The organism is Blastococcus sp. SYSU DS0753 (assembly GCF_054051175.1).
Map to the genome: position 1 here is coordinate 1 of NZ_JBJHAT010000027.1, position 55895 is coordinate 55895.

Here is a 55895-nt window from a genome sequence, read left to right on the forward strand (position 1 = left end):
CCCCCCCCCCCCCCCCCCCCCCCCCCCCCCCCCCCCCCCCCCCCCCCCCCCCCCCCCCCCCCCCCCCCCCCCCCCCCCCCCCCCCCCCCCCCCACCCCCGCCCCCCCCCCCCCCCCCCCCCCCCCACCCCCCAAAACCACGACACCGCGCCGGTTCCGGCGGTTCCGGGTCACCTCGACAGCGGGGCCGGGCTCTCCGGCAGGGGCGGCGCGGTCGGCGGGACCGCGGTGCGCGCCGTCTGCGCCAGCGCGATCCCCGTGAGGACGACGGCGCCACCCACGACCTGCCAGGCGGTGAGGACCTGCTCGACCCACAGCCAGGCGACGACGGAGGCGAACACCGGCTCCGCCGTGGCCACCAGCCCCGCCGCGGTCGGCGGCAGGTGGCGCAGGGCGGCGATCGACAGCCCGAACGGCACGACCGCGCCCATCACCGCGATCCAGGCCACCAGGACCCACAGCGGGAGCTCGAGGGAGCCGATCGAGACGGGCACGTCGCGGCCGAGCACCGCGGCATCGAACTGCCACCACGGCGCGGCCACCGCCCAGAAGACGGCGGCGGCGACGAAGGCCCAGCAGGTGAGGGTGACGGGGTCCCGCGACACGGTGCCCCGTTCGCCGATGAGGTAGTAGGTCGCCAGAGCCACGGCGGCGCCGAGGCCCGCTGCGACGCCGAGCACGTCGAGCGAACCGCCTCCGGTCCAGATCTCGGTCACCAGGGCCAGCCCGGACAACGACAGCACCAGGGCCGCCCACACCCGGCGGCGCACCTTCTCGCGGCGGACGAGCCACACGTAGACGGCGATGAGCACGGTCCCGGTGAACTCGAAGACGAGCGCGATGCCCACGGGCAGGCGACCGATGGCCACGTAGAAGAGGTACTGCGTCATGGCGATCCCGACGACGCCGAGGACCGCCAGCAGCCGAAGCTCCCGGCGGGCGACCCGCAGCCGGCCCGGGGCCACCACCAGCAGGACCGCGAGCAGGGCCACGGCTGCGCCGGTGCACCGCAACGCGGTCAACCGCGGCGCGGAGAGACCGGCCTGGAGGGCGAGCGTGGAGACGGTGCCGTTGACCGCGAAGAACGCCGCCGCCGCGAGGGTCAGCGCGTACCCGAGGCCGGGGCGGACGGTACGGGGCACGCGCGCACGGTAGCGGGCTACCGCGGCCGAGACACCTACCGGCTCAGAAGAGGGCGAGCTGGTGCGCCGGCGGGTGCGACTCGCGACCGGAGGCGGTGAAGACGGCGTCCAGCCCCGTCGCCTCGAACACCCGCCACACCGAGGGCTGGGCGTTGCGCAGCAGCAGGTCGATGCCGCGCTGGAGGCACCACCGGCGGACGCCGATGAGCACCGAGAGCCCCCCCGAGCCCATCGAGGGGACGCCACCGAGGTCGAGCTCGAGGACCGTGCAGCCGGCGAGCGGGCGCTCGGCGACGAACGCCTCCAGCTGGGGCGCGGTCACCAGGTCGATGTCCCCGTCCACCACGACGAGGGCGTGGCCGCCGGCCGCCTCCCACTGCAGGCGGAGCCTGGCCGGCTCCGGAGCGGGGTGCGACACCCACCACGGTCGGCGCCCCCCGGGTGGCCTGGACAGCCGCCGGCTGATGTCCCACTCGTGCGCCCGCACCATCCGTGTTCCCCCTCGTGCCGACGGTCGCTGCCCCCGTCGTGCGGACCGTACGGACGGCGGTCCGGCGGTACAACGGATTGCGATACCGGATCGGCCGAAGAGCCACGCCCGGCAGGCGTGCTGTAACAGCGCGGCACCGCGGCAGCACGCACCGGAGGCGTCGCGGGAGACCCGGCGCCCGGAGCGGCGACCGACGGCGACAGACTTCCGTCCATGGACGTGCCCGAGGCCCTCTACCTGCCCGACGGCGACGGATTCACCGCCACGGCCCTGACCATCGGCCCCTGGGACGCCGCCCACCAGCACGCGGGGCCGCCCGCCGCCCTGCTCCTGCGCGCCGTCGAGCGGGCCGGCGGGATCGTCGGCGGGCAGACCGTGCGGCTGGCCTACGACATCCTGGCGCCGGTCCCGGTCGGCCCGGTGCGGGTGCGCACCTCGGTGATCCGCCCCGGCCGGCGGATCGAGCTGGTGGAGGCGGTCCTCGACACCGGCGACGACCGCCCGCTCATGCGGCTGTCGGCCTGGCGGATGCGTTCCCGCGACGACGCCGCCCCGGCGACCGGGCAGCCGCACCCGGCGCCGTCCGGACCCGAGGAGAGCCGCCCCGAGCGGGCGGGGTTCTTCACCACCGAGATCGCCTACCACCGGGCGCTGGAGTGGCGGTTCGCCGCGGGGACCTTCAACGGCCCGGGGCCGGCCACGGCCTGGACCCGCCCCGAGTGCGAGCTGGTCGCCGGAGAGCCGATGACGCCGCTGCAGCACCTGCTGGTCATGACCGACGCCGCGAGCGGCATCTCCGCCAGCCTCGACTGGACGCGGGCCACGTTCGCCAACGTCGACCTCTCCGTGGCGCTGCACCGGCCCCCGCGCGGGGAGTGGCTGGGGATGGCCGCCGAGACCGTGCACGGCGGCACCGGGGCGGCGCAGTGCTTCGCGGTCCTCTTCGACGTCGACGGCCCGATCGGGCGGTCCACGCAGTCGCTGTTCGTCGAGCCGCGGGAGACGCCGTGAGCGATCTCTCCGTCACCACCGGCAGTGGGCGGCGGGTCGGGCTGGCATCGCCGGGCGGCGGTGCGCAAGGTGGAGAGGTCGCTTCCCCCGATGATCGGAGTGCCGCCCCGTGGACGCGCTGAGAGACGTGCTGGACTGGCTGTCCGGGCGGGGTCTCGAAGTGGTGCTGATCGTCCTCGGCTCGGTCCTGCTCGCCCGCTTCGTCGGCTGGGTGGGCGACAAGATCACCGACCGGATCGACCGGAACTCCACCGGCGGGGACGCGCTGGTCCGGTCGGAGGCGGCCAAGCACCGCCACTCGCTGACCCAGGTGCTCACCTGGGCGGCGGTCGTGCTCATCTACTCGATCTCGGTCTTCTTCATCCTCGACCGGCTCGGCATCCCGGTGACCGGCCTGGTCGCGCCTGCCACGGTGCTCGGCGTGGGCCTGGGCTTCGGCGCCCAGCGCATCGTCGGTGACGTGCTGGCCGGCTTCTTCATCATCACCGAGCGCCAGTACGGGTTCGGCGACGTCGTCTCCATCCAGGTCGTGGGCGGTGGCGACCCGGCGAACGGCACCGTCGAGGACGTCACCCTGCGCGTCACGCGGGTGCGCTCGCCCAACGGCGAGGTCGTGACCGTGCCCAACGGCCAGATCGTCAAGGTCGTGAACCTGTCCCGCGACTGGGCGCGCGCCGTCGTCGACGTGCCGGTGCCGACCACGGTGGACGTGAACCGGGCCAACGAGATCCTGCGGGAGGTGGGCCGGGAGGCGTTCCGGGACCCGGCGATGCGGCCGCTGCTGCTCGACCCGCCCACGGTCATGGGGGTGGAGACCCTCGGCCTGGACGAGGTGAACGTACGGGTGGTCGCCCGCACGCTCCCCGGCAAGCAGTTCGAGGTCGGCCGCGACCTGCGGGCGCGCATCGTCCAGGCCTTCCGCAGCCAGGGCATGCAGGTGCCGCAGCCCACCACCTCGGTCGCGGCGCGGGACGGCGCGACCGCCGTCCAGGAGGAGGTTTCGTGACCGCCCCCGACGAGCGCCGCGACCCGACCGACGCCACCGCCCGGGCCTCCGACGAACCCGTCGTCAGCACGGCGCCCGCCGCCGCGGCCGCCGATGCCGGGGCGCCCACCGGCACGACCGCGGCGCCGCGCCACCGCTGGTGGTCGGCCGTGCCCAAGCACCTGGGCCGGGCGCGCACCTCCACGGTCGTGCTCGCCGTGCTGTTCGTCTCCGTCTTCGCGCTGTACCTCAACGTCAAGCCGCCGGCCCCCGGCGAGCCGGACACCCGGGGCCAGGTCACCGAGCAGGCCGAGGAGACCGAGCCGGTCACCACCGAGGAGACGGAGCCGACGACCACCGAGGAGACGGAGCCGGCCCCGACGACGACGTCCCGGCCCAGCACCCCGACGACCGACTCGCCGTCCCCGACCACCGAGCCGACCACGACGGCTCCGGAGACCACCGGACCGGAGCCGACCGGCGACACGGGGGGCACCGGCGACGAGACCGACCCCGCCTCCCCGACCGGGTGACCGACGGGGCCGGTGTTTCACGTGGGACATCCGTCCCGCCACGGGGGCGGCGCGCACTCCCCTGCGGCGCGTCCTAGGATCACCTCGGCTCCTGAGAGGCAGCGCGAAGCACCTGGCTGGCTGCCCGGCAACCTCTACTCCGTCTGAGGTGCTCCAGGGGAAGAGCCGGCCGGGAGGCGCCCGCCCCCCGGCAAGGACGGAGCTCCCGTGCGCCGCGGGTCTCCGCGAGCGAGAGGAGACGGCGCATGACCGACCCGCAGAGCTGGAGCTTCGAGACCCGGCAGATCCACGCCGGCACGAGCCCGGACCCGGCCACCGGTGCCCGGGCACTGCCCATCTACGCGACGACGGCCTACCAGTTCCGCGACACCCAGCACGCCGCGGACCTGTTCGCGCTGGCCGAGATGGGCAACATCTACACGCGGATCATGAACCCGACGCAGGACGCGCTGGAGCAGCGCGTCGCGTCGCTGGAGGGCGGCGTCGCCGCGCTCGCCGTCGCCTCCGGGCAGGCCGCGGAGACCCTGGCGATCCTCAACCTCGCCGAGGCCGGCGACCACATCGTGGCGTCCGCCTCGCTCTACGGCGGCACCTACAACCTGCTGCACCACTCGCTGCCGAAGATGGGCATCACCGTCTCCTTCGTCGAGGACCCCGACGACCCGGAGAACTGGCAGTCCCTCGTCCAGGAGAACACCCGGGCGTTCTTCGCCGAGTCGATCGGCAACCCGAAGGGCGACATCCTCGACATCGAGATCGTCGCCGGTGTCGCCCACCGCAACGGCGTCCCGCTGATCGTCGACAACACCATCGCGACGCCGTACCTGATCCGCCCGCTGGAGTTCGGCGCCGACGTCGTCGTCCACTCGGCCACCAAGTACCTCGGCGGCCACGGGACGGTCATCGCCGGGCTCATCGTCGACGGCGGCACGTTCGACTGGACCGGCGGCCGGCACCCGATGTTCACCACCGCCGACCCGACGTACCACGGGGTCGTCTACGCCGACCTCGGCGCGCCGGCGTTCGCGCTCAAGGCCCGGGTGCAGCTGCTGCGCGACCTGGGGCCCGCGGTCTCCCCGTTCAACGCCTTCCTCGTGGTGCAGGGCATCGAGACGCTGTCGCTGCGCATGGAGCGGCACGTCGCCAACGCGCAGCGGGTGGCCGAGTTCCTCGAGGCCCACGACGCCGTCGAGCGGGTGAACTACCCGGGGCTGCCCTCCTCGCCGTGGCACGCCGCGCAGCAGAAGTACGCGCCGAAGGGCGCCGGCGCCGTCCTCACCTTCGAGCTGCACGGCGGCGTCGAGGCCGGCAAGCGGTTCGTGGAGGCGCTGGAGCTGCACAGCCACGTCGCCAACATCGGCGACGTGCGCAGCCTGGTCATCCACCCCGCCTCCACGACGCACTCCCAGCTCACCCCCGAGGAGCAGCTGACCACCGGGGTCACGCCGGGTCTGGTGCGCCTCGCCGTCGGCCTGGAGGGCATCGAGGACATCCTCGCCGACCTGGAGGCCGGGTTCCGCGCCGCCAAGTCGGCCTGACGGTGGGCGGGTGGGTCGAGGGCGACCCGGCGGGCGACCGCCGGTTCCTCGACCTGCCCGGCCCGTTCGAGCTGGAGCGCGGCGGGAGCCTGCCCGGCGTGCGCATCGCCTACGAGTGCTGGGGCACGCTCGCGCCCGACGGCGGGAACGCGGTGCTGATCGAGCACGCGCTCACCGGTGACAGCCACGTCGTCGGGCCGGCCGGGCCCGGCCACCCGACGCCCGGCTGGTGGGGCGGCGTCGTCGGCCCGGGTGCCGCCCTGGACACCGACCGGTTCTTCGTCGTCTGCGCCAACGTGCTCGGAGGCTGCCAGGGGACGACGGGGCCGTCGTCGGCCGCCCCCGACGGCGCCCCGTGGGGGGCACGCTTCCCCGGGGTGACCGTCGGCGACCAGGTGCGCGCCGAGGCGGCGCTGGCCGACGCGCTCGGCGTGCGGCGCTGGGCGTGCGTCGCCGGCGGCTCGATGGGCGGCATGCGGGCGCTGGAGTGGGCGGTCGCGTTCCCCGGCCGGGTGGCCGCGCTCTTCTTCCTCGCCTCGACCGCCGTCGCCTCGGCCGACCAGATCGGCACCCAGACCACACAGCAGGCGGCCGTGCGGGCCGACCCCCGCTGGCGGGGCGGGGACTACCCGCTCGCCGACCCGCCGGCGGACGGCCTGGACGTCGCCCGGCGGATCGCCCACCTCACCTACCGCAGCGCGGCGGAGCTGGATGCGCGCTTCGGCACCCGGGTGCAGGAGGACGGCCGCTACGCGGTCGCCTCCTACCTGCAGCACCACGGGGCGAAGCTGACCGGCCGGTTCGACGCCGGCAGCTACGTGCTCCTCACCGAGGCGATGAACAGCTGGGACGTCGGCCGGGGCCGCGGTGGCGTCGAGGCGGCGCTGGCCCGGGTGACCGCCCGCGCGCTCGTCGCCGGCGTGGACAGCGACCGGCTGTACCCCCCGGAGCAGCAGCAGCGGGTGGCCGACGCGCTCGGCGTCCCGCTGCGGCTGATCTCCTCCCCGTACGGCCACGACGGCTTCCTCGTCGAGGCCCCCGCGGTGGACGCGCTCCTGCGCGAGCTGCTGACGGGCTGACACCTCCGGAACCCGTCGTACCGCGGGTCCAGGATGGGGCCGTGCCCGCGCCGACGGATCTGCCGATGCTGCCGTTCGCCGACCAGCCCGCCCTGGAGGCCTGGCTGGAGGCCCACCACGCCACCGCGCCGGGCCTCTACGTGCAGATCGCGCGCAAGGGCTCGGGCATCCCCTCGGTCACCGCGGCGCAGGTCGTCGAGTCGGCCCTGTGCTTCGGCTGGATCGACGGGCGCGGCCTGCGGCTGGACGACTCCTACCACCTGCTGCGGCTGACCCCGCGCCGCGCGCGCAGCGTGTGGTCGCAGAAGAACGTCGCCACCGTGGAGCGGCTGACCGCCGAGGGCCGGATGCGCCCGGCGGGCCTGGCCGCCGTGGCGGCCGCGCAGGCCGACGGCCGGTGGGCACGCGCCTATCCGGGCGCGGCCACCATCACCGTGCCCGACGACCTCGCCGCGGCCCTGGACGCGCAACCCGGCGCGCGGGCCGCCTTCGACGCCCTCGACGGCCAGAACCGCTACGCCGTCCTTTGGCGGGTGCACACCGCCGTCACGCCGGCGGGCCGGGCCAAGCGGATCGCCGCCGCCGTGCAGATGCTGGCCGAGGGGCGCCGCTTCCACTGACCACCCGGCGGGCGAGACTTCCCGGGTGGACGACGACCTCCTCGCGCTGCGCGAGGCCTGCACCCGCGCGCTGACCGGGCACGGCGAGTGGCGGCCGGCCGACCTGCTGGCCACGGTCCCGCCCGGCACCGCCCCGGACCGGTACGGCGAGGGCGGGGTGGTGGCCGGGCTGGAGGCCGAGGTCGCCGGGCTGCTCGGCCTGCCGGCGGCGGCGTACCTGCCCAGCGGGGTCATGGCGCAGCAGGCGGCGCTGCGCGTGCACGCGGACCGTCGCGGCCGGCGCACCGTCGTCTGCCACCCCGAGAGCCACCTGATCCGGCACGAGGAGCAGGCGTTCGAGCGGCTGCACGGCATGGTGCTGCGCCCGGCGGGGAACCGGTACGGGCCGCTGTTGCGCACCGATCTGGACGCGGTCGCCGAGTTGCCTGCCGCGCTGCTGGTGGAGCTGCCCCAGCGCGATCTGGGCGGGCGGCTGCCGCCGTGGGACGACCTGGCCGCGCAGGTGGCCTGGGCCCGGGAGCGCGGCGCCGCGGCGCACCTGGACGGCGCCCGGCTGTGGGAGGCCTCGGCCGGCTACGACCGCACGCCGGCCGAGATCGCCGGGTTGTTCGACACCGTCTACGTCAGCTTCTACAAGGGCATCGGCGCGCTGGCCGGCTGCTGCCTGGCCGGCCCGGCCGACGTCGTCGCGGAGGTCCGGGAGTGGCGCCGGCGGCTGGGCGGCACCCTGTTCGGGATGTGGCCGGGCGCGGCGTCGGCGCTGGCCTGCCTGCGCCGGCGGCTGCCGCTGATGCCCGCCTACCTGGCGCGCGCCCGCGAGGTGGCCGACGCCGTCCGCGACCTGCCGGGTGTCACCGTCGTCCCCGATCCGCCGGAGACGCCGATGCTGCACCTGCTGCTGCGCACGACGCCGGAGGCCTTCACCGCCGCGGCCCGAGCGCTGGCCGTCGACGGGCTGTGGACCTGGCCGCAGGCGATGCCCACCGGCGACCCCGCCGTCGTGCGGGTGGAGCTGCCGGTGGGCGACGCGACGCTGGCCCTGGACGTCCCGGAGATCCGGGCCGCCATCGCCGCACTGGCCGGCCGCGGCTAGCGTCGGGCCGTGAGCCTCGACGTCGCCGCGCTCCGCGCCTCCTTCCCGTCGCTGGCGAGCGGCACCGCGCACTTCGACGGCCCCGGCGGCACCCAGGTGCCCGAGCAGGTGGGCCGCGCGGTCGCGGCGACGCTGACCGCGCCGATCAGCAACCGCGGCGCCGTCACCGCCGCGGAGCGGTTCGCCGACGAGACGGTGCTGGCCGCACGGTTGGCGATGGCGGACCTGCTGGGCGCCGACCCCACCGGCGTCGTGTTCGGGCGCAGCGCCACCGCGCTCACCTTCGACCTCGCCCGCACCCTCGCCGCGGGCTGGGGCCCCGGCGACGAGGTGGTGGTGACCCGGCTCGACCACGACGCGAACATCCGGCCCTGGGTGCGGGCCGCCGAGGGCGCGGGCGCGACGGTGCGGTGGGCCGCCTTCGACCCGGCCACCGGGGAGCTGACCGCCGACGACGTCGCGGCGGTGCTGACCGACCGCACCCGCGTGGTGGCGGTGACCGGGGCGTCGAACCTGATCGGCACCCGACCGCCCCTGGCCGCGATCGCCGGGCGGGTGCACGCGGCCGGCGCGCTGCTCGTCGTCGACGGCGTGCACCTGACCGCGCACGCGCCGGTCGACGTCCGGGCGCTGGGCGCCGACGTCTTCCTCTGCTCGCCGTACAAGTTCCTCGGCCCGCACTGCGGCGTGCTCGCCGCCGATCCCGCGTTCCTGGCCACCCTGCGCCCGGCCAAGCTGCTGCCGTCGACGGACGCGGTGCCCGAGCGCTTCGAGCTCGGCACGCTGCCCTACGAGCTGCTGGCCGGGACGACGGCGGCGGTGGACTTCCTGGCCGGCCTCGGGGGCTCCGGGCGGCGCCGGGAGCGGCTGGCCGCGGCGATGCTCGCGATCGAGGAGCACGAGGACCGGCTGCGGGAGCGCCTGGAGGCCGGGCTGGCGGAGCTGCCGGGCGTCCGGCTGTGGTCGCGGGCGGCGCACCGCACCCCGACGCTGCTGCTGACCTTCGCCGACCGCGATCCCGCCGACGCCTACCGGTTCCTCGCCGGCCGGGGCGTCAACGCGCCGGCCGGACACTTCTACGCGATCGAGGCGAGCCGCTGGCTCGGGCTCGGCGACACCGGCGGCCTGCGGGCCGGGCTGGCCCCCTACAGCGACGCCGACGACGTCGACCGTCTGCTCGCCGGCCTGCGCGCGTGGCTGGCCGAGGGCTGACGGCCGTGCCCCGACACCACGCCTCGTCCCGCGGCCGCCGCACGGCCGCCTTCTTGACGCTGTGCGCCGCCGCGCTCGCCGGGTGCGGCGAGAACGACGAAGCGGTGGCCGACGCGCTCACCCGCGCGCTGGCGGAGGGGGCGGAGTCGGGCACGACGGTCGATCTCCGCGAGGTGGTGAGCGGCGACTGGGAACGCCTCACCTTCGTCTGCCCGTACGAGGACGAGAGCGATGTGACCGAGCGGCTCGGCTTCTCCTGGTCCGGCTTCCCGGGCACTGATCTGTCGGAGACCCAGGTGCTGTTCGTGTTCAGCCGGGACGACGGCGTGGCGACGTGGGCGAGGCTGCCCCGGGCTGCCGGCGACCCCTGCGGTGCCCGGAGTCCGGTGCCGCTGACCATGCCGCGCGAGGAGGCCGTCTTCACGGTGGCGGAGCAGGACCGGACCGCCGACGGCGGAGCGTTCTACTCGCTGGTCCCCGCACCGGCGTAGCCGGCCGGCTCAGCGCTCCAGTCGGCGCACCCTGCGCGCCGCGTCCAGCCGGTCGGTGTAGCTGATCGCGTTGCCCTGGATGTGCAGCTGGTCGTCGTCGGTGGCCTCGCGCAGCACCTTCGCGGGGACGCCGGCGATGAGCGAACGCGGCGGGAAGACCTTGCCCTGGGTGACGACGGCGCCGGCGGCGACGATCGACCCGGAGCCGATGTGCGCGCCGTTCATGATCACGCTGCCCATGCCCACGAGCACCTCGTCGTCGATGCGGCAGCCGTGCAGCACCACCCGGTGCCCCACCGAGACGCGCTCCCCCACGACCAGGGGGAAGCCGGGGTCGGAGTGCAGTGCGCAGCCGTCCTGGATGTTCGAGTCGGCGCCGATCTCGATGACCTCGGCGTCGGCCCGGGCGACGGCGCCGTACCAGATGCTCGACCGCGGGCCCATCGTCACCGCGCCCACCACCACCGCCGTCGGCGCCACGAACGCGGCCTCGTCGATCCGCGGCTCGCCGAACTCCAGGGCTCCGATGAATGCGTCGTCCACCCGCCCACCTCAGCACAGCCCCGGGCTGCGCGCACCGGTCGCACTCCCGGCAGACTTCCCGGCATGCCCGCGCACCTCCCCCCGTTGCCCACGTCGATCGTGGGGAGCCTGCCCCAGCCCGGCTGGCTCATCGACCGCGACCGGCTGGCCCACCAGTTCCCGCCCCGGGTGCGCGCACGGGAGCTGTGGCGGGTGGCGCCGGACCTGCTGGCCGAGGCGCAGGACGACGCGACCCGGCTGGCGATCCGCTCGCAGGAGGAGGCCGGGCTGGACATCGTCACCGACGGCGAGATCCGGCGGGAGTCGTACTCCAACCACTTCGCGACCGCGCTGACCGGCGTCGACGTCGACGACCCCGGCACCGTGCTCAACCGGTCCGGGAAGCCGATCCCGGTGCCGCGGGTGCGGGCCGCGATCACCCGGCCCGCCCCGATCCAGGCCGACGACGTGCGCTTCCTGCGGGCGCACACCGAGCGGACCGTCAAGATCACCGTCCCCGGCCCCTTCACCATGGCGCAGCAGGCGCAGGACGACCACTACGGCGACGGCCGCGCGCTGGCCCTGGCCTACGCCGACGTCGTCCGCGCGGAGATCGCCGATCTCTTCGCCGCCGGGGCCGACATCGTGCAGATCGACGAGCCGTGGCTGCAGGCCCGCCCCGAGGTCGCGCGCGAGTACGGGGCCGAGGCGGTGACCCGCGCGGTGGAGGGCGCGCCGGGTCCGGTGCACCTGCACCTGTGCTTCGGCTACGCGGCGATGGTCTCCGAGCGCCCCACCGGCTACTCGTTCCTCCCCGAGCTCGCCGACACCCCCGTCGACACCGTCGCCGTCGAGACGGCGCAGTCGCACCTCGACCCGGCCACGCTGCGGCCGCTGCGCGGCAAGGGCATCGCCCTGGGGGTCCTCGACCTGTCCACGCCGGAGGTCGAGACCCCCGAGGTCGTGGCCGACCGGGTGCGCCGCGCGCTGGACGACGTGGACGTCGCCCGCCTGGTGCTCACCAGCGACTGCGGGCTGAAGTACCTGCCCCGGGAGTCCGCGGCCGGCAAGATGCGCTCGCTCGCCCTCGCCGCGGAGCTGCTGCGCGCCGAGCTCTAGATCAAGCCGTGCGCGTGCACCGCCTCGGCCACCTGGAGGAACCCGGCCACGTTGGCACCGAGCACCAGGTCACCCGGTGAGCCGTACTCCTCGGCGGTCTCGTGGCAGCGGGCGTGGATGTCCCGCATGATCTCCTCGAGCCGCGCCTCGCTGTGCTCGAAGGTCCAGCGGTCGCGCGAGGCGTTCTGCTGCATCTCCAGCGCGGAGGTCGCGACGCCGCCGGCGTTGGCCGCCTTCCCGGGGGCGAAGCCGACGCCCGCCTCCCGGAACACCTTCACCGCCGACGGGGTGGCGGGCATGTTTGCGCCCTCCACCACGTACCGGCAGCCGTTGCGCGCGAGGACGGCGGCGGCGTCGCCGTCCAGCTCGTTCTGCGTGGCGCTGGGGACGGCGACGTCGCACGGCACGTCCCAGATGCTGCCGCCGGGCACGAAGCTCGCCGAGGCCCGGCGCTCCGCGTAGTCGGCCACCCGCCCACGCTCGACCTCCTTGACCTGCTTGAGCAGGTCGAGGTCGATGCCGGCGTCGTCCACGACGTAGCCGCCGGAGTCGGAGCAGGCGACGACGGTGCCGCCCAGCTGGTGCACCTTCTCGATGCCGTAGACGGCCACGTTGCCCGACCCGCTGACGACGACCCGCCGGCCGTCGAAGGACTCCCCGCGGGCCCGCATCATGGCGTCGGCGAAGAAGGCGGCGCCGTACCCGGTGGCCTCGGTGCGGACCAGCGCGCCACCCCAGCCGAGCCCCTTGCCGGTGAGCACACCGGACTCGTAGCGGTTGGTGATCCGCTTGTACTGGCCGAAGAGGTAGCCGATCTCCCGCGCGCCCACGCCGATGTCACCGGCGGGGACGTCGGTGTACTCGCCGAGGTGCCGGTACAGCTCGGTCATGAACGACTGGCAGAACCGCATGATCTCGGCGTCCGACCGGCCCTTGGGGTCGAAGTCGGAGCCGCCCTTGCCGCCGCCGATGGGCATGCCGGTCAAGGCGTTCTTGAAGATCTGCTCGAAGCCCAGGAACTTGACGATGCCCAGGTTCACCGAGGGGTGGAACCGCAGCCCACCCTTGTAGGGGCCGAGCGCGGAGTTGAACTCCACGCGGAAGCCGCGGTTGATCCACACCTCGCCGCGGTCGTCCTGCCACGGGACGCGGAAGATGATCTGCCGCTCCGGCTCGCAGATCCGCTCCACGGTCTTCATCTCGGTGTACTCGCTGTGCCGGTCGAGCACCACGGCGAGCGACTCCAGGACCTCGCGGACGGCCTGGTGGAACTCCGTCTCGCCAGGGTTGCGCCGCAGCACCTCGTCGTAGATGCCCAGCACCGTGGCCGGTACCTCGCCGCTCATCTCCGGCCTCCTCGCCGTCCGTCGCCGTGCAGGGGCAACGTACGTCGCGGCGGCGCCGCGCGCCGGGCCGGGGGCCGTCAGCCGACGAGGCGGCGGGCGCCCCGGTACCCGTTCTGGTCGACGCTGGTGACGGCGACCGGCCGGCCGAAGGTGCGGGCGTGCACCATCATGCCGTTGCCGATGTAGAGGCCCACGTGGCTGACCGGCGAGTAGAAGTAGACGAGGTCGCCGGGCTGGAGCTCCGACCGCGGCACCTCGCGGCCGAGCTGGGACTGCGCGCGGCTGCTGTGCGGGAGGGAGATGCCGGCGGCGGCGTAGGCGTAGGACGTCAGGCCGGAGCAGTCGAAGCCGTCGGGGCCCGAGGCGCCCCAGACGTAGGGGTCGCCCACCTGGCCGAGTGCGGCCTGCACGGCCGCCGCCGCGGCACCGCTGGGAGCGTCGGGAAGGCTGCCGGCCGACGGCGTGGCGAGGGCCGGCCCGGCCAGCGCGGTCGCGACCCGGGCCTGCTCGGCGGCCGAGAGCCGGGCGTAGTCGGCGCGGTGGTCGGCGATCTGCTTCTCGAGCTCGGCCTGCTGGGCGGTGACCTGCTCGAGCCCGGCCTTCGCCGCCGCCGCGGCCTGGTCGGCGGTGGCCTGGGCCTGCTCCGCTGCGGCCTGGGCGGCGGCCACCTGGGCGATGACGCCGTTGGTGTGGTCGGCGATCAGGTCCAGCGTCGTCATCTGCTGGACGAGCTCGTCAGCCGAGCCGCTGGTGAGGAACGCGGCCACCCGCGACCGCGTCTTGCCGGTGTAGCCGGTGTGCGCGATGGCCCGCATCTGCGGCTCGAACGCGGCGACGGCGGCCTGGGCCGTGGCCGCGTGGGCGGCGGCCTCCTCGGCGATCCGCTGCTGCTCGGCGACGGTCAGCCGGGCCTCGTGCACCTGCTCGTCGATGACGGTGAGCTCCTGGGCGGTCTTGCGCACCAGCTCGGCGGCCTCGGCCGCGGAGCCCGGCGCGGCCGAGGCCGCCGTGGGGGTGAGAACGCCCGTCGCTGCCGCCACCAGCACGGCGCCGACCGCGAGGACGGCACGCGAGCGGCGACGGGTGGTCGTGTGCTGCGTGTGCACCCTGGCCTCCGATCACCTGCGCCGGGCCCGGGGAAGGGGCCGCAACCATGCGCGTCAGAACGGACCGTAGGGAGCTGTTGTCGACGAGTAGCGGGGGGCGCGCGGGTGACCGGCCCCGGGTTCACCTCCTGAGTCACACGCGCCCCAGGAGGGGCCCACCGCCACGAGGGTGGGGTCTCAGCGACGGCGCGGGCCCGCCGCGGTGCCGTCCGGCAGCCGGTCGGGCGCGAGCGGGACGAGACGGTCGGCGACGGCGCCGGTCACGAAGGAGTAGACGGCCTTGTGGGCGACGTCGACGACCTGGTCGCGACGGGACCAGGTCCAGGGCGGGGAACCGACACCGCTGGCGTTCTCCAGCGTCTGGTCGGTGGCCAGCCGGACGGAGGTGTGCCAGGCCGACGCGCGCGGACCGCGCAGCCCGCTGGCGGCCCAGATGCCGCGCAGCGCCCCGACGGCCGCGCCGGTGCCCCAGTGCATGAGGTGGTTGCGGACCGGCGGCCGGGCCGAGCCGGGCAGGCGCCGGCCGGTGCTCACCGCCGTGAGCGTGCGCGCCGGCACGTAGCTGTCCGGGCGGCCGGTGAGGGCCTGCTCGGCCTTCTCGCCCAGGGTCATCACGGCGACGCCGGCCAGGCCGGCGAGTGCGCCCCGCAGGGCAGCGCGTCCCATCACGGGACCGCACCTACCCGCGGGGCCGCCTCCGAACCCGGGGTCTTCGCTCAGCCGGCGAGGGGCTCCTGCACCTGGAGGCCGGCCAGGGCCTGGAAGTCGCGCAGGATCGCCGAGAGCTCCTCGGAGGTCCACGGCTCGCAGCAGTCGCAGCCGCCCTCGCGGAAGCTGACCAGACCGATGGAGCCACCGGCCTGGTCCTCGGCGATGGCGAGGTGGCCGGCCGACGGGTGACGGTGGCAGGCGCAGGCGGCGGCGCAGAGGCCCAGCCCCCAGCCGGAGATGACGACGGTGTACCCGTCGTCGCGGACCTTGCCCACCTGGAAGACGGACGGCTTGCGACTCCTGGTCACGGAGTCCTCCCCTCGACAGCCCCGTGGGAGCGGGGCTCGCGTGCGGTACTCGGTCATCGAGCTACGAGAGGTTTCGGCAGAACCCGGGTCTGGGTAAAGCGATCCGCTCGCTCAGGTATCGCAACTGAGCGTAGTTCGATGAACACACGACGTCCCCGTCAGTTTCCGCCAGCGTGCGCGAGATCGACTTGGCGGAACTGTGACGGAACGGCCCCGACCCGCCGGGGAGGGCTCAGCTGGCGGGGCTGACGCTGCTCATGTTGAAGTCCGGCACCCGCAGGGGCGGCATCGCGGTGCGGGTGAACCAGTCGTTCCACTCCCGCGGCAGGGTGCGCTCGGTGCGGCCGGCCTGCACCGCCCGTGCGAGCAGGTCGACCGGGGACTCGTTGAACCGGTAGTTGTTCACCGCACCGGTCACCTCGCCGTTCTCGACCAGGAAGACGCCGTCGCGGGTGAGTCCGGTGAGCAGCAGGGTCTGCGGGTCGACCTCGCGGATGTACCAGAGGGTGGTGAGCAGCAGCCCGCTGTCGGTCGCGGCCACCATCTCCTCGAGGGAGGCCGTGGCGGTCGGGTCCTCGAGGATCAGGTTGTCCACGGCGACGGTGACCGGGGCGGTGGTCTTCAGCGCCCAGGCCCGCGGGCGGATCAGGTTGGTGAGCACCCCGCCGGAGATCCAGTCCACCGCCGGCGCCGCCATGCCGTTGTCGAACACCGAGGCCGAGCCCGACGACGCGCCCACCACCTGGAAGGGTGCCGCCTCCAGACCGGGTGCGTGCGGGTCGCTGCGCAGCGTCAGCGGCAGGGCGGCCAGCCGCTCGCCGGTGCGGTTGCCCCCGCCGGTCCGGGCGAAGACGTTGCGGCCCTCGTCGGCGTCCCGCGCCTCCATCGTCCAGTAGAGGTAGATCATCAGGTCGGCCACCGCCGACGGCGGCAGCAGCGTCTCGTACCGGCCGGCCGGCAGGTCGATCCGTCGCCGGGACCACGCCAGCTTCTGCTGCACGTCGGCCGCGAGGGCCGCCACCGAGACGTCGGTGAAGTCCCGGGTGCCGGTGCCGGCCCACACCGAGCGGCCGAAGTCCGGCGTCTTGCCGTTGAGCTCCACCCGCCCCGTCGGCTGGTCGTGGCGCAGCCGCAACCCGGTGGAACTGCCCAGGTAGGTGGTGCGCATCGAGTGCTCGGCGAAGCCGAAGAGCAGCTCGCCGCGGTCGCCCGCCTCGCCGAAGGCCTGGCCGAGCGCCGGGGCGAACTCGGTGAACACCTCGATCGAGGTCTGCGCGGGCTCGGCGTCCCAGTCGCCGGCTCCGGGCGGGGTGTCGGCGATCAGCGGCATCGCGTCCTCGGCCGGCCCGGCGTCCCGGGCGGCCTGCTCGCTCATCCGCACCAGCTCGGCGACATCCGGGGCGCCCGAACGGCTCACGGTGCCGGCCGCCATCCCGGCGCCGCCATCGACGAAGGAGATCACCACGACCGAGCGCGACCGCATCGCCCCGTTGGTGGTCAGGCTGTTGCCGGCCCAGCGCAGGTTCGCCTCGGACCCCTCGACGACGACGGTGACCTGCCCGTCGGCGGTCGAGGCGGCCAGCGCCTGCTCGACGACGTCCTGGGGCCGCTGGTAGCTCATCGCCCGGCCTCCTCGACCGTGTTGAGGATCGCCACGCCCTCGAACAGGGCGGTCGGGCAGCCGTGGCTGACCGCCGCCGTCTGGCCGGGCTGCGCCTTGCCGCAGTTGAACGCGCCGCCCAGGACGTAGGTCTGCGGGCCGCCGACCGCCGTCATCGAGCCCCAGAAGTCCGTCGTCGTCGCCTGGTAGGCGACATCGCGCACCTGGCCGGCGAGCCGGCCGTTCTCGATCCGGTAGAAGCGCTGGCCGGTGAACTGGAAGTTGTAGCGCTGCATGTCGATCGACCAGCTCTTGTCGCCGACGACGTAGATGCCGTGCTCGACCCCGGCGATGATCTCCCCGGTGGAGGGGCCGTCGGGCACCGGCTGCAGCGACACGTTCGCCATCCGCTGCACGGGGACGTGCCCCGGCGAGTCGGCGTAGGCGCAGCCGTTGGAGCGCGCCATGCCCTGCAGCCGGGCCATGTTCCGGTCCACCTGGTAGCCGACGAGCACGCCGTCGCGGACGATGTCCCACTGCTGGCCGGCCACGCCCTCGTCGTCCCAGCCGACGGTGGCCAGCCCGTGCAGTGCGGTGCGATCCCCGGTGACGTCCATGAGCGGGGAGCCGTACCGAAGCGTGCCCAGCCGGTCGGGCGTGGCGAAGGACGTGCCGGCGTAGGCCGCCTCGTAGCCGAGCGCCCGGTCCAGCTCGGTGGCGTGGCCGACGGACTCGTGGATGGTCAGCCACAGGTTCGAGGGGTCGACGACGAGGTCGTAGCGGCCCGCCGTGACCGTGGGCGCCTTGGTCTTCTCGCGCAGCAGCTCGGGGATCTCCGCCAGCTCCCCGCGCCAGTCCCAGCCGGTGCCGGTGAGGTACTCCCACCCGCGGCCGGCCGGCGGGGCGAGGGTGCGCATGCTCTCGAAGGACCCGGTGGACCGGTCCACGGTGAGCGCGGTCAGGTCGGGGTTGATGCGCACCCGCTGCTGGCGGGTGCGGGTGCCGGCGGTGTCGGCGTAGTACTTCTGCTCCTTGACCAGCATGCAGGTGGCCTGCACGTGCTCGACGCCGTCGCCGGCCAGCAGCTGCTCCGACAGGTCGGTGAGCAGCGCCGTCTTCTCGGCGTCCGGCACGGTGAACGGGTCGACGTCGTAGGCGGAGACGTACTCGGCGTCCGGGTACACCGGCTCCGGGGCCAGTTCCACGCGGTCGGAGTTCAGCGCGGCGGCCACCCGCGCCACCGCGATGGCCTGCTCGGCGAGGCGGACGGCCTCGGCGGCGGTGAGGACGACGCCGGCGGCGAACCCCCAGGTGCCCTCGTGCACCACGCGGACGGCCAGGCCGAGGTCCTCCCCGTCGGTGAAGGCCTCGGGGCGGGCGTCGCGCAGGCTGATCGTCTGGGTGCGGATGCGCTCGACCCGCAGGTCGGCGTGCGAGCACCCGAGGTCGATGGCGCGGGTAAGCGCGGCGTCGGTGAGCGCGGACAGCGGGAGGGCGAGGAACGACTCGTCGATCGTGCGGCGAACGGGCACCGCCCCTGTCTACCAGCGCCCGGGCACGGGTGAGGTGGGGCGCCCGGGGTAAGCGCCTGCGCATGGACCGGGCTGCGGACGACGTGACCATGACCTTCGGCGGCACCGCGACGATGCTGCTGCGGATCGGGGGGTTCACGCTGCTCACCGACCCGAACTTCCTGCACCGCGGGCAGCGGGCGCACCTGGGGTACGGGCTGCGCAGCAAGCGGCTCACCGACCCGGCCCTGCTGCCGGCCCAGCTGCCGGAGCTGGACGGCATCCTGCTCTCGCACATGCACGGCGACCACTGGGACCGGATCGCCACCAAGGCGCTGCCCAAGGAGACGCCGGTCGTCACCACGCCGGAGGCGTCGAAGTGCCTGGCCGACCGGGGCTTCACCGGCACCGCCGACCTGCGGCCCTGGCAGACGCACACGTTCGCCCGCGACGACGAGGAGCTTCGGGTGACCTCCGTGCCGGGCGTGCACGGCCCCGGCCCCCTGGCCCGGGTGCTGCCGCAGGTGATGGGCAGCGTGCTGGAGCTGGTGCGCGACGGGGAGGTCAGCTGGCGGGGCTACATCAGCGGCGACACCCTGTACCGGCCGTTCCTCGGCGAGGTGCTCGCGCGCTGCGGCCCGCTGGACGTCGTCATCCCGCACCTGGGCGGCACCAAGGTGCTCGGGCTGACCGTCACGATGGACGGCCGCCAGGGCGCGGACCTGGTGGAGCTGCTGAAGCCGCCGGTCACCGTGCCGGTGCACTACGACGACTACTCGCTGTTCAAGAGCCCGCTCGGGGACTTCGTCGCCGAGGTGGCCCGCCGCGAGCTGCCCGGCACGGTCCGCCCCGCCCACCGCGGCGAGACGATCAGCCTGCGCGCCTGACCGTCCCGCCGCGTGCGGGTCACCTGCGGGCGAGCAGCTCGTCGAGCTTCTCGTAGCCCTCGTTCACGCCGACCTCCATGCCGCTCGCGAGCATCGCGTCGCGGCCGGCGAAGGAGTCGCACAGCGAGGTCGTGGTCAGCCGGGTGCGGCCGTCGCCGAGGTCCTCCAGGCGCAGCCTCTCCAGGACGACCTCGTCGGGCATGCCCTCGTACGTGAACGTCTGCACGATCAGCTCGTCGGGGCGCACCTCGTGGAAGCTGCCGTAGAAGGCGTACTCCTCGCCGTCCTGGCTGTGGACGTAGCGGTAGGAACCACCCGTCCGGCAGTCGTAGCGGTCGATCGTCATCTCGAGGCCCCGCGGGCCGAGCCACTGGACGACCAGGTCGGGCTCGGTGTGGGCGCGGAAGACCTTCTCCCGCGGCGCGTCGAACTCCCGCGTGATGCGGATGAGCGGGACGTCCGGATCGGCGGCGATCCGGGTCTCGCGGTGGGTGCTCGTGGTCATGAGGGGCTTCCTTCCTGGGACGGGGCTGGGGCGTCCGGCATGGTTCGCAGGACGTCGTCCAGCCGGCGGTAGCGCTCCTCGGCCTGGCGCCGGTAGCGCTCGATCCACTTCGTCATGAGGTCGAAGACCTCGGCCTCGAGGTGCACCGGGCGGCGCTGGGCCTCCCGGCTCCGGCTGACCAGGCCGGCGTCCTCCAGCACCTTCAGGTGCTTGGAGACGGCCTGGACGGTCACGTCGTAGGGCGCGGCGAGCTCGCCCACCGTGGCGTCGCCGACCGCGAGCCGCGCCACGATGTCCCGCCGGGTGGGGTCGGCCAGGGCCGAGAACACCCGGGAGAGCGGATCCGCCACCACGTCACATCCTTTCTCAACCTCTCGGTTGACGAAGACGCTAGGCCGCACCTCCGAGCTTTGTCAACCGGTCGGTTGAGGAATGTGTCGTCCGCCCGAGGGCGGAGGGTGCGGATCAGCCCGGCGACCGACGCGCGCTGACGGCGGGAGGACCGACGCTCCCCCCATGGACACGAAGAAGGCAGTGCTCGGGACGGTGGCCGGAGTGGTGGCGGTCGGCGCGGTGGCCGTGGCAGGGATCGTGGTGACCATGCCGGCGGGCGTGGACGGGCCCGGGGCGATGCTGGCGGAGCTGCAGGGTCACACCGAGACGTCGGACCACGCCGACGCCGACGACGCCCCGCGCGGGGACGTGCCGGGCTGGACCCGCCCGGTGGGGCACGACGTCACCGTCGTCCGACCCGGCGAGGCCGCCGGCGACGACTCCGGCAGCGTGCGGGCGGAGATGACGCTGGACGAGGGAGCTCGACCGCCGGCGGACTGCACCGCGCTCCCCCAGGTGGGCATGCCTTTCGACGGCGGCGGGAACTGGCCCGATCTGGGCGACGAGGCGCAGCTCTGCGAGGGCTGGGTGACCGTCGTCCTCGGCGACCGGCTCTACACCTGGACCGGCGACGACCTGCAGGCCGCGGCGGGCTGAGCTCAGCCCGCCGCGAGCCGGGCGGCGCGGGCAGCGACGTCGTCACGCAGCGCCGTCACGTCGACCGTGGTCGAGGCACCGTCGCGCACGACGGGGCGGCCGCCCACCCACACGTCACGGACGTGCCGCCCCGCGCCGGACCACACCAGGTGCGCCAGCACGTCGGCCGGGTCGCCGACCGGCTCGAACACCAGGTCCCGGGTGTCGACGTGCACCAGGTCGGCCCGCCGGCCGGGGGCCAGCTGACCCAGGTCCGGGCGGCCGAGGGCGTCGGCCGCTCCCCCGGTGGCCAGCCAGAACGCCTCGGCCGCCGTCAGCGCCGTCGCCGATCGCTCACGCAGCCGCGCCATCCCCGCGGCCAGCCGCAGGTCGGCGAAGAGGTCCAGGGAGTCGTTGGACGCGGGGCCGTCGGTGCCCAGCCCCACCCGGATGCCGCGGTCGAGCATCGGGCGCACCGGCGCGACGCCGCTGGCGAGCTTGGCGTTGCTGGCCGGGCAGTGGGCGACGGCGACGTCGTACTCCTGCCACAGCTCGAGGTCGCCGTCGTCCATGTGCACGCAGTGCGCGGCGAGCACCCGGCCACCGAGGACGTCGTAGGAGGCGAGCAGCGCGGGCACCGACAGCCCGTGCGCGGCCAGCAGGTCGGCGCCCTCGGTGGCGGTCTCGGCGACGTGCAGGTGCAGCAGCAGCTCGTGCTCGCGGGCGGCCCGTGCGGCGTCGGCGAGCACGGGGAGCGGAACGGTGTAGGCCGCGTGCGGGCCGATGCCGTACTCGATCGTCCCGTCGCCGGGCGCGCCGGCGGCGAGGGCCACGGCGGCGCCGAGCTGCTCGGCCATCGGCGGCATGCCCGGGAGCGCCAGCAGCGGCGTGGCGACGACCGCCCGGGCACCGGTGGTGGTGACGGCGGCGGCGATCCGCTCGGGGTGGAAGTACATCTCCACGCTGGTGGTGACGCCGTTGCCGAGCAGCTCCGCCGACGCCGCGGTCATCGCGACCTCGACGTCCTCCGGGGTGAGCCGGCTCTCGCGCGGCCACATGACCTCGCGCAGCCAGCGGTCCAGCGGCAGCCCCTCGCCCTGCCCGCGGAACAGCACCATCGGCGCGTGCGAGTGGGCGTTGACCAGGCCGGGGGTGAGCACCCCGGGCAGCGCGACGACGTCGGCGTCCTCGACCGGGGGCGCCTCGGTGGCCGGCCCGACCCACGCGATCGCACCGTCCGCGACGTCCAGGACGCCGTCGGGGACGACCGTCCCGGCGCGGTCGCCGACGACGAGTGCCCGGGCGGTGAAGCGCTGCCGCATGGTCCCGAACCTAGCTCCGCGCCGGCCCAGGGGCGCGGCGGCGGGCGGAGGGCGCCGATACCGTGGAGCCCATGTCGTTCCTCGCCGCTGCGGCCTCCGACGAGGGTGGCATCACCGGCTTCTTGCTGGACCTGGTCGAGACCCTCGGGCCGGTCGGGGTCGGGCTGTCGATCCTCCTCGAGACGGTCGTCCCGCCCATCCCGAGCGAGGCGGTCCTCGGCCTGGCGGGCGTGCTCATCAACGACGGCCGGATGTCGATCGTCCCGGTGATCATCTTCGCCACCCTGGGCTCGCTGCTGGGCGCGATCTTCTTCTACTACGTCGGGCGGGCGCTCGGGCCACGCCGGTCGCACGCCTTCCTCGACCGGCTGCCCCTGGTGGAGACCGAGGACGTCGACCGGACCTTCGCCTGGTTCGAGCGGCACGGCCGCGCCGCGGTCTTCCTCGGCCGCATGGTGCCGATCGTGCGCAGCTTCATCTCGGTGCCCGCCGGGGTGGTGCGGATGCCGCTGGGGCAGTTCCTGCTGTTCACCGCGGCAGGGAGCCTGATCTGGAACACCGTCCTGGTCACCCTGGGCGTGGCGGCCGGCGACTTCATCCACGAGAACCTGCGGTACCTGGACTACGTGGTCGTGGCCGCCGTGGTGCTGGGCGTCTCCTGGTTCGTCTACAAGAAGGCCACCGGGAGGATGCGCCGGCCCCCGCAGGCCGGGAAGCACCTGGACGAGGACTGGGACCCGACATCGTGATCCGGCATCGCCCCGAGGTCGTCGCCTTCGACGTCAACGAGACCCTGCTGGACCTCGCGCCCGTCCGTGCCACCCTGGTCGAGTCAGGGGAGCCCGAGGCGCTGCTGGGCACCGTGTTCGCCCGCACGCTGCTCACCGGCTTCGCGGCGGCCGCCGTCGGTTCGTGGTGCCGGTTCCGGGACGCCTTCGACGCCGCGCTGGCCCAGGAGAGCGGTCTGTCGGCCGACCAGCGCGCGACCGTGGCCGACGCCTTCGGGGAGCTCGCGCCGCACCCCGACGTCGAGCCCGCGCTGCGCCGGCTGGCCGAGGCCGGGGTCCGGGTCGTCACGCTGTCCCACGGCTCGCCCGGCGTGGCCGAGGCGGGGCTGGAGCGGGGCGGGATCACGCCGCTGGTGGAGCGCAGCATGACGAGCGAGACCATCCGCGCCTGGAAGCCGTCACGGGAGGTGTACCTGTGGGCGGCCGGCGTCTGCGACGTGGCGCCGGAGCGGATGGCGCTCGTCGCCGCGCACGGCTGGGACGTGCTGGGCGCGCAGCGGGCGGGGCTCACCGGCGCGTGGTTCCCCCGGAGCGAGCGGGTGTTCCCCGCGGTGTACGGCGAGCCCGACGTCGCCGCCCCTGACCTCCCCGGCGCGGTGGACGCGCTGCTGGCCCTCCCGCCGCGGTGACCGCCTTCGACATCGGGACGCCGCACGGCCCGGCCCGCGCCCACCTGACCGACGGCGGAGCCCGCGGGACGCTGCTGCTCGGGCACGGGGCCGGGGGTGGGGCCGACTCGGCCGACCTGCAGGCGGTCGCCCGCGACGCCGCCGAGGGCGGGTGGCGGGTGCTGCGCATCGAGCAACCGTGGCGCGTGGCGGGGAAGAAGATCGCCCCGGCGCCGGCCCGCCTGGACGAGGGCTGGCGGGCGGTGCTGGCGCACCTTTCGGGGTCGGGGCACCTGACCGGTGCGCTCGTGGTCGGGGGGCGCAGCGCCGGGGCGCGGGTGGCCTGCCGCACCGCGGGACAGGTCGGCGCCGACGGCGTGCTCGCGCTGGCGTTCCCGCTCCATCCGCCGGGCCGGCCGGAGAAGAGCCGGGCGGACGAGCTCGCGGGCGTGACCGTCCCGGTCGTCGTGGTGCAGGGCGAGCGGGACGCGTTCGGTTCGCCGGCCGAGGTGGCCGCGGTGCTGACCGGCCGGGGCAGCGCATCGGTGTACGCCGTCCCCGGTGACCACTCGCTGAAGAAGAACCCGGACCTCGTCGGCGCGGCCGCCGCCTCCTGGCTCGCCGAGGTGCTCCCGGGCTGACCGCTCGGGGTCAGAACGGTGGTGGGTCCTCCGCCGGTGGTGGCGGTGGTGGTTGCGGTGGTGCGGTGAGGACGCGATAGCCGGGTGGTCGGCTGGTGCGGCTGACCCCGGTGGGGGTGATGACGGTGAGGACGCCGTCGTCGCTGAGCGTGTGGGTCCAGCCGGGGGCGAAGGTCTTGAGCCGGTGGTGGTGGCGGCACAGGCAGCACAGGTTCTCGCAGGCGGTGGCGCCGCCGTCGGCGTGCGGGATGACGTGGTCGAGGTCGGCCCAGCCGGCGGGCACGGTGCAGCCGGGGTGCCGGCAGGTGCGATCCCGCGTTGCGAGGAAGCGTTGCTGGGCGGCCGAGGGCCGGTAGCGGTCCACCGGCCCGGGCGGGCCGAGCAGCGGGCAGCCGCAGGACCGGTCGGGGTGGTCGGGGTGGTCGGGGCAGCCGCGGGTGGCCAGCTTCTCCAGCTCGGCGCGGCCGGTGACCGCCCGCAGTCTTCCGGTGGCGTCGGTGAGCGCGATCTGCAGGCTGCCGGCGGGTGGGGCCTGCACGCCTGCGGCATCCAGGGCGGCGAGTAGTTCGCGCAGGTGGGCGGCGGTGATCGGCTCCCCGTCCACCTCCCCCACCGGCGCGGGCGTGCCGGGCGGGGTGAACGCGGCCGGTGCCGGGGCGCCGGCGGCCAGGAACCCCGCCGGGGTCAGCGCGGACAGCGGCGCCACCACGGTCAGGTGCGCGGTCACCGATGGCTGCTGCTGCCAGGGGCGCAGCAGCAGATCGATGAGGGCTCCGGTGCGCAGCATGCCGATCGGCCGAGCATCACCGGCCTCCTTCACGGCGCGGGCATGCTGATCGACCGCCTGGCGGCAGGCGCGAGCCTCGGGATGAGGCAGCAAGGCGCGCAGCTCGCTCATCCCGTCCCCGACCGGGCGCACCGTCACATCCGCTGCCCGCCGACGGGCCTGCCGGCGCCGGTCGGCCGCGGCGGCGTCGCGGGCGATCAGCTCGGCGCGCACCGCCTCCCGCAGCTTCCCCACCCCCAACTCGGTGGCGGTGGGCAGGACGGCTGCCTCCATGGCGGCGATCACGCCCGGGTCGGTCTCCCGCCCGGTGACGGCGACCTCCGCGGCCATCGCCCGGGCACGGGGCCAGTCCAACCGCCCCAGCCGCAGCCGTGTGTACGTCGCGGGCAGCAGCGTGGTCAGCACCTCGGCGTGCTCCAGCTGCGTCACCGCCGCCGTGCGGCTGCAGTTCTGCACCGCGGCCAGCTCATCGGGCACGAACTCACTCACCTCGGCCGGGCCGACCTGTCCGGCGCGCTCACCGCCGGGCAACGGATCGGCCGGAGCCGGGCGCGCCGCGGCCAGATCCATCACCAGCTCCGCCCGCAGCGCCGCCAACTGCGCCTCCGCGGCCACGATCTGACCCAGCAGCTCCGCCGCCTCCGCCGCGCCCCGCCGGGCCGGCAACCACGCGCTCAACGGTTCACCCAGCCGCGGCAACGGATCAGGGTCGGCCAGCTCCCACTCCGACGGCGGGCTCACCGGCATCACGGTCACCCCGACCGCGAACCCGACACCCGACGACATACCCGCAGGTTAAGCGGGGGGTACGACAGTTTCCGCAGGCGAGAGCCCGGCGACCAAATCACGGCTGCCCGTCCAGGCGCCGAGGCAGGGCTGAGCGGAACCGGGGCAGCGGCTCGGGTCGTGCCGCACCGAGTGATCGACCGACGCGGCGCCGCCGCCCGGAGGTCATGCCCCGGACCCGGAACCCGGAACGTGACGGACCGGTCCGACGGCCTCAGCGACGACGGCGGCGCCGTACGACGAGGGCGACGACCAGCACCAGCGCGGCGACCCCGGCAGCCGGGGCGGCGTAGCGGGACAACGCGGCCCCTCCGGCCACCTCCAGCAGGTCGATCGGCTCCGGCTCGGTCGACGCCGGACGCGGTCGCTCCGCCGGGGCGGCGTCAGGCACGCTCCGTAGCGGCGCACCCGTGGCCGGGCGCCCGGGCGGAGCGGTGTTGCCGGTGGGCGGCCCGCTGGGCGCCTTGCCCGCCGGCGCGGTGTCGGCGGCCTTCTCGGCGGTCACCTTGGCCGCGGTCTCCTTCGCCGGGGTCTCCGTGGTCGCCGTCTCCTTGCCCGCGGCCGCCTTCTTCGCCGGCGCGGCCTTGGCGGGCGCCGCCTTCGCGGCGGCCTTCTTGGCCGGGGCCGCCTTCTTCGCCGGGGACTCCTCGGCCGCGGCGCTGACCTTGTCGGTCGCCGACGCGGCCGCCTTCTTGGTGGCGGCGGCGGCCTTCTTGGCCGCCGTCCCCTCGCCGGCGGCCTGTTCCGCCGAAGCGGCCACCTCCTCGACCACGCCGGTGGCCGTCGCCGCCGCCTTCGCCGCCGGGCCGGCATTCGCCGCCTGGCCGGCCTCCGCCGCGGCCGCGCGGTCGGCGTCGCCCTGCGCGTCGCCCTCACCGAGCTGGGCGGCGAGCTTGTCGGCGAACTGCCCCAGCAGCTTGTTGCCGACGTCGGTCATCACGCCGCGCCCGAACTGGGCCGGACGGCCGGTGATGTTCAGGTCGGTGAGCACGTCGACCCGCGTGACCGAGCCCTCCGCGCGGAGGTTGGCGGTGACCACCGCCGCCGCCGTCCCGTTGCCCCGCTGGTCCTTGCCCCGGGCGTCGATGACCGCCCGGTGCGCGGCCTCGTCCTTCTCGATGAACGACGCCTTCCCCTGGTAGGTCAGGTTGATCGGCCCGAGCTTGACCTTCACCCGCCCGGTGAAGTCGTCACCGTCGACGGAGTCCAGCGCCGCGCCGGGCATGCACGGGGCGATCCGCTCGATGTCGAGCAGCACCCGCCAGGCCTCGTCGACGGGCACCGGGACGGTGAACGAGTTCTCCAGCTGCACTGCGGACCTCCTGGGAGGGTGACCGGGTCTGCGAGGGCCTGACGGCCCCGCTGCAGGGTCCCGTCACGAGCTTTGCGAGTGGCGGGGGGGCAGCGGGGTCCTTCAAGCTACAGCCCCGCGGCGGCCGTCACCGCCCGGCGCGTGAGGACGGTCGCCAGGTGCTGCCGGTAGTCCGCCTGCGCGTTGAGGTCGCTGCTCGGCTCGGTCCCCTCGGCGGCGCGGGCGGACGCCGCGGCGATCGCCTCGGGCGTCGCCTCGGCCCCGGACAGCGCGGCCTCCACCGCGCCGGCCCGCAGCGGCGTCGGGCCCATGTTGGTCAGCCCGATCCGCGCCTCGGCGATGTGCCCGTCCTCGCGGCGCACCGCGGCGGCCACCGCGACGATCGACCAGGCCTGCGCCACGCGGTTGAACTTCTCGTACCGCATGCCCCACTGGCCGGCGAGCTTCGGCACCCGCACCTCCACCAGGAGCTCGCCCTCCTCGACGGCGGTGGTGAGGTAGTCGACGAAGAAGTCGGCGGCACCGACGGTCCGGCGCCCCCCGGGCCCGGCGATCACGAACTCGGCGTCGAGCGCCAGCGCCACGGACGGCAGGTCCCCGGCCGGGTCGGCGTGCACGAGGGCCCCGCCGAAGGTGCCCCGGTGGCGCACCTGCCGGTCGGCCACCGTGCCGGTGGCCTCGGCGATCAGCGGGACGTGCTGCGCGATCAGCGGGTCGGCAAGGACGTCGGAGTGGGTGGTCATCGCGCCGATGACGATCGCGTCGCCGTCGTCCCGCACCCCCCGCAGCTCGGCGACCCGCCCCAGGTCGACGACGGTCTCCGGCGCGGCCAGCCGCAGCCGCATGACCGGGATCAGCGACTGCCCGCCGGCGAGGATCTTCACGTCCTCCCCGCCGGAGGCGATGGCCTCCAGCGCCTCGTCGACGCTGCTCGGACGCGCGTACTCGAACGGCGCGGGGATCACTGGGCACCTCCGGAGGTGGACGGGGCGTCGGTGGAGTCGACGGCCTGCGCGTTCGTCCGGGCCGATGCCCGGTCGCCGCCGTCGCCTCCGGCGTGGATGGCCCGCCAGACCCGTTCGGGGGTCAGCGGCATCCGGATGTCCTGCACGCCCAGGTGCCGGACGGCGTCCAACGCGGCGTTGACCACCGCGGGCGTCGAGGCGATGCAGCCGGCCTCCCCCACGCCCTTGGCGCCGATCGGGTTGCCCGGCGCTGTGTGCACCGTGTTGCCGGTGTCGAAGTGCGGCAGGTCCGATGCCGCGGGCACCAGGTAGTCGACGAAGGTGCCGGTGGTGAGGTTGCCGTCGGCGTCGTAGACGGCCTCCTCGTACAGCGCCTGGGCGATCCCCTGCGCCAGCCCGCCGTGCACCTGCCCCTCGACGATCAGCGGGTTCACGATCGTGCCGACGTCGTCGACGCAGGCGTACTTGCGGATCCTCACGAACCCGGTCTCGGTGTCGACCTCCATGGCGCACAGGTGCGTGCCGTGGGGGAAGGAGAAGTTCTCCGGGTCGAACGTCGCCTCGGCGTCGATCGAGGGCTCGATCCCCTCCGGGTAGTCGTGCGCCGCGAAGATCGCCAGCGCGATCTCCTGGATGCCGAGCCCGGTGCCCGGGGTCCCCCGCACGGAGAACTTCCCGCCCTCGAAGTCGAGGTCGTCCTCGCTGGCCTCCAGGAGGTGCGCGGCGATCTTGCGGGCCTTGGCGATCACCTTGTCCGCCGCCTTGACCACCGCCGAGCCGCCGACCACCAGCGACCGGGAGCCGTAGGTGTCCAGCCCGCGGGAGGCGATCGCGGTGTCCCCGTGCAGCACCTCGACGTCCTCGAACGGCACGCCGAGGGAGTCGGCGACCAGCTGGCTCCACGCCGTCTCGTGGCCCTGGCCGTGCGGCGTCGAGCCGGTGACGACCTCGACCTTGCCGGTGGGCAGCATGCGGATCGCCGCGTGCTCCCAGCCGCCGGCGCCGAAGGAGAGCGAGCCGAGCACCCGGGAGGGGGCCAGTCCGCACATCTCGGTGAAGGTGGAGATGCCGATGCCCAGCTGCACCGGGTCGTTCGACTCCCGCCGCCGCTGCTGCTCGGCGCGCAGCTCGTCGTACCCGAGCAGCTCCAGCGCCTGCTGCGTCGCGGTGTCGTAGTCACCGCTGTCGTACGCCAGCCCGGCCACCGTGGTGAACGGGAACTCCTCGGCCTTGATCCAGTTCTTGCGCCGCAGCTCGAGGGGGTCCATGCCGAGCTCGACGGCGAGCTCGTCCATGATCCGCTCGATCGCGAACGTGGCCTCCGGGCGGCCGGCGCCGCGGTAGGCGTCGGTGGGCACCTTGTTGGTGAACACCCCGTCGCACTCGAACCGGTAGGCCGGGAACTTGTAGATGCCCGGGAACATGAAGGCGCCCAGGGCCGGAACACCGGGAGTGATCAGCCGCAGGTAGGCGCCCATGTCGGCGAGCAGCCGCACGCGCAGGCCCTTGAGGTTGCCCTCGTGGTCGGCGGCGACGTCGACGTACTGGATCTGGTCGCGCCCGTGGTGCGCCGTCATCAGCGACTCGCTGCGGGTCTCGGTCCACTTGACCGGCTTGCCCAGGCGCCGGGCGATCAGCAGGCAGAGGATCTCCTCCGGGTTGACCTGCAGCTTCCCGCCGAACCCGCCGCCGACGTCGGGGGCGACCACCCGCAGCTTGTGCTCGGGGATGCCGGTGACCATCGCCGCCATGACCCGCAGGATGTGCGGGATCTGGGTGGCCGACCACATCGTGTAGTTGTCGCCCTGCGGCTGGACGACGACCGAGCGCGGCTCCATGAACGCCGGGATCAGCCGCTGCTGGATCAGCCGCCGGCTGACGACGACGTCGGCGTCGGCGAACGCCTGCTCGGTGTCCGCGCCGGTGCCCATCTCGCCGGCGTCGAAGACGAAGTGGTAGCTGGTGTTGGACTCCAGGTGGTCGTGGACCAGGTCCGCGCCGTCCTTCACCGCCTCCTCCATGTCCAGTACCACCGGCAGCGGCTCGTAGTCGATGTCGGCGAGCTCGACGGCGTCCTGCGCCGCGGTCTTGCTGCGCGCCACGATCACCGCGACCGCCTCGCCGACGTGGTTGACCTGGTCGACGGCGATCGACGGGTGCCCGGGGTTGACCATGTCCGGGGTGACCGGCCAGGCGCAGGGCAGCGAGCCCTGCTCCTCGGCGAGGTCCTGACCCGTGTAGACGGCGATGACGCCGGGCGCCTCCCGGACGGCGCTGACGTCGACGTTCGTGATCCGCGCGTGCGCTACGGGTGAGCGCACGACCGCGAGGTGCAGCATCCCCGGCAGCACCATGTTGTCGGTCCAGGTGGTCTTGCCGGTGATCAGCCGGGCGTCCTCCTTGCGGCGGCGCGCCTTGCCGATCTCGGGGGCCGGGGCGCCGGTGCGCTCCTCCACGGCGGTCATGCCTGCCCCACCACGTGCGGCGCGGCGGCGGTGTCGACCGCCGCGGGCGAGACGGAGCCGCTGCCGGTGCCACGCAGCTCACCGGCGGCCTGCTGCACGGCGCGGACGATGTTCTGGTAGCCGGTGCAGCGGCAGAGGTTGCCCTCGATGCCCTCCCGCACCTCGTCCTCGCTCGGGTCGGGGTTGTCCTGGAGCAGGTCGATCGAGGCCATGATCATCCCGGGGGTGCAGTAGCCGCACTGGAGCCCGTGCAGCTCGTGGAAGGCCTTCTGCACCGGGTGCAGCTCGCCGTCGCGGGCGACGCCCTCGATGGTGGTCACCTCGGCACCGTCGGCCTGGACCGCCAGCACGGTGCAGCTCTTCACGGCCTCGCCGTCCAGGTGGACGGTGCAGGCACCGCAGTTGCTGGTGTCGCAACCGACCACGGTCCCGACCTTGCCGAGCTGCTCCCGCAGGTAGTGCACGAGCAGTGTCCGGGGTTCGACGTCGTCCTGGTAGGACGTCCCGTCCACCCGCACGCTGATCCGGGTCATCAGTCCTCCGCCTCGTTGCAGGGGTCCCTCGTTGCAGACCGCGCCCACGGTCGACCGTGGACCTGCCGCGGAGTCTGACCCGAAAGGAGTGACTTTGGCCACGCTTAACTGCACGCGGGCCTGCCCGGATCCGCCGGTGGGAGACGGAGTCCCCCGGAAAGACCAGGATTTCCGGGCGCCTCCGGTGGTGGACGGCCGCGGCACCGCCGGCGGGACAACGTTGCGTCCCCGTTGCAGCTCACCGCGCGCGGCACGGCCGTCCGGAGCAGAAAGGGGGCGGCAGGCGTGGTGCCGGGACCCGGGTCTACCTAGTCTCGGCCGATGATGCCGGTGACCGCGCGCTCCCGGGAGCGGTGACCCGTGGGATCCGTGGTGCCGCTCCGGCCGCAGCCCTGGTTCGCCCGTCGCCGACGGCGGTCGTTCCTGCGGACGGCGCGGCTCGACGCGGTGGGCTGGGGCGCCCTCCTCGGGGCCTGCTCCGCCGCTGCGGCGGCGTCCGTGCCGGTGCTGCGGCCGACGGGGTGGCCGCTACCGGCCCGGGCCGGTGCGGGGGCCGCGGCGGTGGTGACCGCGCTCGTGGTGCTCGACCGCCGCAAGTGGCGGGCCATGGAGACCGGGTTCTCGTTCACCGACGACCCGGCGCTGACCGCCGCGGTGGTCGACCGGCTGGTCGCCGACGGGCTCCCCGCCCGCCTGGACGAGGGCCCGGGGAGGCCGGGGATCCGGTACGCGAACCGCTACGGCCGGCGGATCGAGACCGCGCTCGGGGCACTGCTGTCCCCGCGGACCGACGAGTCCCAGGGCGCGGAGGCGTAGGCCTCCGCGGAACGGGCCCCCGCGCCCGGCGCGTCCCGGCCCGCCCGCTCACGGCGGCGGAGGACGGCGGAGATCGCGAGCGGGATCAGCCCGGCGGCCGCCAGCCCGGCGCCGACGGCGCTGGGCGCCCGGTAGCCGAGGCCCGCGGCGATGACGAGCCCGCCGGCCCAGGCGCCGAGGGCGTTGGCCATGTTCAGGGCCGAGTGGTTGAGGGCGGCCCCGAGCATCTGCGCCTCCCCCGCGGTCTCCATCAACCGCAACTGCAGCAGGATCGCCAGGGTCGAGCCGCTGACCGAGACCAGGAAGACACCGGCCACCAGGCCGGGCACCCAGGACGCGACCGCGGCGACCACGGCGAGCAGCACCATCAGGGCCACCAGGGCGCCGACGAGCGAGCGGAAGAGCGACCAGTCGCCCAGCCGCCCGGCCAGCGCCGTCCCGATGATCCCGCCGATCCCGTACACCAGCAGGACCACGGGCAGGGTGCCCCGGGAGAGGCCCGCGACGTCGGTGACGACCGGGGCGATGTAGCTGTAGAGCGCGAACATGCCGCCGAAGCCGACGACGCCGACCCCCAGGGTCAGCAGCACCTGCGGCCGGCGCAGCGCGCCCAGCTCGCCCCGCACCGTCGCGTCGGGCCGCCCCGGTGACGGCGGGACGACGACGAGCACGGCCGCCACCGTGGCCGCGGCCAGGACGACCACCAGCCAGTACGACGCCCGCCAGCCGGCCGCCTGCCCCAACCAGGTCGCGGCCGGGACGCCGGCGACCAGCGCGACGGCCAGGCCGAGCATCACCGAGCTGACCGCGCGGCCGCGGAGCCGCGGCGCGACCAGCGACGCGGCGACCAGCGAGGCCACGCCGAAGTAGGCGCCGTGCGGCAGGCCGGCGAGGAACCGGGCGCCCAGCAGCGTCGGGTAGCCCGGCGCCAGGGCGGTGAGCACGTTGCCGACCAGCAGGGCAACCATCAGGCCGACCAGCAGCGCGCGCCGGGGCAGGCGGGCGCTCATCGCCGCGATCACCGGGGCGCCGACCACGACGCCGAGGGCGTAGGCGGAGATGACGTGGCCGGCCGAGGGGATGTCGACGCCCACGCCCTCGGCGATGTCGGGCAGCAGGCCCATGGTCACGAACTCGGTGGTGCCGATCGCGAACCCGCCGAGCGCCAGCGCCACGATGGCCACCACGACCCGGACGGGGCTCAGGGGTGGTCGGTCGACGAAGGGTGCTGCGGTCACGCCAGCTGCGAAGTCGTGAGCAGCCCTCAGCATTCCCGCGCCGGGCGGGTCAGCGCGTGCGACCGGCCAGCCGCAGGCGGTGCAGGTGCGCCGTCACCGCCGCCCGGCGGGGCGAGCCCGCCGGGAGGACCTCGCACAGCGCCTGCCAGACCCCGGCGTCCTCCCGCACCTCGGGCAGCTGGGCGAGGCGCAGCAGCTGGTCGGGGCGGCGCCCGGTGAGCACCGCCCGGCGGAGCACCGCCAGCAGTCGGTCGCGGGCCTGCCGCACCCCCGGCGCCTGGGAGCCGGGCAGCACCGGCCCCGCGTAGTGCTCCAGCGCGGCACCGACCTCCCCGCGCGCGACGAGCCGGCGCACCTGCTCCACGTCGGTGTGCAGCCGGCCGACCAGGCGGTAGGGGCGGGACGCGAGCAGCTCGCTGCCCACCAGGCGGCGCAGCCGCGACAGCTCCGCCCGCACCGTGACGGTCGCCGCGGATCCGGCGTGCACCTCGTCGGCGAGCTGGGCGGCGTCCCGGCCCTGCCCCGAGGCGGCCGCCTCGGCCAGCAGGAACAGCAGCTCCGAGTGGCGGACAGACAGCTCCAGCGGTCCGCCGGGCAGCAGCAGCCGGGCCCGCTCCCGGCCGAGCACCTCCAGGCGCGCCGCCGCCGGTGCGGGCGCCCCGGTGGCCGGGCCGGCGGCGAGCCGCTCCCGGTTCAGCCAGCGCAGCTCCGACTCGACGGCGGCCACCGTCGCGCGGACGAGGGTGAGCACGTGCGGGCTGGCCACGTGGTCGCCGCCGGTGACGTCGATGACGCCGAGCAGCGCACCGGTTGCCGGGTCGTGCACCGGCGCGGCCGAGCAGCTCCAGGGCTGCACCGAGCGCCGGAAGTGCTCGCTGCCGTAGATCTGCACGGCGGAGTCGACAGCCAGCGCCGTCCCGGGTGCGTTCGTGCCGGCCACCTCCTCCGACCAGCGGGCGCCCGCCACGAAGTTCACGCCCTCGGCCTGCGCCCGCAGCCGGTGGTCGCCCTCCACCCAGAGCATCCGCCCCGCGGCGTCGGTGACCGCCACGATCATCCGGTCGGCCTCGGCGTCCTGCACCAGCAGCCGGCGGATCACCGGCAGCACCGGCGCCAGCGGGTGGGCCGCCCGGTAGGCGAGCAGGTCGGCGTCCAGCAGCTCCACGGGGGGCAGCCCGCCGTCGGGGTCCACGCCGCTGCCGAGGGAGCGCCGCCACGAGTCGCGGACGACCGGGCGGACGGCGTCGTCGACGGGCAGCGCACCGGCGGTGACCAGGCGTTCGTGCGCCGCACGCAACCGGCGCGTGCGGGCGGCCGACGGCGACCCGTCGGGCAGCGCCAGCCACGGGTTGACGGCGGTGGTCACCGGCCGCGCCACGGGGAGTCGCTCATCTCCCGGTCATCGTGGCCGCTGCCGGCGGTTTCCACCAGAGCGGCCGGCGCGGGTCAGTGCGCCGGGGCCGCCGCCGCATCCCCGGCCGGCAGCTGCCACGGCCGGACGACGGCGGCCAGCACGACGATCGCCAGGACCAGCGCCGTGACGACGACGAGGCCGATCGCCACCGCGTCGTTGCCCAGGAGGCCGACGACCGGGGAGACCGCCGCGCCGACGCCGAACTGGATGGCGCCCAGCAGGGCCGCCGCGCTCCCGGCCGCCTCGCCGTGCCGGGACAGCGCCAGCGCCGGGGCGTTGGGCAGCGCGAGCCCGCACGCGAACAGCACCGCCCACAGCGCCCCGGTGACGGCGACCAGGCCACCGGTCCCCGTGCCGGCCAGCCCGACCAGCGCGGCGCCGGCGAGCGCGCCGGCCACGGTGCCGGCCACGAGGAGCGTCTGCGGCGACCAGCGGCGCAGCAGCAGCGGGTTGAGCTGGGTGGCGGCGATCAGCCAGAACGCGCCGGCGCCGAACAGCAGCCCGAACTGCTGCTCGTCGAGCCCGAACTGGTCCTGGTAGACGAACGCGGAGCCGGAGACGTAGCTGAACAGCCCGGCCATCGTGAGGCCGGCGACCAGCACCAGCCCGACGTAGACGCGGTCGCGCAGCAGGCCGCGGTAGACCCGCAGCGTCCCGAGCACCCCGGCGCTGCTCCGCCGCGCGGGCGGCAGGGTCTCCCGCAGCGTCGCCCACCCGACGACCAGCAGCAGCAGGCCGTAAGCCGCCAGCACGCCGAACACCCCGCGCCAGGTGGTGAAGCGCAGGATCTCCCCGCCGATGGTGGGCGCCAGCACCGGCGCGGCGCCGAGCACCAGGAACAGCCGGGAGAGCATCGTCGCCGCGGCGCGGCCGTCGTAGAGGTCGCGCACCACGGCGAGGGCGATGACCGCGCCGGAGGCGGCGCCCACGCCCTGCAGCACCCGCAGCGCGCCGAGGACGGCGATGGTCGGCGCGACGAGCACGAGCAGCGAGGCGACGACGTGCAGCGCGGTGCCGGCCAGCAGCGGCCCGCGGCGGCCGTACGCGTCCGACAGCGGGCCGAGCACCAGCTGACCGAGCGCCAGGCCGATCAGCGTGCCGGTGAGGGTCAGCTGCACGGTCGCCGAGGTGGTGAGCAGGTCACTGGTGATGCTGGGCAGCGCCGGCAGGTACATGTCGATGGTCAGCGGGCCGAGGGCGACGAAGGCGCCGAGCGTCAGCGCGGTGCGGGCGGCGCCCGGTCGCGCGGGCGCATCGGGGGTCGCCTGCGGCTGGGGGCGGTCCTGGGTAGTGGTCACGGGTTTCCCGTCGATCGGTGCTGAGCGGGACCCACGCTGGTCGAACCGCAGTACGACGCCGTGCAAGGCGCGAGGCCCGCCGCGCATTCCGCGGCCGGGCGGGTCGTCAGCGGGGTGGGCGCGTCGGCAGCAGGGGCCGGACGTCGCGGGCCCGCACGGCCCCGGCCCACAGGCCCGCCCCGTAGGCGAGGTCGTCGAGCCGCCGGGCCAGGAGGTGACGAACCGGTCCGACCCGGCCCCGGTGCGGCGCCCAGGCCAGCAGCCCGTCGGCGAGCGCCGCCGCCAGCACGGCCCTGCGCACGCGCCGGGAGGCGATCGCCCCGGCGGCGGCCACCGGCCAGTGGTGCCGGGTGGCCGCGCGGGTCAGCGCCCGGCCCGACGCGGCGAGGCCGCGCACCACGAGGCCGGTGGCGAGCACGGCCGGGGCGGCCTCCCCCGGCCGGGCCAGCCGGCGCGCGAGCCGGGCCGCGGTGACCCCCAGCACGGCGACCCCGGCCGCCCGCCCCCACCGACCACCGGCGAGCAGCAGCGCCCAGGTGAGCGCCGTCTCCGGCGCGATCACCAGGGGCGACACCGCCGACCCGTGCCGCGCGGCCAGCAGGGCGGCGCCGGTGCCGTAGAAGGCGCGCCGCCGCAGCCAGTCTGCGGTGCGCGCCGGGTGCTCGTGCGCGACCTCGGCCGCCGGTACGTACCGCACCCGCCAGCCCGCCGCGGTCAGCCGCCAGACCAGGTCGACGTCCTCGGCGACCCGCATCGCCTCGTCGAAGCCCGGGCCCAGGGCCGACCGGCGCACCAGCAGCGCCGCGCTCGGCAGGTAGGACACCGCCGACAGCGGCCGCACCGCCGCCGGCTCCGGGCCCATGTCCAGCGCGCCGGCGACGTCCTCGTAGGGGCTCGTCCACCCGCGTGCCGCGCCCGCCAGCGGCACGATCCGGGGGCCCACCACGGCCAGCCGGGGATCGGCCAGGTGCGGCCGCAGCCGGCCCAGCCAGCCCGGGAGGGGGACGCAGTCGGAGTCGAGGAACGCGACCAGCTCGGTGCCTGCCGCGGCCAGGCCGGCGTTGCGGGCAGCCGCCGGGCCCCGGGACACCTCGTACCGGAGGACGCGGACGCCGTCGGGAGCGGTGACCGGCACCGCCGAGCCGTCGTCGACGACGACCACGGGCACAGCCGCCGTCCGCGGATCGGCGCGCAGCGCGGCGAGCAGCCGGCCAAGCCCGGCCGGTCGGTCCTTCACCGGGACGACGACGGTCACGTCCGCCCCGCCGGCGTCCGGCGGCGGCTCCGGGTGGGCGAGGCCGGCGTCGAGGAGCCGCGCGGCCAGGGCGGCACCGGTCGCGTCGCCGACCACCAGGCGGTCGGCGGCCAGCAGCCCCGCCGCGCGCGGGGACAGCCGGATCAGCCGCAGCGGGGAACCCCCGAGCAGGGTCGCGCCGCCGTCGCGCCGGCGGGTGCGCGGGTCGAGCCGCACGGCGAACCCGTCGGGCAGCCGGCGCTCCGGCGGGGCGGGGATCATCCCTGCGCCAGGACCTCGTCCGTCGTGGCGAAGGAGACCAGGGGGGCGTAGCCGGCCATCACCTGCAGGGCCCGCTCGTGCTCCTGGTCGCCCGCCCCGGCGCACGCGTCGGTGACCACGCGGACGTGCACCCCCGCGTCGGCCGCCGGGAGCACGGTGGAGATGACGCAGCAGTCGGTGGCCACCCCGGCGACGGTGAGCGGCCCCTCGCCGACCACCTCGGCCAGCCGCGGCCCCCACTTGCCGAACGTGGTGGCGTCCACGACCGGGGCGCCGCCCGGGTCCTCGACGAGCTGGTAGCACCGCGCGTCGGGGGGCTGCAGCGCGAAGTCGTACTGCGCGTAGTACTCCTTCCACGCCCCCACCGGCTCCGCGGGCGCCACGAACCGGGTCCAGACCACCCGCTCGCCGAACGCCTCGACCAGCCGGCGGACGCGCGGGCGGATCTCCTCGAACCGCGGCGCGGTCCACGGCGAGTCCTGCTCGCCGAAGACGTGCTGCAGGTCGATCACGACCAGCCAGCCCTCGCGGCCCTCGATCGCCCCGCTCATGCCCGGCCCTCCTCGCGCGTCGGTGCCCTCGGCTCCCGCCGTACGGGTCCCGCGACAGTAACGATCCGGTCCCGGCCGCCCCGCTCCCAGGTTCGTGTGCTTAGGTCACCCTTACCTGATCCGCCAAGGAGTTGTGTCATGCCTTTTCCTTCCGCCCTCCGGGGTGCTGCCGCGCTCGCGGCCACCGCTTTCGTCGTCACCGGCTGCGGTTCCGGCGACGAGCCCGCCACCTCCGACGGCGGGGCGGCCGGGAGCACGACCGGGAACTCGTCGTCGGCGTTCCCGGTGACGGTGGAGACCGCCTTCGGCGAGGTCACGGTCGAGGAGGAGCCCGAGCGGGTGGTGGCGCTCGGCTGGTCCGACGCCGAGACCGCCCTCGCGCTCGGTGTGGAGCCGGTGGGCGCCAGCGACTGGCTGGCGGTCGGCGGCGAGGACGGCCTCGGCGACTGGGTCGAGCAGGGCTACGCCGAGCCCCCCGTGATCATCGGCACGCTCGAGCCGAGCTACGAGCAGATCGCGGCGCTGCAGCCCGACCTCATCCTCGACACCCGCTCGTCCGGCGACCAGGAGCGCTACGACCTGCTGAACGAGATCGCCCCGACGATCGGTCAGCCCGAGGGCGTCGGGCCGTACCAGACGACCTGGCAGCAGCAGCTGGAGATGATCGGCGAGGCGCTCGGCAGGAGCGAGGAGGCCGACGAGCTCGCGGCCGAGGTCGAGGCGGCCTTCGAGCAGGCCCGGGAGGAGCACCCCGAGTTCCAGGGCACCGAGGTCGCCGTCGGCGCCTACTCCGGCGAGGGCTGGAACGTCTACCTCACCGGCGACTCGCGGGTGCAGTTCATGGAGCAGCTCGGCTTCGAGAACAAGGCCGAGATCGAGGCGCTGGCGACCGAGAACTTCTTCGTGCCCATCGGCGAGGAGCAGCTCAATCTGCTCGACGCCCAGCTGACCGTGGTCTTCCCGATCTTCGTCGAGGCCTCGGCGTTCACCGGCAGCCCGGTGTGGCAGTCGCTGCCCGCCGTCCAGGAGGGTCGCGCCGTCGTCCTCGACGACCTGACGCTGCTCAACGCCTTCTCCAGCGCCTCGGCACCGGGCCTGCTGTACGCGATCGAGAACAGCGTGCCGCTGTTCGCCGACGCCCTGAACTGAGCGGGCCACCACCTCCGGCGCGGGGCGGTTCCGGGATCACTCCCGGAGCCGCCCCGCGTCGTCGATGCGCCAGGTCGCCACGGCGGCAGCCAGCCGGCCGGCCAGGTCCGCCACCAGCTCCGCCCCCTCGCCCGCCGACGCGCCCGCCGGGTCCCCGAGCACCCCGTTCGGGCTGACCGCCCGCACGCCCTCGGCGCGCATCCGGGGCAGCAGCTCCCGCAGCGGCGCCGTCTCCCCCGCCTCCGCCCGTTCCCGGCGGACCCCAGCAGGTTCCACGTGCAACATGAGCGACGTCTCCGTGCGGCCGGCGTGGGCGTCGCCGCCGGCAACGGCGAGCGGCCACCAGGCCACGTCCCGCCCCTCGGCCCGGAGCAGCGGCACCGCCGCCCGCAGGGCGGAGTAGTTGCCCCCGTGGCCGTTGACGACCAGCAGCCGCCCCGCCCAGCGGCAGGCCGATCGCCCGTACTCCACGAGCACGGTCGTCAGCGCCTCCGTGCCGATCGACACCGTGCCCGGGAACCCCTCGTGCTCCCCGCTCGCCCCGTAGGGGATCGCCGGGGCGAGCAGCGCGCCACCGATCCCGGGCACCGCGGCCTGCGCCACCGTCTCCGCCGTCCGGGTGTCGGTCGCCAGCGGCAGGTGCGGGCCGTGCTGCTCCACCGATCCCAGGGGGACGACGAGGAGCGGCCGCTCGGGCAGCTCCGACCAGGTGGCGTCGCCGAGGGAGGTCACCGGCCCAGCCTCGCACGACGGCAGACTGGCCCCATGGCTCCCCGACGCTGCCCGTGCGGCACCGGCCTGCCCTACGCCGAGTGCTGCGGACGCCTGCACGCCGGCGAGGCGACGGCGGTCTCCGCCGAGCAGCTCATGCGGTCGCGGTACAGCGCCTTCGCCGTCGGCGACGCCGGCTACCTGCTGACCAGCTGGCACTCCACCACCCGGCCGGCGTCGGTGGAGCTCGATCCGCAGGTGCGCTGGACCGGCCTGGACGTGCTCGCCACCACCGGCGGCGGGCTGCTCGCCACCGAGGGGACCGTGGAGTTCCGCGCCTGGTACGTCGCCGGCGGCGAGCGCGGCAGCCAGCACGAGATCAGCCGGTTCGTCCGGGAGGACGGCGCCTGGCGCTACCTCGACGCGCGCTGAGGGGTGTCGGGCGGGACCACCGTGGGCACCAGCCCGGCATGAGTACCGAGGACACCCGCAAGGTCGCCGAGCTGATCAAGGGGGAGCGCTTCGGCTTCCTCACCACCATCGCCCCCGGCGGCAAGCTGACCAGCCGGCCGATGACGCTGCAGGAGGTCGAGTTCGACGGCGACCTGTGGTTCTTCGCCGAGCGCGGCTCCCACCCGGTGGCGCACATCGCCGCGCAGCCCCAGGTGAACGTCGGCATCGGCTCCGGCGGCACCTGGGTGTCGCTCACCGGTCACGCCGTCGTGGTGGACGACCTGGCCAAGAAGAAGGAGCTGTGGAACGGCGGCGTCGAGGCCTGGTTCCCGAACGGCCCCGAGGACCCCGACGTCGTGCTGATCAAGGTCGAGGGCGACTCGGCGGAGTACTGGGACAGCCCGGGCGGCCGGCTGGCCACCGCGTTCAGCTTCGTGAAGGCCAAGGCCACCGGCGAGCGGATCGACGCGGGGGAGAACAAGAAGGTCGACCTCTAGCAGCGGCCGCCCGGCGCCGGCCCCGCGGGCCGGCGCCGGGGTTCAGCGCAGGTCGAGGCCCGCCAGGGGCGACTCGTCGCAGGCCTTCGCCGGCGGCAGCGCGGGCATGCCGAGCAGCGTGGGCTGCCCGCGGACCGGGCCCTTGTGCGAGTGGTCGATGTGGCTGCGCGGGGTGACCAGCTCGACGTCGCGGGCCGCCAGCGCCGTCTCCCCGTAGCCCTGCACGCACTCGGGGTCGGGCCCGTCCAGCGGCAGCCCGGTGAAGAACTTCGCCGCCATGCAGCCGCCGCGGCAGGCGTCGAAGTGCGCGCACTTCGTGCAGGCGCCGCCCGTCTGCGGGCTGCGCAGGTCGGCGAACAGCTCGCTCTCCTGCCACACCTTCCGGAAGCCGCCGGGTGAGCGCACGTTGCCGGCGAGGAAGTTCTCGTGGATGGCGAACGGGCAGGCGTAGACGTCGCCCACCGGGTCGATCAGGCAGACCACCCGGCCGGCGCCGCAGAGGTTGAGCCCCGGCAGCGCCTCGCCGAACGCCGACAGGTGGAAGAACGAGTCGCCGGTCAGCACGCCCTCGCCGTTGGCCAGCAGCCAGTCGTACAGCTCCCGCTGCTGCTGGGCCGTCGGGTGCAGCTGGTCCCAGACGTCGGCTCCGCGGCCCGAGGGGCGCAGCCGGGTGATCCGCAGCTGGGCGCCGAAGGAGTCGGTGAGCGCCTTGAACTCGTCCAGCTGGCCGGCGTTCTCCCGGGTGACGACGACGGAGACCTTGAAGTCCTTCATCCCGGCCTCGGCCAGGTTCTCCAACGCCCGGATCGCGGTGGCGTAGGAGCCGGTGCCGCGGACGCGGTCGTTGACCTCGGCGGTGGCGCCGTCCAGGGAGATCTGCACGTCGACGTAGTCGGTGCGGGCCAGCTGCGCGGCCCGCTGCTTGTCCAGCTTGACGCCGTTGGTGGAGAACTTGACCCCGACGTCGTGGCCGATGGCGTAGTCGAGCAGGTGCCAGAAGTCCGGCCGCACCGTGGGCTCGCCGCCGCCGACGTTGACGTAGAAGACCTGCATCCGCTGCAGCTCGTCGATGACCGCCTCGGCCTCGGCGGTGGAGAGCTCGCGCGGGTCGCGCCGGCCCGACGAGGACAGGCAGTGGGCGCACGCCAGGTTGCAGGCGTAGGTGAGCTCCCAGGTCAGGCAGATCGGGGCGTCCAGCCCGTACTCGAACTGGTCGATCAGCCGCCCGCCGGTGGGGCGCTCGGGGCGGGCGGGCAGCACTGCGGTCACTGGGTCTCCCGGCGTTCGATCATCTGCGAGCGGGCGAGGTCGGCCAGCGCCTTCACGTAGGCGCCGCGCTGGGCGTCGGGGACGCCGCACGCGGTCAGGGCCGCCGCCGCGCTGGGGTGGTCGCCCAGCGCCTCGACGACCGCGACCAGCGTCTTCGACTTCAGGAACGACAGCTTCCGGTTGCCGAAGTGGTAGACGAGCGCGCCGAACGGCTCCGGCCGCAGCGCGACGGAACGGGCCCGGCGCCAGGGCAGCTCCGCGTCGAAGCCGGCGGCCGTCCCGGTCGCCGGGCCGGTCCCGTTCGTCGTCGGCACGGCGTCGATCAGTACACGCCGCACATGCCGTCGATGGAGACCTCCTCGACGAGCGACTCCTCGACGAGGGCCTCCTCGGTGGCGGGGGCCTCGGGGGTCCGGAACTCGGCGGCGGCGACGTCGGTCTGGGTGGGCTCGGGCATGGGGGCCTCCGTGAACGCGGTCACATGGTCGAGGCGGACGTTAGTGACACCCGGTGCCAGGAGCAAGAGCGGGGTCGGCGGGCGCCGGGCGCCACGCCCACCGGGCAGAATGCGCGCGTGGTGGAGACGAGGACGGCGCCGGCGGGGCGCGCCCGTGTCGAGCGCGCGGCCCTGGACCTCTTCACCGTGCGCGGCTTCGAGGAGGTCACCAGCGACGAGGTCGCCGACTCCGCCGGCATCAGCCGCCGGACCTTCTTCCGCTACTTCCCCACCAAGGCCGACGCCGTGTGGGGCGACTTCGCCGGTCACGTCGCCCGGCTCCAGCAGCTGCTCGCCGCGGCCGACCCGGCGCAGCCGGTGCTCACCTCGGTCTGCGCGGCGTACCTCGAGGTCAACGACTACCCGGCAGCCGAGCTGCCGCTGCTGCGGGAGCGCATGCGGCTGATCCTCACCGAGCCCGCCCTGCTGGCCCACAGCCAGCTGCGCTTCGCCGAGGTCGACCGGGTCGTCGCCCAGCACGTCGCCGCCCGGACGGGCAGCTCCCCCAGCGGGCTGCTGCCCCGCCTGGTCGCGGCGAGCACGCGCGCAGCGGCGACGACGGCCTTCGAGGCGTGGCTCGCCGACGACGCGTCGTCCCTGACCGGGCACCTGCACCTGGCGTTCGACGAGATGGCGGCGGGCTTCCCCAGCCTGCGCGGCTGACCCGTCCGGGCGGCCGGTGTGGTCGGCGTCTCACCCGCGGCGCTAGCCTGGCACTCAGTGCCACCGGCCTCGCGCCGGCCCACCGCCCGGCGCACCGGGCCGACGAAGGAGATGCCCATGGCCAACGCGTGGTTCGAATCGGTCGCCGAGGCGCAGCGCCGGGCGAAGAAGCGGCTGCCGAAGGGCGTCTACGGCGCGCTGGTCGCCGGCTCCGAGCGCGGCCTGACCCTCGAGGACAACCTCGCCGCCTTCGCCGAGATCGGCTTCGCGCCGCACACCGCCGGGCTGGCCAACGAGCGGAACACGGCCGTGACGGTCATGGGCCAGCCCATGTCGATGCCGGTCATGATCAGCCCGACCGGCGTGCAGGCCGTCCACCCCGACGGTGAGGTGGCCGTCGCGCGGGCCGCTGCCGCCCGCGGGGTGGCCATGGGCCTGTCGAGCTTCGCCAGCAAGCCGATCGAGGAGGTCGTCGCAGCCAACCCGCAGACGTTCTTCCAGATGTACTGGGTGGGCACGCGCGACGAGATGCTCGCCCGGATGGACCGGGCGAAGCAGGCCGGGGCCGTCGGGATGATCGCGACCCTCGACTGGTCGTTCGCCTACGGCCGCGACTGGGGCAGCCCGTTCATCCCGGAGAAGATCGACTTCCAGGCCGCCCGCAAGTACGCGCCGCAGGTGCTGGTCAAGCCGCGCTGGCTGCTGGACTTCGCGAGGACCCGCAAGCTGCCCGACCTCACCGTGCCCAACATGGTGGCGACGCCGGGCGAGCCGGCGCCGACGTTCTTCGGCGCCTACGGCATGTGGCAGCAGTCGCCGATGCCCACGTGGGAGGACGTCGCCTGGCTGCGCTCCCAGTGGGACGGCCCGTTCATGCTCAAGGGCGTCATGCGGGTGGACGACGCCAAGCGCGCCGTCGACGCCGGCGTCACCGCCATCTCGGTGAGCAACCACGGCGGCAACAACCTCGACGGCACCCCCGCCTCGGTCCGGGCCCTGCCCGCGGTCGCCGACGCGGTGGGCGACCAGATCGAGGTGCTGCTCGACGGCGGGATCCGGCGCGGTGGCGACGTCGCCAAGGCCCTGGCGCTGGGCGCGAAGGCGGTCATGATCGGCCGCGCCTACCTCTGGGGCCTCGCCGCCAACGGCCAGGCCGGGGTGGAGAACGTCCTCGACCTGCTGCGCGACGGGCTCGGCTCCGCGATGGTCGGCCTCGGGCGTTCCGACGTCGCCGACCTCTCCCGCGACGACCTCGTCGTCCCCCCGGGGTTCGAGCGGGCACTCGGCGACACCGCGGTGGAGAACGCGCTCCTGGCCACCTCCCCGGCCCGGCGGCGCCGCGAGGCCTGACGCCGGGCCGGACGCCTGCCAGGATGTCCGGTGTGAGCCAGCCGGTCCGACCCGAGGACCTCCGCATCTCCGACGCCGAGCGCGCCGACGTGCAGGCCGGGCTGCAGCGGGCGCACGACGCCGGGCAGCTCGACCTGCACGAGTTCGACGAGCGGGTGCAGGCCGTGTGGGCGGCGCGGACCCGGGGCGACCTTGCCCGGGTCACCGCCGACCTGCCCGCGCTGCCCCCGCCCCCGGGGCCGCGCCGGGCGTTCAGCGACGACGACGCCGGCACCGCGATGAAGGTGCTCGTGATCATCTGGGCGTGCATCAGCCTGGTGAACCTGGTGGTCTGGGGGATCCTCGAGGCCACCGTGGGCGGGATCCACCCGTGGTGGCTCTACGTGGCGCTCCCGCCGGGTGCCGTGCTGGGCACCCTCTACGCGGTCGGCATCGGCCGGCCGCGTTAGCCGGCGTCGGGGTCCAGCAGCTCGGCCCGGCGCCGCAACCGCCGGGGCAGCACGAACCAGCCGTACGCCAGCAACCCGGCCAGGACCGCCACCCCGATCCACCACCAGGGTGACGCCTGCACGGCCAGGTAGACCGTCATCGCGAGGAGGACCACCGCGCCAACCACGCTGGGAACGCGGTTGCGCCGGCGTTCGGCGAGTGCGTGCTCCACCAGCGCGTAGGCGGCGGCGCGGGTCTCCGGGTCCTCGGGTACGGGCCCCCGCAGCGACGCCCGCCCGGCGGCGCGCCGGGCGCGTCCCCCCAGCACGCCGACCGCCTCTGCCTGGCGCCGGAGCTGCCCGTGCATCAGCGTCGCCCCGACCAGGCCTCCACCGATCGCCGCTCCGACGGCTCCGGGCACGGCAGCGCTCCAGCCCTGCCCGCCGAGGACCGCGACGCCGAACGCCGCACCCGCCCCGCAGAAGAGCCCCATGATGAGCCCCAGTTGCGTGCGCGACGCCCGCGTCAACCACTCGTTCACCGACCGAGGATCACCACACCCGCCCGCCGGGACAAGCGGTCGAGGCGCCCTCCTCGGCCGGAACACCCGTCCGGGTGCACCGGCTCTCGGCGGTGGGCGGGAGCCTCACCGGCGGACGGCGGCCACGATGCGGTCGGGGCGGACCCGCACCGCGGCGGCCGGCCCCAGCCATCGGCGCAGCGTGCCGCTGGGATCGACGATCCGCACCTCCGTCCCGTCGGCCCGGCGCACCACGAGCTCCGCGGACAGCTCGGCCCACCCCTCGCCGAGGACGTCGTCCAGCCGGCACGGCCGGCCGTCGACGAGCACCTCCGGCTGCGGGACCAGCGTCCCGGCCAGCCGGCGGCCGGCCCGGCCGCGGCGCGCCACCAGCGGGCCGCGGCGCAGCGGCGGGGTCCGGCTGTCGGTGGCCAGCCGGGCGACGGCCGGGATCCGCCGGACGGCGGTCAGCACGGCCCGGCGGGCGACGGCGCCCCCGCGCCCGCCGCCGGTCATCAGCCGCCCGAGCAGCAGCGCCACCCGGATCAGCGCCCGGGCGTGCGGCTCGCGCTCGGCCTGGTACGTGTCCAACAGCTCCTCACCGGCCTCCCCGGCCAGCACGGCGGCGAGCTTCCAGGCCAGCTGGTGCACATCGCGCAGCCCCAGGCCCAGGCCCTGCCCCACGAACGGCGGGGTGAGATGGGCGGCGTCTCCGGCCAGCAGCACCCGGCCGTCGCGCCAGCGGTCGGCCACCTGCGCCCGGAACGTGTACTCCACCGCACGGACCACCTCGACCTCCGTGCCGCGGGCGACCGGGGCCAGCAGCGCCGCCAGCCGGGCCGGGTCGGCGAGCTCCTCGGCCGTCTCGCCCGGCGCCAGCCGGAACTCCCAGCGGTAGCGGTCGCCGGTCACCGGCATGAACGTGGCCGCCCGGCCCGGGTCGCAGACCTGGTGCACCCCCGGCCAGACCGGCAGCGGGACCGGCGCGCGCGCATCGACCACCAGCCAGCGGTCGGCGGGGCCGAGGTCACGCATCCGGGCGCCGATCAGCTTCCGCACGGTGCTGTTCGCGCCGTCGCAGCCGAGGACCCCCACCGCCCGGACGGAGCGGTCCGCCCCGGTCGCCCGGTCGGTCACCCGCACGGTCACCCCGCCGCCGTCCTGGTCGAGCCCGGTCACCTCGCTCCCGCGGTGCACCTCGATCCCGGGCGTCGACGCGACCGCGGCCGCCAGCACCTCCTCCAGATCGGGCTGGTGCACGAACGATCCCTGCGGCCAGCCGTTCGTGCCGGCGTCCGGGGCGCGCCGGAACTCGGCCAGCACCCGGTGGGCGGCGTCCAGCAGGCGCAGCCCGGCCATCGGCCGGCAGCGGGCGGCGACGTCGTCGGCCACGCCGGCCGCCTGCAGCACGCGGAACACCTCGTCGTCCAGGTGCACCGCGCGGGGCAGCGGATAGGGGGCCGCGTGCCGCTCCACGACGACGACGGGGAGCCCGGTGCGAGCCAGGAGCAGCGCGGCGGTGAGCCCGACGGGCCCCGCGCCGACGACGACGACCGGGGGGCGGGGCACCGGACCAGTGTGCGGGCCCCGAACGTTGCACCGAGGCCGGTGGGCCCGGCGCCAACGTTGCATGCCCCTTCCCAGGGTGTGATCGGGGTCATAGCGTGCGCGGCAGGCATGCGTGCCCGCGCATGAGGTGGACGGCCCTCGACGACGAGGGCGACGAGGAGGTTCCTGTGCCCGTGAACACCCGCGGCGCGATCCTGCGCTCAGCCCCCGGCAAGTGGGAGGTCACCGACCTGGTCGCCGACGACCCCCAGGTCGGTGAGCTCCAGGTGAAGCTCGCCGCCTCCGGCATGTGCCACTCCGACGACCACATCGCCACCGGGGACATGCCCGTCGGGCACTACCCCTTCCTCGGCGGCCACGAGGGCGCCGGCGTCGTCACCGCGGTGGGCCCCGGGACGAAGGACTTCGCGGAGGGTGACCACGTCGTCTTCTCCTTCCTCCCCGGCTGCGGCCGTTGCCGGTACTGCGCGAACGGCCAGCAGTACATCTGCGACTCCGGCGCCAACCTCCTGGTCGGCTCCCGCTGGGACGACGCCGAGAGCTTCCGCTTCCAGACCTCCGACGGCACCCCGGTCGGCCAGATGTGCGGGCTGGGCACGTTCGCCGAGGTGACGACGGTCGACGTCCGCTCCACGGTCAAGATCCCGAAGGACATCCCGCTCGACGTCGCCTGCCTGGTCGGCTGCGGCGTCGGCACCGGCTGGGGCACCGCCGTGCAGGCCGGCGAGGTGCGGGCCGGCGACACCGTCATCGTCATGGGTGTCGGCGGCATCGGGATCAACGCCGTCCAGGGCGCTGCGCACGCCGGCGCGAGTCACGTCATCGCCGTCGACCCCATCGACTTCAAGCGCGAGAAGGCGATGGAGCTGGGCGCCACGCACGCCTTCGCGAGCATCGACGAGGCCGCCGAGTTCGGTCGCAGCGTCACCAACGGCCAGGGCGCGGACAAGGTCCTGATCACCGTCGGCGTGCTCAAGGGCGAGCACGTCGCCCAGGGCGTCGAGGCGCTCGGCAAGGGCGGCCGGGTGGTCATCACCGGCCTCGGCGACCTCACCGACGTCGGCATCCCGATCAACCCGAGCATGCTGGCGCTGTTCACCAAGGAGATCCGGGGCGCGCTGTTCGGGGACCAGAACCCCAGCGCCGACATGCTGAAGATGCTGCGGCTCTACCAGGAGGGTGCCATCAAGCTCGACGAGCTGATCACCAAGCGGTACAAGCTCGACGACATCAACCAGGGCTACGAGGACCTGCACGCCGGCAAGAACATCCGCGGCGTCATCGTCTACGACTGAGCCCCGGCCTCCGACCCCTGATGATCAGGTCACCTGATCATCAGGGGTCCTGGCTCACGGTCGACGGTGAGCCAGGACCACACCAGGTGAGCCAGGACGACGGGAGCTGAGCCAGGACGTGGCACCGGCCGGGACAGGATCGTGACCAGCACGCGCAGCGCCGCCCACCTCGACGTGGGCGGGATGGTCCGCGTGGCCCGTCAGCGCGTGGTGGACCGCCTGCGGGAGGCGGAGGTGGTCGCCGCGGCGCTCTCCGCCGGGCGCAACGTCGTGCTGGAGGGCCCACCCGGCACCGGCAAGACCACGCTGCTGCGCGCCCTGGCCGACGGCGCCGGGGTCCCCCTCGTGCTCGTCGAGGGCAACGCGGAGCTGACACCCACCCGGCTGGTCGGCCACCACGACGCCTCCCGGGTCCTCACCGAGGACTACCGGCCGGAGAACTTCGTGCCGGGGCCGCTCACCCGGGCCATGACCGAGGGTTCGCTGCTCTACGTCGAGGAGCTCAACCGGGTCCCCGAGGAGACGATGAACGTCCTGCTCGGTGTCCTCTCCGAGCGGGAGATGCACGTGCCCCGCTACGGCCGGGTCGCGGCGCGGCCCACCTTCCGGCTGGTGGCGGCGATGAACCCGTTCGACGCGGTGGGCACCGCGCGGGTCACACCGGCCCTCTACGACCGCTCCTGCCGGGTGGCGATGGCCTACCAGGACGAGGACGCCGAGCTGCGGGTGGCCGAGGCGGTGACCGGCGGGGAGGCAACGCTGGTCGCCCGGGCGGTGCGGGCGGTCCGCATCACGCGCGACCACCCCGAGCTGCGCATCGGCGCCTCCGTGCGGGGGGCGATCGACACGGTGCTGATCGCCGTGGAGCTCGCCGCCGTCCGGGAGACCTCCCCCCTGCAGGAGGCGACCGGGCTCGACGCCGCCCTCGCCGCGCTCACCGGCAAGGTGACCCGGGGCGACGGCGTGGCGCGCCCGGTGGAGGACGTCGTCGCCGACATCTGGCGCCGGGCCGGTGAGGAGCTGGGAAAAGCCTGACGCCCGGGGAGGCGTCCCCCGGGCCGCCACCCCCGCCGGCGCCGGCCGGCGAGCGACCGGCGTCGGGCCCGCCCCGCGTCGTCGAGGACCCCGAGCAGGTCGAGGAGCTGCTGCGTGCCCAGGGCGCGCGCCGGTCCAGCCGCGACGAGCTCTCGCGCAGCAACCCCGACTTCGACACCGTCTCGCCGGAGGCGGGGACCCTCGACGCCGAGGCCGTGGCCGACCTGGCCGCCCGCGACCCGGACGCTGCCGCCCGGGTGCTCGCCGCGGCCGCCCGCGCGTTCGACCCCCGGCTGCGCGCCGCGGCGCGGGCGCTGGCCGCACGGCTGCCCCTGGGCAACCCGCGCACCGGCACTCCCGACCGCCCCGGCACCAGCCGGATGGTCACCCGGCGCGACCCGACCGGTTCAGACGTCGACCTCGACGCGACGCTGGCCGCGCGGGGGGCCGAGCCCCGGTGGCGCGCCGAGCACCTGCACACGAGGGGCTGGCGCTCCACCGGCCGCGCGGTGGTCCTGCTCGTCGACGCGTCGGGGTCGGTGGCCGGGGACGAACTCGCCGCCGCGGTGCTCACGGCGTCGGCCCTGGCCCAGCGCATGCGGCCGGGCGACGAGCTCGGCGTCGTCGCCTTCTGGTCGAAGGCCGTGGTGCTGCGCCCGCTGTCGGCCGATCCCCGCGCGGACGTCGTCGTCGACCGGCTCTGCGACCTCAGGGGCGGCGGCACCACCGACCTCGAGCTGGCGCTGCGGACGGCGGCGACGCAGCTCGCGCGCTCCCGCGCCGCCGACCGCCACGTGCTGCTGCTCTCCGACGGCGTCGCGACCGACAGCCCCGACCCGGTGGACGCCGCGGCGTCGCTGGCTCGCATACCGGCGCGGCTCCAGGTGCTCGCGCTGTCGGCCGAGGACGAGGCGATGACCTCCTGCACCACCCTCGCCGCCGCCGGCGGCGGGAGGGTGGCCGCGCTGCACCGGGCGTCGCAGGCCCCGTCAGCCGTCCGGGAGCTGCTGGGCTGACCGGCGCGACGCCGGGACAGCAGGCGTCAGGAGACGCCCATCATCGACATGAGGTCGATCGGGTCGGCGGGGGCGGAGATCTCCTCCTCCTCGCCGAACCGGCTGAAGGTGACGGTGCCGGAGTCGCCGCCCTCGCCGGTCGTGACCTGCAGCGGGTAGGCCGGCTCGTCGTCGGCGACGAACAACCGGCTGCCGTCCTCCTGCTCCACGACCACCACGTCCTCGCCGTCGAGCTCCTCGGAGCTGACCTCCTCGGCGATCTCGCTGTCCGGGTCGCGGAACTGCTGGACGAACCCGTCGAGGGAGATCTCCTCGAACTCGGCCACGGCCTCACCGGGGACGATCACCCAGCGGCCGTCGAACTGCGAGGCCATCTCCGCCGGCATGCCGAAGGAGGCCCAGAAGTCCGACGGTGCCTGCAGGTACACCTCGCCGTCGACCCGGAGCAGCTCGATCTCGGACCCGCCCATGGTCACCGAACCGGTGACGTCGTCGCCCTGCAGGTGCAGGTCGAGCTCGCCCTCCTCGCCGCCCTCCGCCATGGTGCCGGTGACGTGGAACGAACCGGCCTCCTCCAGGGCGTCGGCGGCCGCGTCGGCGACCTCGGGCCCGGTCATGCCGTCGAGCGGGCTGCTGCTCCCGCAGGCGGTGAGGAGCAGGGCGCTCGCGGCGGCGACGGCGAACTGGGGGATGCGCATGCGCACGGGAGGACCTCCGGAGTACACGTCTCCGGATCTCGGACGTCCGGCCGGACGGAATACTGCGGGGCGTGCGGCGCGACCGCCAGCAGCCGGTCCGCCCGGCGTGTCGCAGGTCAGCGGCGACCCGGCGCCAGGGAGCGGGCCCGCCCTGCCGCGGCGGGATCCAGCGGCACGGCGCTGGTCAGGACGGCGGGTCCCAGCTCGAGCCGGCCGTCGGAGAGCGCCGCGCAGCGCACCCCGCCGCGACCGCGCATCCCGCGGTGCGCGCCGGGCGCGAGGACCAGGTCCATCCAGGCGCAGGGGTTCGCCGCCCGCCCGCCGCGCAGCAGCACCGGTCCCGCGCCGCAGTCCAGCGCGAACTCCCGGCCGCGGAGCGCCTCCACCTCGGCACCCCGCAGCACCACGTTCCGCCGGGCCAGCAGCGGGTCGAACGGCGGGGCGCCCAGCTCGGCGGCGAGCGACTCCAGCGACTCCACCGCCAGCACCGTGACCTGGGCGTCCCGGTGGGCCGGCCGCCCGGCGTACCGGTCCCCGACGATGCCGACCCCCGCCCGGATCTCCAGCCGCTCCCGCCGGTCGTCGGCCTGCGCAGGCACCGCCGCGCCGGGGCGGCCGTCGTACCGGTGCGCCGGCGAGGCCAGCAGACCCACGACCTCCACCCCGTAGCGGAAGGGGAGCGCGGACACGTCCCTCAGCGGTCTCTCGGCCCCTCGGCAGGGGCCCGTCGCGAGCCTGCGAGTGGCGGGGGGCCGGGGGGTCCTTGATGGATGGGGCCCGAGACCTCGGCCAGCCGCCGGCCGCTGCCGCCCCAGCGCCCCTGGATGATCTCCGCGGCGATCGACACCGCCGTCTCCTCCGGGGTGCGGGCACCGAGGTCCAGGCCGATCGGCGAGGAGAGCCGGGCCAGCTCCTCGTCGCCCAGCCCGGCTTCGCGCAACCGGGCGACGCGCTCGTCGTGGGTGCGCCGCGAGCCCATCGCCCCGACGTAGGCGACCGGGGTGCGCAGCGCCACCTCCAGCAGCGGGACGTCGAACTTCGGGTCGTGGGTGAGCACGCAGAGCACCGTCCGCTCGTCGATGCGCCCGGCGTCGACCTCGGCCTGCAGGTAGCGGTGCGGCCACTCGACCACCACCTCGTGCGCCTCCGGGAAGCGCTTGGGGGTGGCGAACACCGGCCGGGCGTCGCAGACGGTGACCCGGTAGCCCAGGAACGCGCCGACCCGGGCGACGGCGGCGGCGAAGTCGATGGCGCCGAACACCACCATGCGGGCGGCCGGGGCGAAGGAGTTCACGAACAGGGTGAGGTCGTCGCCGCGCCGCTCGCCGTCGCGCCCCACGTGCAGCAGCCCGGTGCGGCCGCCGACGAGCATGCCGCGGGCGTCGTCGGCCACGGCGTCGTCCAGCCGCCGCGAGCCCAGCGTCCCCGAGGACCGGTCGGGCCAGAGCACCAGACGGCGCCCCAGCCGGTCGTCGGGGCCGGCGACCACGGTGACGACGGCGACCGGCTCGTGCCGCCCCACCGACTCCGCGACCTCCCCCAGCTCGGGGAAGGACTCGCGCGACACCGCCTCCACGAAGACGTCGAGGATCCCGCCGCAGGTCAGCCCGACGGAGAAGGCGTCGTCGTCGCTGACCCCGTACCGGCGCAGCGTGGGCTCCCCGGTGGCGACGGCGTCCCTGGCCTCCTCGTACACCGCGCCCTCGACGCAGCCGCCGGAGACGCTGCCCACCGCCGTGCCGTCGGGTCCGACCAGCATCGACGCGCCGGCGGGCCGCGGCGCCGAGCGCCAGGTGCCCACCACGGTGCCCACGCCGACGGTCTCCCCCGCCTGCCACCAGCCGACCAGGTCATCGAGCACGTCTCGCATCCGGCAACTCCTCCCCAGATCTCCGGTGCTGCCCGCGCGGCTCCTGCAGCACCCCCGACAGCTCCTCGAACGCGGCCATGCTGTGCCCGGCCACGAAGTGGTCGACCGACGGCAGCGCCGCCTGCATCCCGCCGGTGAGGGGTTCGTACCCCGTCCGGCCCTTGTGCGGATTGACCCAGACGACGGCGTGCGCGAGCCGCCGCAGCCGGGCCATCTGCTCACGGAGCAGGCCGGTGTCCCCACGCTCCCAGCCGTCGCTGCACACCACCACCACGGCGCCGCGCGCGGTGCCGCGCTGGCCCCACCGGTCGAGGAAGGCCTTGAGCACCTCGCCGAGCCGGGTACCGCCGGACCAGTCGGGGATCGCCTGCCCCCCGGCGGCCAGCGCCCGGTCCGGGTCGCGCAGCCGCAGCTCGCGGGTGACCCGGGTCAGCCGGGTGCCGATCGTGAACACCTCGGTCGACGCCGGCCGGGCCCGCACCGCCGCGTGGGCGAACCGCAGCAGCGCGTCGGCGTAGGGCGTCATCGACCCGGAGACGTCGACCAGCAGCACGACGCGGCGGGGGCGCGGCCGCGGGCGGCGGTGCACCAGCCGGCTGACCTCGCCGCCCTCGCGCAGCGCCCGGCGCACGGTCCGGCCCGGGTGCACACCGCCGTGGGCCGCCGGCCGCCGTCGCCGGGCCGGGCGCATCGGGGCGGCCGGGACCAGCAGGGCGAACAGCCGGCGCAGGTGGGCGCGCTCGGCGTCGGTCAGCCCGGCGACGTCACGGTGTCGCAGCACCTCGTCCGCGCTGGCGCGGGCGGCCAGGTCGGGGGTGTCCGGGTCCTCGTCCCCCTCGCCGGTGCCCGCGTCGAGCGGCGCGCTGGCGGCCAGCTGCGGCCGCACCTGCACCGGTGCCGGGGCGGGGCGCGGGCGTCGCCCGGAGAACCAGGCCAGGAAGGCCGCGTCGTAGCGGTCGAGGTCGTCGGGGCCGGCGCAGAGGGTCAGCCGGCCGGCCCAGTAGACCGCCGACGGCTGGAGGACGTCGAGGTGGCCCAGGGCGGCGAGCATGGCCTGGACCCGGTCCGGGGAGGCGGTCACGCCCGCGTGCCGCAGCGTCCGGGCGAAGCCCAGCACGGTGTCGACGACGTCCCGCTCCGCCGTCCCCGACGCGTCAGCCACCGAGCAGCGCCTCCGGGTCCAGCGACCGCACCCGCTCGGTGTCCTCCCGGTACTTGAGCACCGCGCCGAGCGTCCGCGCCGCCAGGTCGGGGTCCAGGTCCCGGGCCCCGAGCGTGTGCAGCGCCGTCGCCCAGTCCATCGCCTCCGCGACCCCGGGCGGCTTGAGCAGGTCGAGGGTGCGCAGCGTCGCCGTCGCCCGGGCCACCTGCCGGGCCAGCTCGTCGGTGACCTGGGGCAGCCGACGGCGCAGGATCGCCACCTCGCGGTCGAAGTCGGGGTGCGCCAGCCAGTGGTACAGGCAGCGCCGCTTGAGCGCGTCGTGCACCTCGCGGGTGCGGTTGGAGGTGAGGACCACCAGCGGCGGGGTCTCCGCCCGCACCGTGCCGAGCTCCGGGATGGAGATGGTGAAGTCCGACAGCACCTCCAGCAGGAACGCCTCGAACTCGTCGTCGGCGCGGTCCACCTCGTCGACGAGCAGCACGCTCGGGGAGTCCTCCAGCGCCTGCAGCAGCGGCCGGGCCAGGAGGAACCGGCGGTCGTAGAGCGAGGCCTCCAGCCGCGCGGGGTCGTCGGCGGCGTGCGCGGCCTCGGCGGCGCGCAGGTGCAGCAGCTGACGGCCGAAGTCCCAGTCGTAGAGCGCCTGGCTGGCCTCGAGCCCCTCGTAGCACTGCAGCCGGTAGAGCGGCCGGCCGGTGATCTCCGCCAGCGCCTGGGCCAGCGCCGTCTTCCCGACGCCGGCCTCGCCCTCGAGGAACAGCGGCCGGTGCATGGCCAGCGCCAGGTGCGCGGCGGTGGCCAGCCCCTCGTCGGCGAGGTAGCCGGTGCCCGCCAAGGCGGCGGACAGCTCGTCGGGGCTCCCGGGGACCGTGCGCTGGCTCACCTCCCGAGCATCCCACCTGGGCGCTTCCTCCCGCTCCCCCGCCTCCGTCCGGGCGTCGGGCACGATGACCGCATGCCGACGCCGGATGCCGCCCCGACCGACGAGCTCGCCCTCGGCGACGACCTGCGGGCCTTCGTCGACGCCTCGCCGTCCCCCGCCCACGCGGTCGCCGAGCTGGCGCGCCGGCTGCGCGCAGCCGGGTTCACCGAGCTGGCCGAGGCGGACTCCTGGGCACCGGCGCCCGGCGGGCAGCACTTCGTCGTCCGGCACGGCAGCCTCATCGCCTTCCGGATGGGCAGCGGCCCGCTGGCCGAGACCGGGATGCGGCTGGTCGGCGCGCACACCGACTCGCCGACGTTCAAGGTGCGGCCGCGCAACGACGTCCGGCAGTCGGGGTACCGCCTGGTGGGCGTCGAGCCCTACGGCGGCGGGCTGTGGCACACCTGGCTGGACCGGGAGCTGACCGTGGCCGGGAGGCTGGTGCTGCGCGGGGGCGGGACGACCCTGGTGCGGCTGCCCGGCGCCCCGCTGCGGCTGCCCTCCCTCGCCATCCACCTCGACCGGAGCGTCCGCGAGGGGCTGACCCTCGACCCGCAGCAGCACCTGGTGCCGGTGTGGGACCGCGACCTCGGCACCGGGCCGGGGCTCACCGAGGCCCTCGCCGCCACGGCCGGGGTGGACGCCGGCGACGTCGTCGGCACCGACCTGGTGCTGGCCGACACCCAGCCGGCGTCGCGCGCCGGGGCGGACGGCACGTGGGTGGCCGCCCCCCGGCTCGACGACCTGGCCTGCTGCCACTCCGGGCTGCTGGCCCTGCTGGCCGCACCGGCCGGGGCACGCACGCAGCTGCTGGTCTGCAACGACCACGAGGAGGTGGGCAGCGGCTCCATGTCCGGCGCCCGCGGCAGCTTCCTCGAGGACGTCGTCCAGCGGCTGGCCGCGGCGACCGCTCCTGCGGATGCGCAGGCGGTGCACCGGGCGCTGGCCCGGTCGGTGCTCGTGTCGGCCGACATGGC

At 75.3% G+C, this 55895-nt stretch carries 59 protein-coding genes and 1 riboswitch (1 of these 60 running past the window's edge); of the genes, 26 read left to right on the forward strand and 33 right to left on the reverse strand.

All coding sequences use genetic code 11. The annotated features are described in order from the left end of the window. Window positions 1–169: 169 nt before the first annotated feature. Both ACI799_RS17165 and ACI799_RS17170 read right to left on the reverse strand, forming a co-directional pair. Window positions 170–1141 carry an EamA family transporter gene (locus ACI799_RS17165; RefSeq protein WP_456613537.1) on the reverse strand — a complete coding sequence of 324 codons (972 nt, stop codon included), beginning with the start codon at window positions 1139–1141 and terminating at the stop codon, window positions 170–172. Window positions 1142–1184: 43 nt separating this feature from the next. Beyond that, window positions 1185–1631 carry an STAS domain-containing protein gene (locus ACI799_RS17170; RefSeq protein ID WP_456591206.1) on the reverse strand — a complete coding sequence of 149 codons (447 nt, stop codon included), beginning with the start codon at window positions 1629–1631 and terminating at the stop codon, window positions 1185–1187. A 213-nt stretch (window positions 1632–1844) separates the two neighbouring features. On the opposite strand from ACI799_RS17170, the gene ACI799_RS17175 reads away from it, so the two are divergent. From ACI799_RS17175 to ACI799_RS17215, 9 genes are all read left to right on the forward strand, one after another. Beyond that, on the forward strand, window positions 1845–2642 hold the full coding sequence (locus ACI799_RS17175) for a thioesterase family protein (protein WP_456591205.1): 798 nt from the start codon (window positions 1845–1847) through the stop codon (window positions 2640–2642). Window positions 2643–2751: 109 nt separating this feature from the next. After that, window positions 2752–3648: a mechanosensitive ion channel family protein gene (locus ACI799_RS17180; protein WP_456591204.1), complete on the forward strand. Its 897-nt coding sequence runs from the start codon at window positions 2752–2754 to the stop codon at window positions 3646–3648. Continuing rightward, window positions 3645–4160 (forward strand): hypothetical protein, encoded by a 516-nt coding sequence (locus ACI799_RS17185; protein WP_456591203.1) that lies wholly within the window; start codon window positions 3645–3647, stop codon window positions 4158–4160. Before ACI799_RS17180 ends, ACI799_RS17185 begins: the two co-directional genes overlap by 4 nt. Before the next feature lie 87 nt (window positions 4161–4247). Further along, window positions 4248–4363: riboswitch (SAM riboswitch) on the forward strand. Between the two features lie 42 nt (window positions 4364–4405). Then, window positions 4406–5698 (forward strand): bifunctional o-acetylhomoserine/o-acetylserine sulfhydrylase, encoded by a 1293-nt coding sequence (locus tag ACI799_RS17190; RefSeq protein ID WP_456613538.1) that lies wholly within the window; start codon window positions 4406–4408, stop codon window positions 5696–5698. Window positions 5699–5700: 2 nt separating this feature from the next. Next, window positions 5701–6777 carry a homoserine O-acetyltransferase MetX gene (gene metX, locus ACI799_RS17195; RefSeq protein ID WP_456613539.1) on the forward strand — a complete coding sequence of 359 codons (1077 nt, stop codon included), beginning with the start codon at window positions 5701–5703 and terminating at the stop codon, window positions 6775–6777. Between the two features lie 41 nt (window positions 6778–6818). Beyond that, window positions 6819–7397: a YdeI/OmpD-associated family protein gene (locus ACI799_RS17200; RefSeq protein WP_456613540.1), complete on the forward strand. Its 579-nt coding sequence runs from the start codon at window positions 6819–6821 to the stop codon at window positions 7395–7397. Between the two features lie 25 nt (window positions 7398–7422). Next, window positions 7423–8490 carry a threonine aldolase family protein gene (locus tag ACI799_RS17205; protein ID WP_456613541.1) on the forward strand — a complete coding sequence of 356 codons (1068 nt, stop codon included), beginning with the start codon at window positions 7423–7425 and terminating at the stop codon, window positions 8488–8490. Between the two features lie 9 nt (window positions 8491–8499). Then, window positions 8500–9702, forward strand: a complete 1203-nt coding sequence (locus ACI799_RS17210) for a cysteine desulfurase-like protein (RefSeq protein ID WP_456613542.1) — start codon at window positions 8500–8502, stop codon at window positions 9700–9702. Between the two features lie 5 nt (window positions 9703–9707). Beyond that, window positions 9708–10193, forward strand: coding sequence for a hypothetical protein (locus ACI799_RS17215; RefSeq protein WP_456613543.1), 486 nt, complete (start codon window positions 9708–9710; stop codon window positions 10191–10193). A 9-nt stretch (window positions 10194–10202) separates the two neighbouring features. On the opposite strand, the gene ACI799_RS17220 is transcribed toward ACI799_RS17215, so the two are convergent. Continuing rightward, a complete protein-coding gene (locus ACI799_RS17220; RefSeq protein ID WP_456599624.1) occupies window positions 10203–10736 on the reverse strand; it encodes a gamma carbonic anhydrase family protein in 534 nt (177 codons plus the stop codon). Window positions 10737–10799: 63 nt separating this feature from the next. Between ACI799_RS17220 and ACI799_RS17225 the strand changes: the two genes are divergently transcribed. Continuing rightward, the gene (locus tag ACI799_RS17225; RefSeq protein ID WP_456597532.1) at window positions 10800–11834 is read left to right on the forward strand and encodes a uroporphyrinogen decarboxylase family protein; all 1035 of its coding nucleotides are present in this window, start codon (window positions 10800–10802) and stop codon (window positions 11832–11834) included. Here ACI799_RS17225 and gdhA read toward each other — a convergent pair. From gdhA to ACI799_RS17255, 6 genes are all read right to left on the reverse strand, one after another. Beyond that, entirely contained in the window at window positions 11831–13180 is a 1350-nt protein-coding gene (gene gdhA / locus ACI799_RS17230; protein ID WP_456591195.1) for an NADP-specific glutamate dehydrogenase, read from the reverse strand. The two genes, ACI799_RS17225 and gdhA, sit on opposite strands and share 4 nt — an antisense overlap. A 77-nt stretch (window positions 13181–13257) precedes the next feature. Then, window positions 13258–14286 carry a C40 family peptidase gene (locus ACI799_RS17235; RefSeq protein ID WP_456591194.1) on the reverse strand — a complete coding sequence of 343 codons (1029 nt, stop codon included), beginning with the start codon at window positions 14284–14286 and terminating at the stop codon, window positions 13258–13260. Window positions 14287–14463: 177 nt separating this feature from the next. Next, entirely contained in the window at window positions 14464–14952 is a 489-nt protein-coding gene (locus ACI799_RS17240) for a hypothetical protein (RefSeq protein WP_456599627.1), read from the reverse strand. A gap of 50 nt (window positions 14953–15002) precedes the next feature. Beyond that, window positions 15003–15305, reverse strand: coding sequence for a hypothetical protein (locus ACI799_RS17245; RefSeq protein ID WP_456591192.1), 303 nt, complete (start codon window positions 15303–15305; stop codon window positions 15003–15005). Window positions 15306–15537: 232 nt separating this feature from the next. Next, window positions 15538–16926 (reverse strand): metallopeptidase TldD-related protein, encoded by a 1389-nt coding sequence (locus ACI799_RS17250; RefSeq protein ID WP_456613544.1) that lies wholly within the window; start codon window positions 16924–16926, stop codon window positions 15538–15540. Next, entirely contained in the window at window positions 16923–18437 is a 1515-nt protein-coding gene (locus ACI799_RS17255) for a TldD/PmbA family protein (protein ID WP_456613545.1), read from the reverse strand. Before ACI799_RS17255 ends, ACI799_RS17250 begins: the two co-directional genes overlap by 4 nt. Window positions 18438–18499: 62 nt before the next feature. Here ACI799_RS17255 and ACI799_RS17260 point away from each other — a divergent pair, with 62 nt between their 5' ends. Further along, window positions 18500–19303, forward strand: a complete 804-nt coding sequence (locus ACI799_RS17260) for an MBL fold metallo-hydrolase (protein ID WP_456613546.1) — start codon at window positions 18500–18502, stop codon at window positions 19301–19303. Window positions 19304–19322: 19 nt separating this feature from the next. Here ACI799_RS17260 and ACI799_RS17265 read toward each other — a convergent pair whose 3' ends face one another. After that, a complete protein-coding gene (locus ACI799_RS17265; RefSeq protein ID WP_456613547.1) occupies window positions 19323–19808 on the reverse strand; it encodes an SRPBCC family protein in 486 nt (161 codons plus the stop codon). After that, window positions 19805–20161, reverse strand: coding sequence for an ArsR/SmtB family transcription factor (locus ACI799_RS17270; protein WP_456599631.1), 357 nt, complete (start codon window positions 20159–20161; stop codon window positions 19805–19807). Before ACI799_RS17270 ends, ACI799_RS17265 begins: the two co-directional genes overlap by 4 nt. A 163-nt stretch (window positions 20162–20324) precedes the next feature. Here ACI799_RS17270 and ACI799_RS17275 point away from each other — a divergent pair, with 163 nt between their 5' ends. Beyond that, on the forward strand, window positions 20325–20798 hold the full coding sequence (locus tag ACI799_RS17275) for a hypothetical protein (protein WP_456599632.1): 474 nt from the start codon (window positions 20325–20327) through the stop codon (window positions 20796–20798). Between the two features lie 2 nt (window positions 20799–20800). Here the strand turns inward: ACI799_RS17275 and ACI799_RS17280 are convergent, their stop codons facing one another. Beyond that, a complete protein-coding gene (locus ACI799_RS17280; RefSeq protein WP_456613548.1) occupies window positions 20801–22099 on the reverse strand; it encodes an amidohydrolase family protein in 1299 nt (432 codons plus the stop codon). A gap of 71 nt (window positions 22100–22170) precedes the next feature. Between ACI799_RS17280 and ACI799_RS17285 the strand changes: the two genes are divergently transcribed. The 3 genes from ACI799_RS17285 to ACI799_RS17295 are packed head-to-tail and all read left to right on the forward strand — an operon-like array spanning window position 22171 to window position 24136. Further along, window positions 22171–22848 (forward strand): DedA family protein, encoded by a 678-nt coding sequence (locus ACI799_RS17285; RefSeq protein ID WP_456613549.1) that lies wholly within the window; start codon window positions 22171–22173, stop codon window positions 22846–22848. Continuing rightward, window positions 22845–23516 carry an HAD-IA family hydrolase gene (locus ACI799_RS17290; protein WP_456591183.1) on the forward strand — a complete coding sequence of 224 codons (672 nt, stop codon included), beginning with the start codon at window positions 22845–22847 and terminating at the stop codon, window positions 23514–23516. Before ACI799_RS17285 ends, ACI799_RS17290 begins: the two co-directional genes overlap by 4 nt. Continuing rightward, window positions 23513–24136, forward strand: coding sequence for an alpha/beta hydrolase family protein (locus ACI799_RS17295; RefSeq protein ID WP_456591182.1), 624 nt, complete (start codon window positions 23513–23515; stop codon window positions 24134–24136). The genes ACI799_RS17290 and ACI799_RS17295 overlap by 4 nt, the downstream gene beginning before the upstream one ends. A gap of 10 nt (window positions 24137–24146) precedes the next feature. Here ACI799_RS17295 and ACI799_RS17300 read toward each other — a convergent pair whose 3' ends face one another. The 5 genes from ACI799_RS17300 to ACI799_RS17320 form a co-directional block, all read right to left on the reverse strand. Beyond that, window positions 24147–25709, reverse strand: a complete 1563-nt coding sequence (locus tag ACI799_RS17300; RefSeq protein WP_456613550.1) for a DUF222 domain-containing protein — start codon at window positions 25707–25709, stop codon at window positions 24147–24149. Between the two features lie 214 nt (window positions 25710–25923). After that, window positions 25924–27021, reverse strand: coding sequence for an SRPBCC domain-containing protein (locus ACI799_RS17305; protein WP_456613551.1), 1098 nt, complete (start codon window positions 27019–27021; stop codon window positions 25924–25926). 107 nt (window positions 27022–27128) lie between these two features. Further along, on the reverse strand, window positions 27129–27986 hold the full coding sequence (locus tag ACI799_RS17310; protein WP_456613552.1) for an FAD binding domain-containing protein: 858 nt from the start codon (window positions 27984–27986) through the stop codon (window positions 27129–27131). Continuing rightward, window positions 27983–30451 carry a xanthine dehydrogenase family protein molybdopterin-binding subunit gene (locus ACI799_RS17315; RefSeq protein WP_456613553.1) on the reverse strand — a complete coding sequence of 823 codons (2469 nt, stop codon included), beginning with the start codon at window positions 30449–30451 and terminating at the stop codon, window positions 27983–27985. Before ACI799_RS17315 ends, ACI799_RS17310 begins: the two co-directional genes overlap by 4 nt. After that, window positions 30448–30984 (reverse strand): (2Fe-2S)-binding protein, encoded by a 537-nt coding sequence (locus tag ACI799_RS17320; protein WP_456599638.1) that lies wholly within the window; start codon window positions 30982–30984, stop codon window positions 30448–30450. Before ACI799_RS17320 ends, ACI799_RS17315 begins: the two co-directional genes overlap by 4 nt. 360 nt (window positions 30985–31344) lie before the next feature. On the opposite strand from ACI799_RS17320, the gene ACI799_RS17325 reads away from it, so the two are divergent. Then, entirely contained in the window at window positions 31345–31800 is a 456-nt protein-coding gene (locus ACI799_RS17325) for a hypothetical protein (protein ID WP_456613554.1), read from the forward strand. Here ACI799_RS17325 and ACI799_RS17330 read toward each other — a convergent pair. From ACI799_RS17330 to ACI799_RS17350, 5 genes are all read right to left on the reverse strand, one after another. Continuing rightward, entirely contained in the window at window positions 31722–33038 is a 1317-nt protein-coding gene (locus tag ACI799_RS17330; RefSeq protein ID WP_456613555.1) for an MFS transporter, read from the reverse strand. The two genes, ACI799_RS17325 and ACI799_RS17330, sit on opposite strands and share 79 nt — an antisense overlap. A gap of 49 nt (window positions 33039–33087) precedes the next feature. Further along, entirely contained in the window at window positions 33088–34416 is a 1329-nt protein-coding gene (locus tag ACI799_RS17335) for a GAF domain-containing protein (protein WP_456613556.1), read from the reverse strand. Window positions 34417–34484: 68 nt separating this feature from the next. Next, the gene (locus tag ACI799_RS17340; RefSeq protein WP_456599641.1) at window positions 34485–35750 is read right to left on the reverse strand and encodes a multidrug effflux MFS transporter; all 1266 of its coding nucleotides are present in this window, start codon (window positions 35748–35750) and stop codon (window positions 34485–34487) included. A gap of 106 nt (window positions 35751–35856) precedes the next feature. After that, on the reverse strand, window positions 35857–37266 hold the full coding sequence (gene mftF, locus ACI799_RS17345) for a mycofactocin biosynthesis glycosyltransferase MftF (protein ID WP_456613557.1): 1410 nt from the start codon (window positions 37264–37266) through the stop codon (window positions 35857–35859). Beyond that, window positions 37263–37817 (reverse strand): cysteine hydrolase family protein, encoded by a 555-nt coding sequence (locus ACI799_RS17350; RefSeq protein WP_456591171.1) that lies wholly within the window; start codon window positions 37815–37817, stop codon window positions 37263–37265. Before ACI799_RS17350 ends, mftF begins: the two co-directional genes overlap by 4 nt. 138 nt (window positions 37818–37955) lie before the next feature. Between ACI799_RS17350 and ACI799_RS17355 the strand changes: the two genes are divergently transcribed. Then, the gene (locus ACI799_RS17355) at window positions 37956–38966 is read left to right on the forward strand and encodes an iron-siderophore ABC transporter substrate-binding protein (protein ID WP_456613558.1); all 1011 of its coding nucleotides are present in this window, start codon (window positions 37956–37958) and stop codon (window positions 38964–38966) included. A gap of 36 nt (window positions 38967–39002) precedes the next feature. On the opposite strand, the gene mftE is transcribed toward ACI799_RS17355, so the two are convergent. Continuing rightward, the gene (mftE, locus tag ACI799_RS17360) at window positions 39003–39698 is read right to left on the reverse strand and encodes a mycofactocin biosynthesis peptidyl-dipeptidase MftE (protein WP_456591169.1); all 696 of its coding nucleotides are present in this window, start codon (window positions 39696–39698) and stop codon (window positions 39003–39005) included. Between the two features lie 33 nt (window positions 39699–39731). On the opposite strand from mftE, the gene ACI799_RS17365 reads away from it, so the two are divergent. Together ACI799_RS17365 and ACI799_RS17370 are read left to right on the forward strand one after the other, a co-directional pair. After that, on the forward strand, window positions 39732–40109 hold the full coding sequence (locus tag ACI799_RS17365; RefSeq protein ID WP_456591168.1) for a YchJ family protein: 378 nt from the start codon (window positions 39732–39734) through the stop codon (window positions 40107–40109). Between the two features lie 38 nt (window positions 40110–40147). Continuing rightward, complete coding sequence (locus ACI799_RS17370) at window positions 40148–40627, forward strand: pyridoxamine 5'-phosphate oxidase family protein (RefSeq protein WP_456591167.1); 480 nt, start codon at window positions 40148–40150, stop codon at window positions 40625–40627. 42 nt (window positions 40628–40669) lie between these two features. Here ACI799_RS17370 and mftC read toward each other — a convergent pair whose 3' ends face one another. Genes mftC through mftA form a run of 3 tightly spaced genes read right to left on the reverse strand, consistent with a single transcriptional unit; the run spans window position 40670 to window position 42353 of the window. Next, entirely contained in the window at window positions 40670–41896 is a 1227-nt protein-coding gene (gene mftC / locus ACI799_RS17375) for a mycofactocin radical SAM maturase (RefSeq protein WP_456591166.1), read from the reverse strand. Next, a complete protein-coding gene (gene mftB / locus ACI799_RS17380; protein ID WP_456613559.1) occupies window positions 41893–42210 on the reverse strand; it encodes a mycofactocin biosynthesis chaperone MftB in 318 nt (105 codons plus the stop codon). Before mftB ends, mftC begins: the two co-directional genes overlap by 4 nt. A gap of 8 nt (window positions 42211–42218) precedes the next feature. Further along, entirely contained in the window at window positions 42219–42353 is a 135-nt protein-coding gene (mftA, locus tag ACI799_RS17385) for a mycofactocin precursor MftA (protein WP_456591164.1), read from the reverse strand. Window positions 42354–42470: 117 nt separating this feature from the next. Here mftA and mftR point away from each other — a divergent pair, with 117 nt between their 5' ends. The 3 genes from mftR to ACI799_RS17400 are packed head-to-tail and all read left to right on the forward strand — an operon-like array spanning window position 42471 to window position 44854. Then, the gene (mftR, locus tag ACI799_RS17390) at window positions 42471–43055 is read left to right on the forward strand and encodes a mycofactocin system transcriptional regulator (protein WP_456591163.1); all 585 of its coding nucleotides are present in this window, start codon (window positions 42471–42473) and stop codon (window positions 43053–43055) included. A gap of 57 nt (window positions 43056–43112) precedes the next feature. Then, entirely contained in the window at window positions 43113–44405 is a 1293-nt protein-coding gene (mftD, locus tag ACI799_RS17395) for a pre-mycofactocin synthase MftD (RefSeq protein WP_456613560.1), read from the forward strand. A gap of 32 nt (window positions 44406–44437) precedes the next feature. Next, on the forward strand, window positions 44438–44854 hold the full coding sequence (locus ACI799_RS17400; protein ID WP_456591161.1) for a DUF1707 SHOCT-like domain-containing protein: 417 nt from the start codon (window positions 44438–44440) through the stop codon (window positions 44852–44854). Here ACI799_RS17400 and ACI799_RS17405 read toward each other — a convergent pair. Further along, window positions 44851–45375: a hypothetical protein gene (locus ACI799_RS17405; RefSeq protein WP_456591160.1), complete on the reverse strand. Its 525-nt coding sequence runs from the start codon at window positions 45373–45375 to the stop codon at window positions 44851–44853. The genes ACI799_RS17400 and ACI799_RS17405 overlap by 4 nt on opposite strands. A gap of 105 nt (window positions 45376–45480) precedes the next feature. Then, complete coding sequence (locus ACI799_RS17410) at window positions 45481–46923, reverse strand: bifunctional 3-(3-hydroxy-phenyl)propionate/3-hydroxycinnamic acid hydroxylase (RefSeq protein ID WP_456591159.1); 1443 nt, start codon at window positions 46921–46923, stop codon at window positions 45481–45483. A 122-nt stretch (window positions 46924–47045) separates the two neighbouring features. Here ACI799_RS17410 and ACI799_RS17415 point away from each other — a divergent pair, with 122 nt between their 5' ends. The 3 genes from ACI799_RS17415 to ACI799_RS17425 all read left to right on the forward strand — a co-directional run bounded on the left by ACI799_RS17415 (window position 47046) and on the right by ACI799_RS17425 (window position 50269). Continuing rightward, window positions 47046–48218: an NDMA-dependent alcohol dehydrogenase gene (locus tag ACI799_RS17415; protein WP_456613561.1), complete on the forward strand. Its 1173-nt coding sequence runs from the start codon at window positions 47046–47048 to the stop codon at window positions 48216–48218. Window positions 48219–48359: 141 nt separating this feature from the next. After that, on the forward strand, window positions 48360–49253 hold the full coding sequence (locus ACI799_RS17420; protein ID WP_456613562.1) for an AAA family ATPase: 894 nt from the start codon (window positions 48360–48362) through the stop codon (window positions 49251–49253). A gap of 215 nt (window positions 49254–49468) precedes the next feature. After that, complete coding sequence (locus ACI799_RS17425; protein ID WP_456591156.1) at window positions 49469–50269, forward strand: vWA domain-containing protein; 801 nt, start codon at window positions 49469–49471, stop codon at window positions 50267–50269. A 26-nt stretch (window positions 50270–50295) separates the two neighbouring features. Here ACI799_RS17425 and ACI799_RS17430 read toward each other — a convergent pair whose 3' ends face one another. From ACI799_RS17430 to ACI799_RS17450, 5 genes are all read right to left on the reverse strand, one after another. Beyond that, window positions 50296–50967 (reverse strand): hypothetical protein, encoded by a 672-nt coding sequence (locus tag ACI799_RS17430; RefSeq protein WP_456613563.1) that lies wholly within the window; start codon window positions 50965–50967, stop codon window positions 50296–50298. A 116-nt stretch (window positions 50968–51083) separates the two neighbouring features. Then, on the reverse strand, window positions 51084–51656 hold the full coding sequence (locus ACI799_RS17435; protein WP_456591154.1) for an MOSC domain-containing protein: 573 nt from the start codon (window positions 51654–51656) through the stop codon (window positions 51084–51086). A 5-nt stretch (window positions 51657–51661) separates the two neighbouring features. Then, window positions 51662–52837 (reverse strand): XdhC family protein, encoded by a 1176-nt coding sequence (locus ACI799_RS17440; protein ID WP_456613564.1) that lies wholly within the window; start codon window positions 52835–52837, stop codon window positions 51662–51664. Next, a complete protein-coding gene (locus ACI799_RS17445; RefSeq protein WP_456599650.1) occupies window positions 52818–53999 on the reverse strand; it encodes a vWA domain-containing protein in 1182 nt (393 codons plus the stop codon). The genes ACI799_RS17440 and ACI799_RS17445 overlap by 20 nt, the downstream gene beginning before the upstream one ends. Then, complete coding sequence (locus ACI799_RS17450; protein WP_456591151.1) at window positions 53992–54879, reverse strand: AAA family ATPase; 888 nt, start codon at window positions 54877–54879, stop codon at window positions 53992–53994. The genes ACI799_RS17445 and ACI799_RS17450 overlap by 8 nt, the downstream gene beginning before the upstream one ends. 72 nt (window positions 54880–54951) lie before the next feature. On the opposite strand from ACI799_RS17450, the gene ACI799_RS17455 reads away from it, so the two are divergent. Next, window positions 54952–55895 carry the 5' portion of a M18 family aminopeptidase gene (locus tag ACI799_RS17455; RefSeq protein WP_456591150.1) on the forward strand. It continues 352 nt past the right edge of the window, so the window shows 944 of its 1296 coding nt (coding positions 1–944); it begins with the start codon at window positions 54952–54954; its stop codon lies beyond the right edge, outside the window.

Coding starts and splice junctions, on each gene's coding strand:
- ACI799_RS17170 (WP_456591206.1), bottom strand. CDS start 1,631: ATGGTGCGGGCGCACGAGTGGGACATCAGCCGGCGGCTGTCCAGGCCA.
- ACI799_RS17175 (WP_456591205.1), top strand. CDS start 1,845: ATGGACGTGCCCGAGGCCCTCTACCTGCCCGACGGCGACGGATTCACC.
- ACI799_RS17190 (WP_456613538.1), top strand. CDS start 4,406: ATGACCGACCCGCAGAGCTGGAGCTTCGAGACCCGGCAGATCCACGCC.
- ACI799_RS17225 (WP_456597532.1), top strand. CDS start 10,800: ATGCCCGCGCACCTCCCCCCGTTGCCCACGTCGATCGTGGGGAGCCTG.
- gdhA (WP_456591195.1), bottom strand. CDS start 13,180: ATGAGCGGCGAGGTACCGGCCACGGTGCTGGGCATCTACGACGAGGTG.
- ACI799_RS17240 (WP_456599627.1), bottom strand. CDS start 14,952: ATGGGACGCGCTGCCCTGCGGGGCGCACTCGCCGGCCTGGCCGGCGTC.
- ACI799_RS17250 (WP_456613544.1), bottom strand. CDS start 16,926: ATGAGCTACCAGCGGCCCCAGGACGTCGTCGAGCAGGCGCTGGCCGCC.
- ACI799_RS17260 (WP_456613546.1), top strand. CDS start 18,500: ATGGACCGGGCTGCGGACGACGTGACCATGACCTTCGGCGGCACCGCG.
- ACI799_RS17265 (WP_456613547.1), bottom strand. CDS start 19,808: ATGACCACGAGCACCCACCGCGAGACCCGGATCGCCGCCGATCCGGAC.
- ACI799_RS17275 (WP_456599632.1), top strand. CDS start 20,325: ATGGACACGAAGAAGGCAGTGCTCGGGACGGTGGCCGGAGTGGTGGCG.
- ACI799_RS17280 (WP_456613548.1), bottom strand. CDS start 22,099: ATGCGGCAGCGCTTCACCGCCCGGGCACTCGTCGTCGGCGACCGCGCC.
- ACI799_RS17285 (WP_456613549.1), top strand. CDS start 22,171: ATGTCGTTCCTCGCCGCTGCGGCCTCCGACGAGGGTGGCATCACCGGC.
- ACI799_RS17300 (WP_456613550.1), bottom strand. CDS start 25,709: ATGTCGTCGGGTGTCGGGTTCGCGGTCGGGGTGACCGTGATGCCGGTG.
- ACI799_RS17315 (WP_456613553.1), bottom strand. CDS start 30,451: ATGACCGCCGTGGAGGAGCGCACCGGCGCCCCGGCCCCCGAGATCGGC.
- ACI799_RS17320 (WP_456599638.1), bottom strand. CDS start 30,984: ATGACCCGGATCAGCGTGCGGGTGGACGGGACGTCCTACCAGGACGAC.
- mftF (WP_456613557.1), bottom strand. CDS start 37,266: ATGATCCCCGCCCCGCCGGAGCGCCGGCTGCCCGACGGGTTCGCCGTG.
- ACI799_RS17350 (WP_456591171.1), bottom strand. CDS start 37,817: ATGAGCGGGGCGATCGAGGGCCGCGAGGGCTGGCTGGTCGTGATCGAC.
- ACI799_RS17355 (WP_456613558.1), top strand. CDS start 37,956: ATGCCTTTTCCTTCCGCCCTCCGGGGTGCTGCCGCGCTCGCGGCCACC.
- ACI799_RS17365 (WP_456591168.1), top strand. CDS start 39,732: ATGGCTCCCCGACGCTGCCCGTGCGGCACCGGCCTGCCCTACGCCGAG.
- ACI799_RS17370 (WP_456591167.1), top strand. CDS start 40,148: ATGAGTACCGAGGACACCCGCAAGGTCGCCGAGCTGATCAAGGGGGAG.
- mftA (WP_456591164.1), bottom strand. CDS start 42,353: ATGCCCGAGCCCACCCAGACCGACGTCGCCGCCGCCGAGTTCCGGACC.
- ACI799_RS17415 (WP_456613561.1), top strand. CDS start 47,046: ATGAGGTGGACGGCCCTCGACGACGAGGGCGACGAGGAGGTTCCTGTG.
- ACI799_RS17430 (WP_456613563.1), bottom strand. CDS start 50,967: ATGCGCATCCCCCAGTTCGCCGTCGCCGCCGCGAGCGCCCTGCTCCTC.
- ACI799_RS17440 (WP_456613564.1), bottom strand. CDS start 52,837: ATGCGAGACGTGCTCGATGACCTGGTCGGCTGGTGGCAGGCGGGGGAG.